General features: G+C 43.9%; 45 protein-coding genes and 1 tRNA gene. 30 read left to right on the top strand and 16 right to left on the bottom strand.

All coding sequences use genetic code 11. The annotated features are described in order from the left end of the window. From R7Z49_RS09820 to R7Z49_RS09790, 7 genes are all read left to right on the top strand, one after another. Positions 1-252: electron transporter RnfC (locus R7Z49_RS09820; protein WP_318111593.1), on the top strand; the 252-nt coding region annotated here is incomplete at its 5' end. After that, a complete protein-coding gene (rsxD, locus tag R7Z49_RS09815; protein WP_005390256.1) occupies positions 252-1,298 on the top strand; it encodes an electron transport complex subunit RsxD in 1,047 nt (348 codons plus the stop codon). The genes R7Z49_RS09820 and rsxD, both read left to right, overlap by 1 nt. Before the next feature lie 7 nt (positions 1,299-1,305). Then, the gene (gene rsxG, locus R7Z49_RS09810) at positions 1,306-1,938 is read left to right on the top strand and encodes an electron transport complex subunit RsxG (RefSeq protein WP_053304221.1); all 633 of its coding nucleotides are present in this window, start codon (positions 1,306-1,308) and stop codon (positions 1,936-1,938) included. Continuing rightward, positions 1,938-2,630 (top strand): electron transport complex subunit E, encoded by a 693-nt coding sequence (locus tag R7Z49_RS09805; protein ID WP_005384881.1) that lies wholly within the window; start codon positions 1,938-1,940, stop codon positions 2,628-2,630. Before rsxG ends, R7Z49_RS09805 begins: the two co-directional genes overlap by 1 nt. Before the next feature lie 64 nt (positions 2,631-2,694). Continuing rightward, on the top strand, positions 2,695-3,336 hold the full coding sequence (gene nth / locus R7Z49_RS09800; protein WP_005380743.1) for an endonuclease III: 642 nt from the start codon (positions 2,695-2,697) through the stop codon (positions 3,334-3,336). Positions 3,337-3,368: 32 nt separating this feature from the next. Continuing rightward, positions 3,369-3,785, top strand: coding sequence for a lactoylglutathione lyase (gene gloA / locus R7Z49_RS09795; protein WP_005380739.1), 417 nt, complete (start codon positions 3,369-3,371; stop codon positions 3,783-3,785). 150 nt (positions 3,786-3,935) lie between these two features. After that, on the top strand, positions 3,936-4,370 hold the full coding sequence (locus R7Z49_RS09790; protein ID WP_005384886.1) for a DUF2753 domain-containing protein: 435 nt from the start codon (positions 3,936-3,938) through the stop codon (positions 4,368-4,370). Between the two features lie 120 nt (positions 4,371-4,490). Here the strand turns inward: R7Z49_RS09790 and motY are convergent, their stop codons facing one another. After that, positions 4,491-5,372 (bottom strand): flagellar protein MotY, encoded by an 882-nt coding sequence (motY, locus tag R7Z49_RS09785; RefSeq protein WP_005384887.1) that lies wholly within the window; start codon positions 5,370-5,372, stop codon positions 4,491-4,493. A gap of 341 nt (positions 5,373-5,713) precedes the next feature. On the opposite strand from motY, the gene rnt reads away from it, so the two are divergent. After that, complete coding sequence (rnt, locus tag R7Z49_RS09780; protein ID WP_005384888.1) at positions 5,714-6,358, top strand: ribonuclease T; 645 nt, start codon at positions 5,714-5,716, stop codon at positions 6,356-6,358. Between the two features lie 28 nt (positions 6,359-6,386). Continuing rightward, positions 6,387-7,712: a Na+/H+ antiporter family protein gene (locus tag R7Z49_RS09775; RefSeq protein ID WP_017821192.1), complete on the top strand. Its 1,326-nt coding sequence runs from the start codon at positions 6,387-6,389 to the stop codon at positions 7,710-7,712. A gap of 78 nt (positions 7,713-7,790) precedes the next feature. On the opposite strand, the gene R7Z49_RS09770 is transcribed toward R7Z49_RS09775, so the two are convergent. The 4 genes from R7Z49_RS09770 to R7Z49_RS09755 all read right to left on the bottom strand — a co-directional run bounded on the left by R7Z49_RS09770 (position 7,791) and on the right by R7Z49_RS09755 (position 10,655). Further along, the gene (locus R7Z49_RS09770; RefSeq protein WP_318111592.1) at positions 7,791-8,420 is read right to left on the bottom strand and encodes a DsbA family protein; all 630 of its coding nucleotides are present in this window, start codon (positions 8,418-8,420) and stop codon (positions 7,791-7,793) included. A gap of 326 nt (positions 8,421-8,746) precedes the next feature. Then, positions 8,747-9,133 carry a hypothetical protein gene (locus R7Z49_RS09765; protein WP_262655158.1) on the bottom strand — a complete coding sequence of 129 codons (387 nt, stop codon included), beginning with the start codon at positions 9,131-9,133 and terminating at the stop codon, positions 8,747-8,749. 193 nt (positions 9,134-9,326) lie between these two features. Continuing rightward, positions 9,327-9,902: a hypothetical protein gene (locus R7Z49_RS09760; protein ID WP_318111591.1), complete on the bottom strand. Its 576-nt coding sequence runs from the start codon at positions 9,900-9,902 to the stop codon at positions 9,327-9,329. A 417-nt stretch (positions 9,903-10,319) separates the two neighbouring features. Further along, on the bottom strand, positions 10,320-10,655 hold the full coding sequence (locus R7Z49_RS09755) for a Grx4 family monothiol glutaredoxin (protein WP_017635833.1): 336 nt from the start codon (positions 10,653-10,655) through the stop codon (positions 10,320-10,322). Between the two features lie 285 nt (positions 10,656-10,940). Between R7Z49_RS09755 and sodB the strand changes: the two genes are divergently transcribed. From sodB to R7Z49_RS09740, 3 genes are all read left to right on the top strand, one after another. After that, the gene (sodB, locus tag R7Z49_RS09750; protein ID WP_005396533.1) at positions 10,941-11,525 is read left to right on the top strand and encodes a superoxide dismutase [Fe]; all 585 of its coding nucleotides are present in this window, start codon (positions 10,941-10,943) and stop codon (positions 11,523-11,525) included. Between the two features lie 154 nt (positions 11,526-11,679). After that, on the top strand, positions 11,680-12,183 hold the full coding sequence (locus tag R7Z49_RS09745) for a VC2046/SO_2500 family protein (protein WP_033907342.1): 504 nt from the start codon (positions 11,680-11,682) through the stop codon (positions 12,181-12,183). Positions 12,184-12,317: 134 nt separating this feature from the next. Then, positions 12,318-13,061, top strand: a complete 744-nt coding sequence (locus R7Z49_RS09740) for an SDR family oxidoreductase (RefSeq protein WP_318111589.1) — start codon at positions 12,318-12,320, stop codon at positions 13,059-13,061. Between the two features lie 143 nt (positions 13,062-13,204). On the opposite strand, the gene adhE is transcribed toward R7Z49_RS09740, so the two are convergent. Beyond that, on the bottom strand, positions 13,205-15,907 hold the full coding sequence (adhE, locus tag R7Z49_RS09735) for a bifunctional acetaldehyde-CoA/alcohol dehydrogenase (RefSeq protein ID WP_258494086.1): 2,703 nt from the start codon (positions 15,905-15,907) through the stop codon (positions 13,205-13,207). A 650-nt stretch (positions 15,908-16,557) separates the two neighbouring features. On the opposite strand from adhE, the gene R7Z49_RS09730 reads away from it, so the two are divergent. Both R7Z49_RS09730 and R7Z49_RS09725 read left to right on the top strand, forming a co-directional pair. Next, positions 16,558-17,196, top strand: coding sequence for a YchE family NAAT transporter (locus tag R7Z49_RS09730; protein WP_005380729.1), 639 nt, complete (start codon positions 16,558-16,560; stop codon positions 17,194-17,196). Positions 17,197-17,231: 35 nt separating this feature from the next. Beyond that, entirely contained in the window at positions 17,232-18,095 is an 864-nt protein-coding gene (locus R7Z49_RS09725; RefSeq protein WP_005380728.1) for an ion transporter, read from the top strand. Positions 18,096-18,152: 57 nt separating this feature from the next. Here the strand turns inward: R7Z49_RS09725 and asd are convergent, their stop codons facing one another. Further along, positions 18,153-19,268, bottom strand: a complete 1,116-nt coding sequence (gene asd, locus R7Z49_RS09720; protein ID WP_005380727.1) for an aspartate-semialdehyde dehydrogenase — start codon at positions 19,266-19,268, stop codon at positions 18,153-18,155. Positions 19,269-19,699: 431 nt separating this feature from the next. On the opposite strand from asd, the gene nhaC reads away from it, so the two are divergent. Then, positions 19,700-21,133 (top strand): Na+/H+ antiporter NhaC, encoded by a 1,434-nt coding sequence (gene nhaC, locus R7Z49_RS09715; protein WP_005380726.1) that lies wholly within the window; start codon positions 19,700-19,702, stop codon positions 21,131-21,133. A gap of 90 nt (positions 21,134-21,223) precedes the next feature. On the opposite strand, the gene R7Z49_RS09710 is transcribed toward nhaC, so the two are convergent. From R7Z49_RS09710 to yejK, 3 genes are all read right to left on the bottom strand, one after another. Further along, positions 21,224-22,387: a hypothetical protein gene (locus tag R7Z49_RS09710; protein ID WP_047103468.1), complete on the bottom strand. Its 1,164-nt coding sequence runs from the start codon at positions 22,385-22,387 to the stop codon at positions 21,224-21,226. 104 nt (positions 22,388-22,491) lie between these two features. After that, positions 22,492-23,820 (bottom strand): Hpt domain-containing protein, encoded by a 1,329-nt coding sequence (locus tag R7Z49_RS09705; protein WP_054577629.1) that lies wholly within the window; start codon positions 23,818-23,820, stop codon positions 22,492-22,494. 82 nt (positions 23,821-23,902) lie between these two features. Beyond that, a complete protein-coding gene (gene yejK / locus R7Z49_RS09700; protein ID WP_005380723.1) occupies positions 23,903-24,901 on the bottom strand; it encodes a nucleoid-associated protein YejK in 999 nt (332 codons plus the stop codon). Between the two features lie 85 nt (positions 24,902-24,986). On the opposite strand from yejK, the gene R7Z49_RS09695 reads away from it, so the two are divergent. The 3 genes from R7Z49_RS09695 to R7Z49_RS09685 all read left to right on the top strand — a co-directional run bounded on the left by R7Z49_RS09695 (position 24,987) and on the right by R7Z49_RS09685 (position 27,290). Further along, on the top strand, positions 24,987-25,214 hold the full coding sequence (locus R7Z49_RS09695) for a YejL family protein (RefSeq protein ID WP_005380722.1): 228 nt from the start codon (positions 24,987-24,989) through the stop codon (positions 25,212-25,214). Between the two features lie 22 nt (positions 25,215-25,236). Continuing rightward, positions 25,237-27,045, top strand: a complete 1,809-nt coding sequence (locus R7Z49_RS09690) for a DUF3413 domain-containing protein (protein WP_054577628.1) — start codon at positions 25,237-25,239, stop codon at positions 27,043-27,045. A gap of 154 nt (positions 27,046-27,199) precedes the next feature. Next, a tRNA-Ser gene (locus tag R7Z49_RS09685) sits at positions 27,200-27,290 on the top strand. Positions 27,291-27,484: 194 nt separating this feature from the next. Here the strand turns inward: R7Z49_RS09685 and R7Z49_RS09680 are convergent. Beyond that, a complete protein-coding gene (locus R7Z49_RS09680; RefSeq protein WP_054577627.1) occupies positions 27,485-28,408 on the bottom strand; it encodes a histone deacetylase in 924 nt (307 codons plus the stop codon). Positions 28,409-28,679: 271 nt separating this feature from the next. On the opposite strand from R7Z49_RS09680, the gene R7Z49_RS09675 reads away from it, so the two are divergent. Both R7Z49_RS09675 and R7Z49_RS09670 read left to right on the top strand, forming a co-directional pair. Beyond that, complete coding sequence (locus tag R7Z49_RS09675) at positions 28,680-29,369, top strand: SDR family oxidoreductase (protein WP_186584765.1); 690 nt, start codon at positions 28,680-28,682, stop codon at positions 29,367-29,369. 183 nt (positions 29,370-29,552) lie between these two features. Then, positions 29,553-29,759, top strand: coding sequence for a hypothetical protein (locus R7Z49_RS09670; RefSeq protein WP_005380717.1), 207 nt, complete (start codon positions 29,553-29,555; stop codon positions 29,757-29,759). A gap of 44 nt (positions 29,760-29,803) precedes the next feature. On the opposite strand, the gene R7Z49_RS09665 is transcribed toward R7Z49_RS09670, so the two are convergent. Further along, positions 29,804-31,771 (bottom strand): DNA topoisomerase III, encoded by a 1,968-nt coding sequence (locus R7Z49_RS09665; protein ID WP_253657324.1) that lies wholly within the window; start codon positions 31,769-31,771, stop codon positions 29,804-29,806. Between the two features lie 103 nt (positions 31,772-31,874). Beyond that, entirely contained in the window at positions 31,875-32,423 is a 549-nt protein-coding gene (locus R7Z49_RS09660; RefSeq protein WP_005380711.1) for an NAD(P)H nitroreductase, read from the bottom strand. Between the two features lie 173 nt (positions 32,424-32,596). Between R7Z49_RS09660 and R7Z49_RS09655 the strand changes: the two genes are divergently transcribed. Further along, entirely contained in the window at positions 32,597-33,913 is a 1,317-nt protein-coding gene (locus tag R7Z49_RS09655) for an MFS transporter (RefSeq protein WP_054701571.1), read from the top strand. A 59-nt stretch (positions 33,914-33,972) separates the two neighbouring features. Here R7Z49_RS09655 and R7Z49_RS09650 read toward each other — a convergent pair whose 3' ends face one another. Then, entirely contained in the window at positions 33,973-35,985 is a 2,013-nt protein-coding gene (locus R7Z49_RS09650; protein WP_256913645.1) for an NADPH-dependent 2,4-dienoyl-CoA reductase, read from the bottom strand. Positions 35,986-36,208: 223 nt separating this feature from the next. Between R7Z49_RS09650 and sppA the strand changes: the two genes are divergently transcribed. After that, positions 36,209-38,059 (top strand): signal peptide peptidase SppA, encoded by a 1,851-nt coding sequence (gene sppA, locus R7Z49_RS09645; protein ID WP_064368684.1) that lies wholly within the window; start codon positions 36,209-36,211, stop codon positions 38,057-38,059. A gap of 164 nt (positions 38,060-38,223) precedes the next feature. Then, complete coding sequence (gene ansA / locus R7Z49_RS09640) at positions 38,224-39,237, top strand: asparaginase (protein WP_017635822.1); 1,014 nt, start codon at positions 38,224-38,226, stop codon at positions 39,235-39,237. Between the two features lie 95 nt (positions 39,238-39,332). Here the strand turns inward: ansA and R7Z49_RS09635 are convergent, their stop codons facing one another. Next, positions 39,333-39,617, bottom strand: a complete 285-nt coding sequence (locus R7Z49_RS09635; RefSeq protein WP_186584761.1) for a YeaC family protein — start codon at positions 39,615-39,617, stop codon at positions 39,333-39,335. A 101-nt stretch (positions 39,618-39,718) separates the two neighbouring features. Here R7Z49_RS09635 and R7Z49_RS09630 point away from each other — a divergent pair, with 101 nt between their 5' ends. Next, a complete protein-coding gene (locus R7Z49_RS09630) occupies positions 39,719-40,540 on the top strand; it encodes a DUF2989 domain-containing protein (protein ID WP_065274728.1) in 822 nt (273 codons plus the stop codon). A 118-nt stretch (positions 40,541-40,658) separates the two neighbouring features. Here R7Z49_RS09630 and msrB read toward each other — a convergent pair whose 3' ends face one another. After that, positions 40,659-41,066 carry a peptide-methionine (R)-S-oxide reductase MsrB gene (gene msrB, locus R7Z49_RS09625; protein ID WP_005380698.1) on the bottom strand — a complete coding sequence of 136 codons (408 nt, stop codon included), beginning with the start codon at positions 41,064-41,066 and terminating at the stop codon, positions 40,659-40,661. Positions 41,067-41,403: 337 nt separating this feature from the next. Here msrB and gap point away from each other — a divergent pair, with 337 nt between their 5' ends. The 6 genes from gap (at position 41,404) to R7Z49_RS09595 (ending at position 48,255) form a co-directional block, all read left to right on the top strand. Then, positions 41,404-42,399 (top strand): type I glyceraldehyde-3-phosphate dehydrogenase, encoded by a 996-nt coding sequence (gap, locus tag R7Z49_RS09620; protein WP_047104409.1) that lies wholly within the window; start codon positions 41,404-41,406, stop codon positions 42,397-42,399. 156 nt (positions 42,400-42,555) lie between these two features. After that, the gene (locus R7Z49_RS09615; protein ID WP_017820788.1) at positions 42,556-43,440 is read left to right on the top strand and encodes a D-hexose-6-phosphate mutarotase; all 885 of its coding nucleotides are present in this window, start codon (positions 42,556-42,558) and stop codon (positions 43,438-43,440) included. A 197-nt stretch (positions 43,441-43,637) separates the two neighbouring features. Beyond that, positions 43,638-45,674, top strand: a complete 2,037-nt coding sequence (locus R7Z49_RS09610; protein ID WP_025767192.1) for a methyl-accepting chemotaxis protein — start codon at positions 43,638-43,640, stop codon at positions 45,672-45,674. A gap of 96 nt (positions 45,675-45,770) precedes the next feature. Beyond that, a complete protein-coding gene (gene rlmA, locus R7Z49_RS09605) occupies positions 45,771-46,598 on the top strand; it encodes a 23S rRNA (guanine(745)-N(1))-methyltransferase (protein WP_186584759.1) in 828 nt (275 codons plus the stop codon). 98 nt (positions 46,599-46,696) lie between these two features. Beyond that, the gene (locus tag R7Z49_RS09600; protein ID WP_186584757.1) at positions 46,697-47,644 is read left to right on the top strand and encodes a ChaN family lipoprotein; all 948 of its coding nucleotides are present in this window, start codon (positions 46,697-46,699) and stop codon (positions 47,642-47,644) included. Between the two features lie 251 nt (positions 47,645-47,895). After that, a complete protein-coding gene (locus tag R7Z49_RS09595) occupies positions 47,896-48,255 on the top strand; it encodes a hypothetical protein (RefSeq protein ID WP_005380688.1) in 360 nt (119 codons plus the stop codon). The last annotated feature ends 112 nt before the right edge of the window (positions 48,256-48,367 follow it).

Genomic DNA, 48,367 nt, shown 5'->3' with positions numbered 1-48,367 from the left:
GAAGCGGAAGAAGCTGACGCACCTGCCGAGCAAACCGACGATCCGAAAAAAGCCGCCGTGGCTGCTGCCATCGCTCGAGCCAAAGCGCGCAAAGCGAAGCAAGAAACGCAAACAGAGCCTGTTGAAGAAGCAGCTTCCGAAGAACCAGAAGAGGATCCGAAGAAAGCCGCGGTTGCCGCAGCAATTGCGCGCGCGAAGGCACGCAAAGCGCAACAAGAAGCTAATAAAAATAATACTGAGGAGAACGAGTAGTGTCGTTTTTTATTGCCAGTTCACCGCATACCCACAGTCGTCGTAGTACACCAGACTTAATGAAATGGGTGGCACTTTGCGCACTTCCAGGTTTAGTAGCTCAAACCTACTTCTTTGGCTGGGGTACGCTTATTCAACTGATTTTTGCCATTGCAGTCGCTGTATCCCTTGAAGCCTTAGTCATGATCTGTCGTAAACGCTCACCAATGAGAGCGCTACGTGATAACAGTGCAATAGTTACCGCTTGGTTGTTAGCCGTTGCTATACCACCATGGTCTCCGTGGTGGATTATGGTGATCGGACTTATTTTTGCGATAGTAATCGCTAAACACCTCTATGGTGGCCTTGGACAAAACTTATTCAACCCTGCAATGGTCGCTTATGTGGTCTTGTTGATCTCTTTCCCAGTACAAATGACGAGTTGGAGTGCACCGACATCACTCATACCTGATCATGTAAATTTTGCAGATACACTCTCTTTAATTTTTACGGGCTATGATTACGACGGCTTATCACTTCAGCAAGTTCGCTCAGGAGTTGACGGCGTGACAATGGCGACACCACTTGATGCATTTAAGACTGGCATTCTTACAGGTGCCACTCCAAGCGAAGTAATGTCGCAGCCAATATTTGATGGCTTAGGTGGTATTGGTTGGCAATGGGTAAACCTTGCTTACCTTCTTGGCGGCATAGTCATGATCAAAAAGCGTATCATCCAATGGTATATTCCAGCAGGTTTCCTTGCGAGTCTGACTCTGTTTAGCCTAGTGTTCACGTTGCTGACGCCAGGGGAAACTGCGTCGCCAGTTTTACACTTGTTATCTGGTGCAACCATGCTTGGCGCATTCTTTATTGCAACCGATCCCGTTTCGGCGTCTACCACCGTCAAAGGACGTTTAATCTTCGGTGCGCTTATTGGTGCTTTGGTCTTTATCATTCGCAGTTGGGGCGGTTTCCCAGATGGTGTTGCATTTGCAGTGTTGCTTGCAAATATGTGTGTGCCACTGATCGATTACTACACCAAACCTAGAACTTACGGTCACTGAGGTAAACATGTTAACCGCTATTAGAAAAAATGGTCTGACACTCGCGATATTTGCATGTGCAACAACCGGATTAGTCGCCCTTACTCAGTACCTAACAAAAGACCAAATCAAGGTACAAGAGCAAAAACAATTACTTTCTGTTTTGAATCAAGTCATTCCAGAAAACATGCATGACAACGCACTCACGCAAGCTTGTACAATGGTCACGTCTCCAGATCTGGGGACATTACGTGCGATGCCAGTCTACCTCGCCACGAAGAATGGTGAACCAACAGCAATCGCAATAGAATCTATCGCGCCAGATGGCTACAATGGTGAGATAAAAGTGATTACTGGGATTGATAATCAGGGCAATATTTTGGGGACACGCGTCCTAAACCACCAAGAAACCCCTGGTCTGGGCGATAAAATCGATCTTCGTGTCACCGACTGGATCCTGAGCTTTACGGGCAAACAAGTCACGGAAAGTAACTGGAACTCATGGAAAGTTCGTAAAGATGGTGGTGATTTCGATCAATTTACTGGTGCAACGATCACGCCTAGAGCCGTCGTAAAAGTGGTGCGAAATACCGTTAACTACGTAAACCAATCTCGTGAAGACATTCTTAGCCAGCCTTTGGGCTGTGAAGGAGAGCAGTAATGAGTGAAAATAAATTGCTGATGAAAAACGGTATGTGGAGCAATAACCCTGCTCTCGTACAGCTGCTGGGTCTGTGTCCACTACTAGCGGTTTCTTCCACGATAACCAATGCCTTAGGTCTTGGTATTGCAACCTTATTAGTGCTGGTCGGCTCCAACGTCACGGTTTCTCTTATTCGTAATTACGTACCAAAAGAGATCCGCATTCCTGTGTTCGTGATGATCATTGCCTCTCTCGTTACCTGTGTTCAGTTATTGATGAATGCCTATGCGTATGGTTTATACCTATCTCTTGGTATCTTTATTCCTCTGATTGTAACGAACTGCATTATTATTGGCCGAGCAGAAGCTTACGCGTCAAAAAATGATGTTGCACCCGCTGCGCTAGATGGTTTGTGGATGGGCCTTGGTATGACGAGCGTCTTGGTTGTTTTAGGTGCCATGCGCGAATTAATTGGTAATGGCACACTATTCGACGGAGCAGACCTTCTCCTAGGAGACTGGGCTTCAGCTCTACGGATCCAAGTTTTCCAATTTGACAATAGCTTCCTGTTAGCGCTTCTCCCACCTGGTGCATTTATCGGTGTTGGGCTGTTGATAGCGCTCAAAAATGTCATAGATAATTCAATTCAGGCACGTCAACCAAAAGAAGAAAAACCAACCATAGAACGTGCTCGCGTCACTAACGCATAACAAGATAAGGCTCTGTCATAGGAGCCTTTTTCATAAACCGCAGAGACGGTATTGGAAGTCAGCAATGAACAAAATAAAAAGAATCGAAATTCTTGAGCGATTACGAGAAAACAATCCGAATCCTCAAACTGAGCTTAACTGGAGCTCCCCTTTTGAGCTGCTAATCGCTGTATTACTATCAGCTCAAGCAACCGATGTAAGCGTCAATAAAGCCACCGACAAGCTTTTCCCTGTAGCGAATACACCTCAAAGCATTCTTGATTTGGGAGTCGATGGCTTAAAAGAATACATAAAGACCATCGGTTTGTTTAACTCAAAGGCAGAAAACACAATCAAGACTTGTAAGATCTTGTTGGAAAAACACAATGGTGAAGTTCCTGAAGATCGTGCAGCGTTAGAAGCGCTGCCAGGCGTAGGTCGCAAGACCGCAAACGTCGTGCTCAACACCGCTTTTGGTTGGCCAACTATTGCCGTCGATACGCACATTTATCGCGTGTCGAATCGCACTAAATTTGCGATGGGAAAAACGGTTGATGATGTCGAGCAGAAGCTATTAAAAGTTGTGCCAAAAGAGTTCAAACTCGATGTGCACCACTGGCTCATTCTTCATGGTCGTTATACGTGCGTAGCAAGAAAGCCTCGCTGCGGTAGCTGCATTATCGAAGATTTGTGCGAATATAAAGAGAAAGTATACCCAGATAGCTAACGCTATTTGTAAATCAAAGCTAGGAGCAAAAAATGTCAAACGGTCGAATTCTCCACACTATGCTTCGCGTAGGTGATCTAGACAAATCCATCAAGTTTTACACTGAAGTTATGGGCATGCAGCTGCTTCGTACTAACGAAAATAAAGAGTACGAATACACGCTAGCGTTTCTTGGTTATGGTGACGAATCCCAAGGTGCAGTGATCGAACTGACTTACAACTGGGGTAAAACTGAGTATGACTTAGGTACCGCTTTTGGTCATATCGCCATTGGTGTTGATGATATCTACACAACTTGCGACGCTATCAAAGCGGCGGGCGGTAATGTGACGCGTGAGCCAGGTCCAGTAAAAGGCGGAAGCACGCACATTGCATTCGTAAAAGACCCAGATGGTTATATGATTGAGCTTATTCAAAACAAGCAAGCTTCAGCAGGTCTTGAAGGCTAAGCGGCACTTCTAATAATCACTTGTACTGCAAGTTGAACTCCGATTACAGGCAGGTCTGCGATCTGCCTGTCCTTTTATAAACAAAACTCTTTACTTGATAATAGTTATCGTTTAGATTTATCCGCAACTTCGATATGCGGGATTACGATAATGATCAGTGAATGGGAAAAACACACACTTCTAGCCGATACGGCACTTCAACTAGATGACCCTGTTCGCAGCATTCTTCATTACCAGCAAGCCCTAAGCCTGAGTGAAGATATCAGCGAATGTGTGGAAATTGAGGCGGACGAGCGATTATTAATTTCTGTGATTTCTTGTCATAACTTAGCTCAGTTCTGGCGTTGGGCCGGAGATACTGACTATGAACTCAAATACCTTCAACTGGCCTCTGAGAAAGTCTTAACACTTATCCCACAATGCCCAAATAAAGAGTGTGCAAGCTTTATCGACTCGATAGGATGCTGTACTAAGGCGTTGATAGACTTTATGAAGCGTCACCCTAATCCAGCTATTGCCAAACAGGTTGAAAAAATAGATACCGCAACCAATTGCGAAGTCATTGCCAAATTCCGCTTAAACTAACATTCAAATTATACAGCAGGAATCACCGAAAGGTGCTTGGCAAAATACCACTAAAATATTATTAACAACGTCAGTAAATCAAAAACGCCGAAGCTTTCAGCATCGGCGTTTTTATAAGCATCACACTTGGGTTCGCCCTAGAGATATCACGACTCGGCGGTTTTTGTCTTTTCCTATTGGCGAACCGTTATCTGCAATAGGACGACGCTTGCCGTACCCTTGCACTTGAATTCGATCTTCCGGTAGCCCTAGAGACTGAAAATAGTCACGAAGTGACTCTGCACGTCGCTCTGATAAACTTTGACTCGCACTTTTACCATCGGTTGAATCTGTGTACGTCGCCACCAGCACGAGATCGATATCTTGATTATGTCGGATATAATCTGCAATTTGTGATAAACGCTTTTTAGAAGCCTTGGTTAACTGATCACCTTGTCTTTCGTAGTGCAAAATCGTAAAAGCAATGTCCTCAAAACTATATTTCAATAAGTTGGAAATACAGTCGCTAAACGCGTTGTACTTGTTTTGAAATAGTACTGATGACAATGCGACTTCAATTCTCTGATCTCGGCTCTGCCAATCTTGGTAACTAAAAGTCGGATAACGGCCTTTTTCCAGCTCAGACAAAATGCCCCATGCTGTTTGCCCTCCGACATAACCATCAAACTGTTTAAAAAACTTTAGGTTTGTAATTCGATCGGCGTGTTCACCTGGTCGCCAAGGTGGCGGCATAGAAATGAGACTGACGTTACGTGTTTCTCCCATCGGGCGACGCATTTTTAACTCAAAGTCTAAATTGATTTTTTTATTCGCACGAGATGAAAATACCGCATCTCCAAAGCTTGGAATGGGGTGTACAAGCTGACATTCTAATGGTGTATTGACCACCATTTCCCATTGAGATTGCTGTGGAGTTGCAGCATAACGTTTGCCCATCAAAGCGAAGCTGCTTGTGCTAAACAACGAAAATACAACACCACTGGTAATCAGCCATTTCTTCATCTAATACTGTCTCTTAAACGGCAGTCTGTTGCCGTCAAATTGCATCAATAAAACCACTTCAACGGGCATGCAAAAATCTCGCCAATATCGGAATATCTGTCACTCTGCCATTAATGTGAGCCATAGTGTTCCAATCACCTTAACCGCCACTTAGCGTTTTACTTCCTCATGTTTTATCGATTTACATGATGCAAAGTATGGCGAATAAACGTCTACATAATATGCAATACAAACTTATTGATTGGATGCAAAATAGAATTCCGGTTTTCTCTTAAATTGCGGTTTTTCTCATCGGTATAATCTGCAATAATGCAGCCTTCGTCACACAAAAATAAGCCAACATGACACTAGAAAATGAAGCTCTAACCTTGAAAAAACGCTTTCGTGGTTATTTCCCTGTGGTAGTAGACGTTGAGACCGCTGGTTTCAATGCTCAAACTGATGCACTTTTAGAAATCTGTGCCGTTACGTTGAAAATGGACGAACATGGCGTGTTGCATCCGGCCTCCACCATTCATTTTCATGTGGAACCATTTGAAGGCGCTAACTTAGAAAAAGAAGCGCTTGAATTCAATGGTATTCGTGACCCTTTCAGCCCTCTTCGAGGTGCTGTTTCTGAGCAAGAGGCGCTAAAGGAAATTTATAAGCTTATTCGCAAAGAACAAAAAGCCGCAGATTGCTCACGTGCAATTATGGTTGCTCATAACGCAGCATTCGACTTGGGTTTTGTAAATGCAGCAAATGAACGCTGTAAACTAAAAAGAGTCCCTTTTCATCCCTTTGCTACTTTTGATACGGCTACATTAAGTGGCCTTGCTTATGGCCAAACAGTTCTCGCTAAAGCATGCAAAACAGCCGGGATGGAATTTGATAACCGTGAAGCACACTCTGCGCTTTACGATACACAAAAAACAGCAGAATTATTCTGCGGTATTGTCAACAAATGGAAGGCCCTCGGCGGTTGGCCGCTTGTCGACGAAGAATAATAAGTAAACACAACATATTAGGAAAAGTATGAATCCTGTCGTTATATCAGTGTGCGTCATGCTCGTGTTAGCATTGATGCGCGTAAACGTGGTGGTTGCCCTCACGTTTAGTGCCATCGTAGGCGGCCTAGTCGCAGGCATGAGCCTTGGGGATACGGTTGCCGCATTTGAAAGTGGTCTAGGTGGCGGTGCAACTATCGCACTAAGCTACGCCATGTTAGGTACTTTCGCTGTTGCCATCTCGAAATCAGGCATCACGGATCTACTGGCCAAAAGTGTTATCAAGCGCTTAAATGGTAAAGAAAACTCGGCGTCAACTACCGGGTTAAAGTACGCCGTGCTGGTGGCATTAGTGCTTGTCACGATGTCATCTCAGAACGTAATTCCGGTCCATATCGCCTTTATTCCAATTTTGATTCCACCTCTTTTGGGCGTATTCGCGAAACTTAAGCTCGACCGACGTTTGGTCGCGTGTGTTCTTACCTTCGGTTTGATCACACCTTACATGATCTTACCTGTTGGTTTCGGCGGTATTTTCTTAAACAACATTCTATTAAAGAACCTACATGACAACGGTTTGGAAAACGTGGTTGCAAGCCAAGTCCCAACCGCCATGTTACTGCCGGGTGCAGGAATGCTGTTTGGTCTATTACTGGCTATCTTTGTTAGCTATCGTAAACCGCGTGTCTACAAAGAAACTGAGTTGACTGTCGTTGACGAAACCGATCATGTCATCAATAAAAAGCACATCTTGGTTGCAGCACTTGGTATTGTCGCTGCATTGGGTGTTCAGCTTTACACGGGTTCAATGATTATCGGTGCTCTAGCTGGCTTTATGGTGTTTACTTTCGGCGGCGTTATTGCATGGAAAGAGACACACGACGTGTTCACTAAAGGTGTACACATGATGGCAATGATTGGCTTCATCATGATTGCAGCGGCAGGTTTTGCAGCAGTAATGAAGCAAACTGGCGGTGTTGAAACACTAGTACAATCGCTATCAACCAGCATCGGTGACAATAAGCCTCTAGCTGCACTACTGATGCTGATCGTTGGTCTATTAGTAACAATGGGCATTGGTTCATCGTTCTCTACGATTCCAATCCTTGCAACTATCTATGTGCCTCTTGCGCTAGCATTCGGTTTCTCGCCGATGGCAACGATTGCACTGGTAGGTACTGCAGCGGCGTTAGGTGATGCAGGCTCTCCAGCTTCTGACTCTACATTAGGCCCTACATCTGGTCTAAATGCCGACGGTCAACATGAGCACATTTGGGAAACAGTCGTTCCAACCTTTATCCATTACAATATCCCTCTAATCATCTTTGGTTGGATTGCAGCAATGGTGCTTTAATACTATTGTTTGGATGGATATACATTTAGTTACGAAAAAGCTGCTCAATGAGCGGCTTTTTGTTATTCATAACTGTGGTTATTGCGCTGGCATATTGTCAATAATACGCTCACGAATCAGCTTCAAGGTTGGTTCTGTCGACAGGTAATCGATGGCAATCGGAAAATAAGCGTCGTTAATTTTAAGAACCAAGCTAGGGTAAGAGTTCACACCTAGGCTCTTTGCAAGGCTCAATTGATCTTCGAACACACCCTCTAAGAAAGAGCCATCCATGTCATTCTTGAATTGCTGAACATTCAAGCAAATTTCTCTCGCTAGTTGCAAGTGAGTGGCTTCTTCATGAGGAGGCATCGCACGTAAGTAATACGCATGCTGAATCGCTTCTAGCATCTGCTCATAAGAGTCTTGAAAGCCCGCTGCAATAACCGCACGACAAGATTGGTAAGTGCTTCTAACTGGCGTACAAAGCTTCCAGAAATCGTAGTTAAACTTAGTGCCTAACTGGCGCTCAATCTGCTTCCAAATACCTTCGAGTTTTTGTTGCATCTCGGGCGGCATCGGTAAATTAGTATCTGGCGCAAGACCACCAACCACATACTCAAATTGAATCACACCTGGCAGTTGCTGTTTTAGTTTATCCAGCGTTGGTTTGTAACCCCAACACCAACTGCACATTGGGTCATGCACGTAGTAAAGCTTTATATCCACTTTAATAATTAAACCTTTAAAATCATCTCAAAATCTCAGAGTAATTATACAGTCTCATAAGTTGAAAAACTGCTTTATCTTAATAATTCGCTCTAAAGCCAGTCTATACGAGGCGTGTTAAGTTTCATTGTAGATCTTAGGTTAAATAAACAAGTCTGTCAGCTGAGAACTCTAGCCCACCTAGCTCATTTTGTTCGCACAAACTCTTAAAATGTTCAGTACAATACAGAAAGCTCGCTCCTAGCATCTTTGACTTGAAAACAACCTTTTCTGCAACGTCGCTTTCATTAAATACTAACACCTCTACACCTGCTAAGCTGCCATATTCAATTTTTTTGGACGCACTTATCTTCATCTTCTTGCCCAAACTCCAACGGTGTATACAGGTACCATTCCTCTTCTTTATAGCGAATCGATAAGAACTCGCCTACTTTGCTCAATGGCTCTTTTAAAGATGCATAAGCTTTAGGGCAAAGCACTAAGAAAACCCGTAACCATAAACTGATATCAGGAAGTAATGAGTCTTTCTTGAGAACATCTTCAAACTCAATATCTACTTCACCCCATATACTTTTGAAAGAAAAGTTTTCTAATGGCTGCACAAAGATTTTTTCTATTAAATCCATGTCACCTAACTGCCTAGCTACAGAGCTAGGCGTAGTGCTCACGATTTTATATTCATTGTGACAGTCGAAAATTTTATAAACCGTCATTAATCTATCAACTCCTCATGTTTTACTACCAAGTGCTACCTATGGGTAAGTTACTTTTCAAATCATTTTTCATGAAGGAAACAGGCCTAAAAAAGCTGCGTTTTAGAGGAGAAAGCTAATTTTCTCGTCGACCATTACAGTGCTTACAAACCTCAAAATCAGAGAAATAGTATTTTCATATTAATAAAAATCACTAATTAAATGGATCTGTCAAATTAGAAGAAAACATGATGCCATTGAGCTGATTTTGTTCACACAAAGCCTTAAACTTATCTGTACAGTACAAGGTGCCCGCTCCTTCTAACCGAGACTTGAAAACCATTTTGTCTTTAACATCATCGTCAATAAAAACAAGGGTATCTAACCCATCTCGGCTCCCATATGCGATTTTTTCTACACACTTTCTCTTGTTTTCCTGTCCAAAAGTCAGTGATGCATATAAATACCATTGCCCACCTTGGTAGTTAGCAGGTAAAAACTCCCCGTGTTCACTTAGATAAACATTCAATATTTCATATGCCCTCGGAGATAAAACAAGGTATGTTCGCGCCCATAAACTAATATCAGGCAATAGAGAATTGTACTTAAATACATCTTGAAACTTTACCTCCACAGGCTTCCAAATATCTTGCAGAGATTGGTTTTTAATAGCCTGTAATAAGATCCTCTCAAAATAGTCGAAGTCACCTAACTGGCTAGCGATTTCATCGGGACCAGAGCAGACCGTTTGAAATTCTCTTAAATTATCTATTATCTTGTAAACTGTCATAATCCTCCCAAAACTTGGTTCTTAGCGTCCAATGCTGATTTATGATGGGGCTTACTCTTCGAGTGCATTTTGTGCCGAAATAAGTTGGCCTAAAAATTCTGGGGAGTTAAATTGCCTTTAGTGTAATTCCTTAACCAAATACCATTTGTAGCAACTCCCTTATCAAAGACGTGTAAGCAATGATGTTTGAAAACGACTTTACGAAATAGATGGCAGCATACATCGTAATTACACGCCAATATACATCAAAATTCATACTGGAATTTTTGTATACACTAGGCGGGATTAACATGGCTTCGCGAGGTTTACGAGATAGGCAGTTAGAACAAAGCTTTATGTTCATTCCACTAACCTAAAAAGAAAAAGGAGCCAGTACGGCTCCTTCGTATTCTATCGCTAAATGTGAGTATTTACGAATTACTCAGCTTGATCTTCAGCGCGCGCTGCTGCTTCTTTGATTAGAGGCTGCAGTTCACCTTTTTGGAACATTTCTAGAATAATGTCACAACCGCCGATAAGCTCACCTTCAACCCATAGTTGAGGGAAAGTTGGCCATTGCGCGTACTTTGGTAACTCAGCACGGATATCTGGGTTTTGCAGAATGTCTACGTAAGCGAACTTCTCACCACATGCCATTAGTGCCTGTGACGCTTGAGAAGAGAAACCACAGCTAGGTAGTTTCGGTGATCCTTTCATGTACAGCAGGATTGAGTTTTCAGAGATCTGCTGTTTGATTTTGTCGATAGTTTCCATCGCTTCCTCATTCATGGGTTTGAACTTTATTTATTTGCCACATTCTACTCAATAACGACAGAATAAAAACCATATAATTAATAAGGCTTAATTTTAGGTTGCTCATTGGCGAGCAATGCAGCACTTCACCACTGCTAACCTCTTAAAATATTTTCATATCGGGGTTTTAATAAAGTAAAAACTTGCTAAAATACTTAGCAAGTCAGCCTTAAAGGCGACATAGCTATAAAAAAACACTGGAAGCAATCGAAAGGTCATCCTTTCAAATCAATGGAGAATCGAGTAATGGCATTTGAACTACCAGCTCTTCCTTACGCGAAAGACGCACTAGAACCACACATCTCAGCAGAGACTCTAGACTACCACCACGGTAAGCACCACAACACTTACGTTGTTAAGCTTAACGGTCTTATCCCTGGTACTGAGTTCGAAGGCAAAACTCTAGAAGAGATCATCAAGACTTCTACTGGTGGCGTATTCAACAACGCAGCGCAAATCTGGAACCACACGTTCTACTGGCACTGTCTTGCTCCAAATGCGGGCGGCGAGCCAACTGGCGCAGTTGCAGACGCAATCAACGCAGCATTCGGTTCTTTTGAAGAATTCAAAGCGAAGTTTACTGATTCAGCAATCAACAACTTCGGTTCTTCATGGACTTGGCTGGTTAAGAAAGCTGACGGCTCTCTAGAGATCGTTAACACTTCTAACGCTGCTACTCCTCTAACAGAAGAAGGTACAACACCACTTCTAACTGTTGACCTATGGGAACACGCGTACTACATCGATTACCGCAACGTACGTCCTGATTACATGAACGGCTTCTGGGCTCTAGTAAACTGGGACTTCGTAGCTGAGAACCTAGCGAAGTAATATACTTCCCCCTAAGTTCAATTTAGTCTTATTCAAAAGCCCGCTATTTAGCGGGCTTTTTTGTTTCGCCTTCCCTAGCACCTTTAAATAATTCCCTCTTTTACTAAAGTTTTTCTTATCCACGCCGTTAAAAGAGCATCGAGCGAGGAACATCATGCAAATTCATACGTTAGACAAAGCTGCAATTATCAACGAACTTCAGTTCGGTAATGGTATTAACCATGCCGTACACGAAGGTCGTCGTGCGGATTTCTCGCTGATTCTGTCTATGTTCTCTAATGATGTTCGCGATGTGGTCCCAGTTGAAGAGGTCCAGGAAGTCATCACCAGTGACAGTATTCTTCGCCAACAATTGGGTTTATCGCAACCTCAAGCTCTTCGTTCTGATAGCAGCAGCTATGAACTCGCAGCTGAACAAGCGAAACAGTTTCACGATGCAGGATTGCCTTCCGCAAAGCTGAGCCATTACCTAAAACCAGATGCGCTGACTTACCTGCCTGAAGACACATTCAACCTACCAGAGGAGGTTTATCACAACCTATCTGGTCATGAGCGACGCAGATTGGGCGAACGCAACAAACAACTGATCCCAGATGCTGGGCTATATAATCAGCTAGTGACGGCTCAACGTCAGCATCAAATTCAAGCTAAAGCATAGAGATCCGCTTTTTATCCAATAGCTTGCAATACCTACACGTCAGAAATGTGACATCTTACAAATTACCGCACAATAGTCCTCACTCGAAAGCGTTAGTTTGAAGCCTTTCACACTGAACCCAACGAATTTCAACCATGCTATTAGCACAAACCACTGGTGTATTGTTTTTCACATATGGATACAGTGAAGGTGCTATGGATATCAAAGAATCAATTATTCTCGTCACGTCTGCAGGTTCGGTTATAGGAAGAACCTGTGCAAATCACTTTGCTCACCTTGGAGCAACGTTGATTCTTTGTGACCAAAATTCTAGCGCTTTGAGAGCGAGCTATGAGCAAATCAGCGCTTTCACTGACAAAGTGTATGCGATGAATGTGTATAGTGATAACACAACGTCCATTAACTTATTGTTTGACCAGATAGAATCACAGCTACGTGCGACACCAGATGTGATTGTTAATTGCTGGACCAGCTCCCCTATGCCTGGCTTAATGGCGCCAGAACCAATGAGTACTTACATTGATCACTTGTCGTCTGCGGCACGCTTCCTTTATACCTACGGCCAAGTAGGAGCAGAGCGCTTTCGAGCCAGAAACAAGAAAGGCGTCATTGTTAATGTCATTTCTCATGACAACCATGAAGACTTTACGGGAGTTGAAAGCATGGCGGCGTTGGTGTCCGGTTTTACTCACAGCTGGGCAAAAGAACTCACACCATTCAACATTCGAGTGGGCGGCGTTATTCCCTCGGTAAATCATACAAAAGAAGAGCTCAACGAGAGGCACTGGGCTGAGATCCAAGACGAACTAGTCCGCAACACAGCATACATCGTCGCGAATGAATACTTCAGTGGCCGAGTAGTTGCGACCGAAGTGTAAGCATACACAGCAACTCTGTTTTCCCGAGCCAGATGTAACTCCTGCACCAAAATAAAAAAAGCCCCAGTCATTTGACTGGGGCTTTAACCTTTTCCCGATTAAGGTTCCGTGCTAGCGAAAACCTTGCTCACTCGATTTTTTAATTACGCGTCAGCTTTTTCTTTCTTTGCTTTAGGTGCTGCTTTTGCTGCTTCTTGGTCTGCTTTCTTCTTGATAACAGTTGTACCTTCGAAAGTTTCGCCTTCAACAAATGCTTTACCGTAGTAAGAAGCCATCAACACATCTTTAAGTTCGCTGATTAGAGGGTAACGTGGGTTCGCACCAGTACATTGGTCATCGAACGCTTCTACTGCTAGCTCATCCAGTTTCGCAATGAAATCAGACTCAGCAACACCAGCCGCTTGGATAGACATTGGGATGTCTAGGTTAACTTTTAGCTCATCCAACCATGCTAGTAGACGTTCAATCTTCTGAGCAGTGCGGTCACCTTCTTGGCTTAGGCCTAGGTGGTCAGCAACTTCAGCGTAACGACGACGTGCTTGTGGACGGTCGTATTGAGAGAACGCAGTTTGTTTAGTTGGATTGTCGTTCGCGTTGTAACGTACCACGTTAGAGATAAGTAGTGCGTTAGCTAGGCCGTGTGGCAAGTGGAACTCAGCACCCAGTTTGTGAGCCATTGAGTGACAAACACCTAGGAATGCGTTCGCAAATGCAACACCAGCGATAGTAGCTGCGTTGTGTACTTTCTCACGAGCGATTGGGTCATTTGCACCGTTCGCATAGCTTGATGGTAGGTACTCTTTTAGCATCTTAAGTGCTTGAAGAGCTTGGCCATCTGAGTATTCGTTAGCAAGAACAGAAACGTAAGCTTCTAGAGCGTGAGTTACTGCATCGTAACCACCAAATGCTGTTAGAGACTTAGGCATGTTCATTACTAGGTTCGCATCAACGATTGCCATGTTTGGCGTGATTTCGTAGTCAGCTAGTGGGTATTTAGCACCAGTCTTGTCGTCAGTAACAACCGCGAATGGAGTAACTTCTGAACCAGTACCTGAAGTTGTAGTGATACATACAAGCTCAGCTTTTTTACCCATTTTAGGGAACTTGTAGATACGTTTACGGATGTCCATAAAGCGCATTGCGAGTTCTTCAAAGTGAGTTTCTGGGTGCTCGTACATTACCCACATGATTTTCGCAGCATCCATTGGTGAACCACCGCCTAGCGCTAGGATAACGTCAGGTTGGTAGCTAGCCATTTGAGCTGCACCTTTTTCTACTACAGATAGTGTTGGGTCAGCTTCAACATCGAAGAATGTTTGAACTTCCATGCCTTGAGCTTTAAGTAGGCTTACTACATCATCTGCATAACCGTTGTTGAATAGGAAACGGTCAGTTACTAGGAATGCACGTTTCTTACCTTCTAGGTCGCCCAGCGCGATTGGAAGGCTACCACGACGGAAGTAGATTGACTTAGGTAGTTTATGCCACAACATGTTTTCAGCTCGCTTCGCTACAGTTTTCTTGTTGATTAGGTGTTTAGGACCTACGTTCTCAGAGATAGAGTTACCACCCCAAGAACCACAACCTAGCGTTAGAGATGGCGCAACGTTGAAGTTGTACAAGTCACCGATACCACCGTGAGTAGTCGGGATGTTGATTAGGATACGAGCTGTCTTCATCTTGTCACCGAAGTAACGGATACGGTCAGCGTTAGTATCTTGGTTAGTGTAAAGACCAGATGTGTGGCCGATACCACCGATCTCAACCATAGTTACCGCTTGAGCAACCGCGTCTTCGAAGTTGTCAGCACGGAATAGACCTAGTGTTGGAGATAGTTTCTCGTGAGCAAATGCGTCATCGTAAGAAACTTTACCCAGACCTTCACCAACAAGTACTTTAGTATCTGCAGGAACCTTAACACCCGCCATTTCAGCGATTGCATGTGCTGGCTGACCTACGATTTTCGCGTTTAGCGCGCCATCGATAAGAAGAACTTTACGAACTTTTTCTGCTTCTGCTTTGCTTAGTACGTAAGCTTTGTGAGAAGCAAAACGCTCTTTCACTTCGTCGTAGACTTCGTCAACTACGATTGCAGCCTGCTCAGAAGCACATACTACACCGTTGTCGAAAGTCTTAGACATAAGGATAGAAGCAACAGCACGTTTGATGTCTGCTGTTTCATCGATAACAACAGGAACGTTACCTGCACCTACACCGATTGCTGGCTTACCAGAAGAGTAAGCGGCTTTAACCATGCCTGGACCACCAGTTGCAAGGATAAGAGCGATGTCATCGTGTTTCATTAGAGCGTTTGAAAGCTCAACAGAAGGCTGGTCGATCCAACCGATGATGTCTTTTGGTGCGCCTGCTGCTACTGCTGCATCTAGAACGAGTTTAGCTGCATCGTTAGTTGAGTTTTTCGCACGTGGGTGTGGTGAGAAGATGATACCGTTACGAGTCTTCAAAGAGATTAGAGATTTGAAGATCGCTGTAGAAGTTGGGTTAGTCGTTGGTACGATACCGCAGATGATGCCTACAGGCTCAGCGATAGTCATAGTACCTAGGTTGTCATCCTCTTCTAAGATGCCACACGTTTGTTCGTCTTTGTATTTGTTGTAGATAAACTCAGAAGCGAAGTGGTTCTTGATTACTTTATCTTCAACAATACCCATACCAGATTCTTCTACCGCTTGTTGAGCTAGCGGGATACGGGCCTGGTTAGCTGCAAGCGATGCTGCACGAAAGATTTTATCTACTTGCTCTTGAGAGTAAGTAGCGAACTCTTCTTGCGCTTTCTTAACGCGAGCAACCATTGCATCTAGTTCAGCCATATTAGTTACAGGCATAGGGAATCTCCTAAAATTAACAAATATTAAAAACTTTTTACTAAGGCTATTACTTATCGTTTTTACTGTTTATCAGTCACTTAGAAAACAAACGTCTTAGTAAATTGCTTTCAGGACTGAGTATAATATTTCAGAGTGTGAAAAAAATTGACTTGGATCAGTTCTCACCACCTAAATACTACCAAAGTGGTGCCTCATCACACCAAAATGACATAAATCACTGATAAACAAATAAATTAACTTTCATTTTTTATTGAGTAAAAAAGAAGCAAATGGACAAATAAATAAAAGAAACTACAACAACCTGTAAAAAAGTTTCATTTTTGACCAACAAAATTACATGTAGGCCCAATTCTTTGTGCTACTGAGAGTATATCGAACCGAATACATCTCTCTACAAACCACCTTGGTTTTTATCAAAAGTGTGCGAATGTTAACGTTTATGTAAAACAGCGCAATTTATCAGCAACTTTATACGTAACATTTCCTTTCCAGATTAGATACAGTTTATTAAAGAATTAGTTTTTCTCACTTAAATGGCAGGGAATGCGTTAGTTTTTTTCATTTCTTACAACCTAACTTTTGCCTTACATTACGCCCAAATTACCCCTTCTCCTTTTCACTAATGTGAACTTTGATGAGTACGCAACATGCAAACTTTTGAACTTGCTATCTTCTTGCAGTTTTTTCTCGGTTTGGTCGCCGCAGTAAACCCTGTTGGTATCATGCCTGTGTTTGTGTCACTAACCGGGCATATGACACCAGACGAAAAGCGCAATACGGCAACAACAGCAAATGTGGCTGTTGCGATCATCCTGATCATTTCGCTTTTTGCTGGTCAGTTACTGTTAGACATGTTCAGTATTTCTCTGGATTCGTTTCGTGTCGCTGGCGGGTTGCTATTACTTAGCATCGCATTCTCGATGATGAGCGGTAAACTGGGGGAAGATAAGCAGAACAAACAAGAGAAAACGGAATACGTCAGTCGTGAACAGATTGGTGTGGTCCCTCTTGCAATGCCTTTAATGGCAGGGCCTGGTGCAATCAGTTCGACTATTGTTTATGGTGCACGCTACCCAAGCATGTTCGATACCGTGGGCATTAGTATTACGATTGGTTTGTTCTGCCTTTGTTCATGGCTATTGTTCCGCTCTGCCCCATTGATCGTACGATTTTTAGGTCAAACTGGAATCAACGTCATTACTCGTATCATGGGTTTGATATTGGGCGCGCTTGGCATAGAGTTTATTGCGAATGGCTTACGCAACTTATTTCCAGGATTAGCCTGAGTTTCTATAAAATTGTATGATAGAGCGATTCAACAATGGATCGCTTTGTCATGACGACTGACTCTCTTAAACATACTCTATATGTCACCATTTTTGGTACTCATACCAAAGCTGGTAAAACGTTCGATATTGCTCTCATTATCGCGATCATCAGCTCGTTAATCGTACTGGTGTTAGATTCGATACCCTCCGTTCGGGCCGAGTGGGAAAAAGAGCTGAAGTTTATTGAATACACATTTACTGGCCTATTCACGATTGAATACCTTCTAAGGCTTTATTGCTCTCCTAAACCTGCCGCCTACGCAAAGAGTTTTTATGGTGTCGTCGATTTACTTGCGATTTTGCCCACTTATTTAGCACTCTTCTTCCCATCCGCTTCGTTTATGGGTGTGATCAGGGCGCTGCGAGTGATGCGAATATTCCGCATACTCAAGTTAGTCCGATACCTCCAAGAGTCCAATATCCTCTTACGTTCACTGCTTATGGCGCGCAGAAAGATTTTTATCTTCTTTAGTTCCGTCGCCATTATGGTAACGATTTTCGGCTCGTTGATTTTTATCATTGAAGGACCTGAAAACGGATTTACTAGCATTCCTAAGAGTATTTATTGGGCGATCGTGACCATCACAACGGTTGGGTATGGTGACTTGGTCCCTCAAACAGACCTAGGTAAAGGGCTTGCATCACTCACCATGTTACTGGGTTATTCCATTTTGGCGGTACCTACAGGTATTTTCACTGCCGAACTGCACCAAGAGATGCAATCGCACAAAGTATTGGTGAAATGCCCAAACTGCTCCCACGCAGGGCACGACTCTGACGCAATTTACTGTAAACATTGTGGTAGTGAACTGGCCGATCCAGACAAAAGAGTCGTCCGAACGGAAGACGACGCATGAAAAAAGAGCTCCCTACGGAGCTCTTTTATTTTGTCATCAAATAAAGGATTGATGTGATTATGCTTTCTCAGACAGAATAATTCTCAGAGTACGACGCAATGGCTCCGCAGCACCCCAAAGCAGTTGGTCACCAACAGTGAAAGCATTTAGGAAATCATCACCCATTGCCATCTTACGTAGACGACCCACTGGTACAGACATTGTGCCCGTAACTTTTGCCGGTGTTAGCTCTTGAGCAGTGATGTCACGGTCGTTAGGAATCACTTTCACCCAATCGTTATGAGTGGCGATGATTTCTTCGATTTCGTCCATTGGTACATTTTGTTTAAGCTTGATAGTAAGTGCTTGAGAGTGACAACGCATCGCGCCAATACGCACACAAGTACCGTCAATTGGGACAGGTGAACTTTGAGAACCCAAAATTTTATTCGCCTCGGCGCCCGCTTTCCACTCTTCTTTACTCTGACCATTATCGCGCTTCACATCGATCCATGGGATCAACGAACCAGCTAGTGGCACACCGAATTTATCGGTAGGGAAAGAGCCGCTGCGCATTGTATCCGCGACTTTCTTATCGATATCTAGGATAGAGCTTGATGGGTTTGCAAGTTCAGAGCTAACAGAGTCATTGATAACGCCCATTTGCGAGATCAATTCACGCATATTTTGCGCACCAGCACCAGATGCGGCTTGGTAAGTCATTGCGCTTGTCCACTCAACAAGGCCTTTCTCAAATAGACCACCTAGCCCCATTAGCATTAAACTAACCGTACAGTTACCACCGACAAATGTGTTCGTGCCACCGTGGATGCCTTGTTGGATTTGCTTTAAGTTCACTGGATCAAGTGTGATGATCGAATCTTCAGCCATACGTAGCGTAGAGGCCGCATCAATCCAGTAGCCTTTCCAACCAGCCTGACGAAGTGCAGGGAAAACTTTTTCTGTGTAGCTACCACCTTGACAGGTGATTACCGCATCAAGCTGTTTTAAGCTTTCAATATCATACGCGTCTTGCAGTAAGCCTGCGTCTTTTCCTAAGTTAGGAGCAGGAATACCAACTTGAGAAGTACTGTAGAATACTGGTTCGATTAGGTCGAAGTCTTTCTCTTCAACCATACGCTGCATAAGGACTGAACCAACCATACCGCGCCAACCAACTAAACCAACTCTCATCGTATTAACTCTCCATGTATTAAAAAACCTACCCCATAGTTAATTTTTCACAGCAAAATCTCAACCCCTATTTTGTAAATAAGCGCGTTTTTTAACCTTTTCCTCTGAAAAACCGGGTTACACGAGATTTTTTAGTGTTTGGTTTGCGGTTTTAACCATTTTTCAAGTAGGGAAAGCACTTTAGCCCCCTAATTGGTCTTACCACTCAATGAGAAAATAACACATGAAGCACAATAATTTCACATTACACAACATTTAAAACCAAAAAAGTTAAAACAAACTAACAGTTAATTTCACAAGCAAACGTTTTTACCGACGAACATCAAGATAAAACACCAAATGTTCGAAATATAATTTTTGTTAATGTATGTTATGCGCGATTACAACAAGGAGCGCCTTCCTCTATTGCTCCAAGATTGACAGAGGCACATATGAAGCAAGTTACACCACGCCTACCAAGCTTGATACAGGTATTTATCTCGCTCGGTTTATTTCTCCTGCTGGCATTTTCGTTCACAGCCAAGCTAGACCTACCGATTCAGCTAGCGCTATACATCGGTTGGTTCATTGTCATGATATTGGGCATAAAGCTTGGCCATCAGTATAAAGATCTGGAAAAAGCAGCACTAAATGGCATTTCCAATGGACTTGGAGCCGTTTTAATCCTTTTGGCCGTTGGCGCGCTTGTAGGTACTTGGATCTCTGGTGGTATTGTTCCAACCATTATTTACTACGGCCTTAAAGCAATCCACCCTTCCATCTTTTTGCTGGCGACCATGATCATCTGTTCATTGACTGCGCTAGCGACTGGCACATCTTGGGGTGCGGCTGGCACGGCAGGTATTGCAATGATGGGTATCGGTCAAGGTCTTGGTGTTCCTGCGCCAATCACTGCAGGTGCCGTACTTTCAGGCTGTTACTTTGGTGACAAAATGTCGCCTCTATCGGATTCAGTAATCCTTGCTTCATCTATGTCTAACGTTGAAGTGATGGAACATATTAAAGGTATGTTGCCGATAGCACTCATTAGCTACATTATTACAGGCATTATGTTTACTGCATTTGGCTTCCACTACGCAGGTCAAGTTGACATGAGCCAGGTAGACTCTGTCATTAAAGCGATGGAACAGCAGTTCTACATCACCCCTTACTCATTTGTTCCTGTGATCATCGTATTGTCACTTCTAGCGATGCGTATGCCTTCATTCCCAGTGATCAGTTTTGGTTCTCTGCTAGGTATTATTTGGGCAGTGATGATCCAAGATGTCGATTTCCTAACCGCGTTCAACACGGCTTGGGCTCCGTTTGCAATCTCATCTGGCGTAGATTTCATTGACTCAATCCTTAACCGTGGCGGCATGTCTTCAATGCTTGGATCGGTAGCGGTTATCGTATTCGGCCTTGGTTTTGGCGGTCTACTAGATAAAGTAGGCGTGCTAGAGACTATCGCGAAGCTGTTTGAAAAACGCGTTCAAAGTGCAGGTTCATTGGCAACAAGCACAATTGGTACGGCCTTTATGGGCAACGTATTTGGTTCAGCGATGTACGTTTCACTTATTCTGACCCCAAAAATCTGTGCGAAGAACTATGACCGTCTAGGCTACAAACGTAAGAATTTGTCTCGTAACGCAGAATTTGGCGGCACGCTAACCTCAGGTATGGTCCCTTGGAGTGACAACGGTATCTACATGGCCAGTATTTTGGGTGTTGCTACACTGTCTTATGCCCCGTTCATGTGGCTGAGTTTTGTATGTATCATCGTAACGATCTTCACTTCTTACATGGGTTGGTTTGTTGATAAGTGCGAACCAACAGCAGAAGCAGTTGAAGAAGCTGAAGGCGAATTAAAGCAGCAAACCGCTTAACTTCGTAGAGATAGGAAGAACCTCCCTTCCGAATTCAATACTAAAAAAGAGCACTTTAAAGCGCTCTTTTTTTATTTCCAAAACAAATCGTTAGCTTTGTTTGACTGGCGTTTTCACGGCTGCACGCTTCCCAAACCAATAGCCCAAGCCAAGCGGTGCAAAGAATATAACGGCAATGAACAGAATAAAGTAGATGATGGTACTTTTGACAAGTTCAATCAGCTTAGTCATTGCGAGATTCACAACCTCTTGCGACACTCGATCCATATCTTGAGCAAACTTCTCGCGCTCATGGGTAATGATCTGTGCGATTTCTTGACGTTCTCTGGCAACCATCAGCTCTATAGCTTGGCGTTCTTCACCCAACTGAGATAAACGCGCCTCCGTCCTTTGATCGATATCGTCAACCAAAGGTTGTAACTCCAGCGCCATTTGTTCTGCCAAATAACGCATGTACTCTGGGTTGTTATCGATAAAATCCCTCATCGAATCAGCGGTAACTTGCAAACTATTGAGCGCCGCATTGACTTTTTCGATACTGGCAGAGCTATTCAAGGCCAACAACTGCGCTTTCCACGTCATAATTTTTGGTGTCTGTTCTGATACCAGACTTAGACGTTCAGAGACATCCCCAAGTGCTTCTGGCATCGTGCCTAGCGTTGTAACGGCTTCCTCTTCGCTAATTTGGTTTGCATCTAACCACCCACGGTAAGCCGGAGTCCTAATCATGCTTAAATCAGCGAATGGATGCTGCTTGGCGAACTCTGCAACAAACGTTTGTGTCTTGATGTATGCTTCTTTCTTCAATAAAGATTGAGCCAGTTTATCTACCTCTTTCGCTAAATAAACGGAAACTAACTTGGCCTCATCAGACGCAAAGAGCTCATTACCAGAAGCGGTAGTAAAGAACTGTTCCATTTGTAGCGTGAAAGTCCATGTATCAATCAGTGCAGCCATTGGGGACACTTGATACGCAGAAGCTTGGATGCCTTCTTCAGCATTTATCTTCCAAAGTAAAATATAAGATTGATGAACTTTATCATGAGGATCATATTGTTCGTGTAGTGCATCTGCTGCTTGCTCAACCTGAGCAAAAAACTGCTGCGCATACTCACGAGTCAAAAGACGCATATTGAGCTCTTGTTTGGTAAGAGGGACGGTTTGACTCTCGATCTTGACTTCGAGCAGGGAGCACCCTGAAAGCATCATAACCAGCCCTATCAACATCATTGAAGACATTCGGCGAACGGACATGAAAACACCTTTAACAAATTGTATAGAACAGGAATAAAGCGAACTAAGTCATATAGTTCGAGCCTTTATTACCTCAACTCTTATGACATTAAGTCAGAGCAATATCAATCTGTTAGCGCTTCTGTTATCTTTTCACTATTGAGAACATTATTAGCAAAAAGTATGGTTTGTTTTAGGACATCATCTAAACATGCCAACTTCTCTTCCGGCACTTTTTGCCCTTGTTTAATCAACAGTTCAATATCACCCGAAATACAGTGCAATGGCATTGCACCTAAACTCCCTGAGACCCCTTTAAGACTGTGTGCGGCTCTTTGCGCTTGCTCTTTATCCTCTTCTAACAGCTGATACATTTTAGTGCCATCGCCAGAGTGGTCCTGAATAAAGACCTCCAGTAACATCCGCACAGCGCCCTCGTCACCAGACAGAGAATCTAACATTTTATTGATATCTATGTACGGCTCACGTTCCACTACTCCCACTTGTGATGAATTCACCTCATTACAACTTTTTTCGTTCATTTGGACGTTTTGAAAATTTTCTGACTGAGCTGAGGGAACAGTGTTAGCTCCATTTTCATCATCGCCAACTTGCTCTGACTTTTTATCATCGGTTCTGGGTAGTGGTATCGGTTGAATCGTTTTTGGGGAGAAGGCTCCCCATGAAATGAGGAAAAGGAGCAAACCACTGATTACAGACAGCCAAACAATAAAAGTCATTAGCTTCTGTTCCAACTGATCATTTATCGAAGTTAACTGGTTCGGGAAATCTGGATTAAGCAGTTGATTAGATAAATAACTGCCCTGTGCCTGAGCAGATAGTGCGCTTGAGGTTTGAGCAAGCTGGCGCTGAAGAGCACTTCGCTCTTCGGGAGAGAGTGCCTCTGATTCAATAAAAAGTCGGTCTAAGTCACGGTAAGTATCGCTATTCGTTGCAGAGTCACTAAAGACAGACTCAAAAACAAGCGCACCTAAGCGATAGTACATTGCCTGAATTTGCTCAGAGTTTTCTGTTCGAGCACGGCTGCTTCGTAACTGTTCAGCTAACGAAACCAATTCACTGTCACTTCTTACAAAAGCTCGAGCACTTTCTAAAAATCGGTCGGTCGTATAAAGCAATTGAGTGATGTCTGGTGTGATTTTCCCTTCAGAAAACTCACTTTCAAGCTGTAAGCGAACTGCATAAGCCAACTGAAGTTTCAGTGAAATTTGGTCGACGTGTTTAACACGGTAAGGCAGATCGAAGTTAAAAAAGTGCCTGACTTCTTCAACTTTACTTCCTAACTCATTTACAGTCGAAATCGTTTGAATCGTTTGTTTGGCTTGCAGCCAAATGCCAAGTGCTAAAACACTCCACAAAACGAACCAGAACCAAACAAACCGCCGTATTCCTTCTTTTAGCTTCAGCAACACTTGACCCTCGCATATCTCCATTAATTACAAGCATATACTATGGATGTTTCTTATTCACATAAAAAAAGAGAGCCGTTTGCTCTCTTTATTTAACGATATGATTTTAATTGCGACTTAACTGATCTTTTAGATTTGGAGGCGTCCCTTTAATCGTTAAGGTATCCGTCTCTGGATCATAAAAAATACGCTCGCCAAGTAAGAGACTATCGAAGCTAATATTCAAACCACCACCAGCTCCAACAAATTTAGTCAGTTTGCGAACCGTCGCACGATCACCTGGGAAAGACTCTTCAAGTTCGTACCCTTGCTCTTTGGTGAAATCCATAAAGCTCGTGCCATCTTGGCTTTGAGGAAGCTCTCCGGAAAGTTCTGAGATTTGAACTTCATCACCGGATTTAATTTGCTCATTGCAGTAGTCGTAAACTTGTTTCTTGTACTCGTTCACTTCTTGCTTTTCTAGCTTCGAGTCAGCACAAAAATCATCCACCGCCTGCATCAACACTAAGTTTTGTTGTTTAGTATCTAAGCCAATATCCGCTTGCAGAAAATCTAGGAAGAAGTCCGCCACTTTACGGCCAACGCGTCCTTTAATGTATTGCAGATAACGATTGGATTCCTTGTCGGTCTCGTAGCTCGACAGGTCGATGCGTGCGGCAATATCCATTTTGGTGATATCTAAGTAATCTGTCGCACTGATGTCCAAACCTTCGGTCACTTTTAAACTTTGATTCATTGGTAAGATACCGATGAACAAGTAGTCCGTTGCTAAACTCTGATACTCAGCGAAAACCAAGATACCTTCATCCGCAAATGGGTACTTAATCAACTCTTCTTTCAAGCGATTTGCACTAATTTGTGAGAAGTCGTAAAAATCTCGCTCTCCTTTGCGCATTTCTTGAAGCCAAAATTGAAATTCGCTGTCTGACTGGAAAGCGCCAAAACCTTTACCAGCTTTAGAATGGAATACTCGGTGAAGCTCAGCGACTAAGTTTTCTGTAGATGCATCGTTCTCTAATGATGCTGGACGAAAGTTTACAACCAGCTCGTCCTGATCGTTTTTGCACAGTTGATGCAGAATAACGTTTGAAAGATGAAGACTCATAGTGATTTTATCTTGCTACAAGGTTTTAGTTGATGGGCATTGTAGGTTATCATAAGCCGCTTTTACTATCATTATTAGAGTCTTTATGCCGATTACATCTAAATATACTGACGAGCAAGTAGAAAAAATTCTTGCTGAAGTAGCAACAGTTCTTGAAAAACACGCTGCTTCTCCTGAGTTGACGCTAATGATTGCCGGAAATATCGCAACCAATGTCTTAAATCAACGTGTTGCTGCTTCACAACGCAAAGCGATTGCTGAAAAATTTGCTCAGGCGCTGATGTCTTCTTTAGAAACACCAAAAACACACTAATCACGGACAATAGAACACATACATGGTAGACAGCGGAAACTCATACGGCGAACGTGTATCTCGACTAGTTGGTTGGGGTCACTGGTTTGCATTCTTCAATATCGTTGCATCGATGTTGATAGGCACACGCTACATTGTTCAGTCTCCTTGGCCCGAGACGTTACTTGGTCAGTTTTATCTGGCGGTTTCTTGGGTTGGTCACTTTGGCTTTCTAGTTTTCGCACTTTACTTGCTTGTTCTATTCCCGTTGACGTTTATCCTGCCATCGCGGAAATTGTTCCGTTTGGTGGCAGTGATTTTCGCAACCGTTGGGCAAACCATATTATTAATTGATACCCAAGCGTATCAGTCGATCAATTTGCACTTAACTCCCGTTGTCTGGGAGTTACTATTCAGCGAAGACAAAAGTGCGCTCAGCACTGACCTACAACATTTATTTGTTGTGATGCCGCTGATCTTCCTTATTCAACTCGCACTATCCGAATGGGTATGGCGAAAACAGCGCAAACTATCTCATAAGCACGTAGGACGCCCTCTCGCGGCCGTCTTTTTCCTCAGCTTTATGACCAGCCATTTGGTTTACATTTGGGCAGATGCGTATTTTTACAACCCAATTACTAGCCAGCGTTCAAACTTCCCTTTGTCTTACCCGATGACGGCGAAGAGTTTTATGGAAAAACATGGTCTACTTGACCGTGAGGAATACCTAAAACGTTTAGCAGAAAACGAAGGCAACGTAGAGTTAGTCAACTACCCTCTTGAAAAGCTTGAGTTTAACCGCCGAGTTAATAAGCTCAATGTGTTGATGATCAGCATAAACAATTTACGAGCGGATGCGCTGAACCAAGAAGAGATGCCTAACCTCTATGAGTTTGCTGAAAACAATCAGAACTTCCGTAATCATTACAGCTCAAGTAATGATACATACGGGGCCTTTGGTTTGTTCTATGGCTTACCGACCAGTTATGCATCAAGCATCAAGGCGCAAGGTGCTTCCCCAGTATTGCTCGATGTACTGAAAGATCAGGGCTACAACTTTGGTTTATTCAGTGGCAGTGGGTTTGAAGATGATCTCTACTCAGAAATTATTTTCCGCGACTTGAACTTAGCGGAAGACCTAAATGGCACGCAAGCTCATACCGATAAACAATCTATCGCAAACTGGAATACATGGTTAGCAGAGAAAGCAAGTCAGCCATGGTTTAGTTACATCGAAGTCACCACCGTTGATAATTTTGAATCGATTCCTTCAAATAATGACGAAGAAATGCCCGCAAGTGAGCGATTCAAAAAAGCTTATGAATATGCAGTGAAGTCGGCGGATAGAACTATCGCAGGTATTATTGATGAACTAGAAACGACGGGACAACTGACAAACACCATCGTAATCATCACTTCTAATCACGGTAGTGAATTTAACGAAACCAACACGAACAGCTGGGGAGCAAACAGCAACTACAGCCGTTATCAATTACAAGTTCCGATGGTGATCCATTGGCCTGGAATGCTAGCTGGCGAATTTAATCACAGCACAAGTCACTTGGACCTCTCAGTTACACTGTTGCAAGATATGCTCGGCGTATCTTCCAACCCATATGATTACAGTAGTGGTCGCAACCTATTCGATGAAAGTCGTCGTCGCTGGATCTTGGCGGGCGATACTCGCGAGCTTGCCTTAATTACTAGCTCGCAAACCACAGTGATCGATAAGTTTGGCAACTACAAGCTGTATGACAAAAACTACAAACGACTTAGAGATGATGCACCGAAGTTGCCAGTTTTGATGCAAGGTTTAACTGAGTTACAGCGTTTTTATTCTAAAAACGATTAATACCTAGCAATCCATATACTATTCAAACTCCCCTTTTTGGGGAGTTTTTGTTTATTTAAACAACACAAACCACAAATTTGCGCAGTAAACATCCAATCAGTTCAACTAGGGGTTTACAACATTTTCAAAGCCTTATATTATGCGCCTCAACAACGGAGAGATGGCTGAGTGGTTGAAAGCACCGGTCTTGAAAACCGGCATACGTTAATAGCGTATCTAGGGTTCAAATCCCTATCTCTCCGCCACTTTTAGAAAAAGCCCGCTAAGAAATTAGCGGGCTTTTTCGCATCTCCAGACTTAAAAAGATTTGTACAAATCACTTATCACTTCTTGAACGCAACTAAGCACTCCGCCACACTCAGAAAGAACCCACAAAAAATTAATGCCCTTTTCGTTCGTTCCTGTGTTGAATCAATTTGATATTTACGTCTCGTTGTATCTACTCATCAATAAAGGCTTCTTTAGCGGCATTGATAAGCTGCAAGTGGATTGGGACGAGGTCAGCATGATTCGTTCGATATCCACCTCCAACGACAGCTGCGACAGGGATACCTCGAGATTTCACTGTGTGCATTAAAAATCTATCACGTTCTAAAATCCCTTGAGTCGACACATCAAAATATCCAAGCTCATCGTCCTGATGTATATCGACACCAGCATCGTAGATAACTAAATCAGGGCGATGAAGATTAAGTGCCATATCGACCACTTCTTTAAACGCCATTAAAAAATCCTCATCACCTGTTCCTCGCACCAAAGGCACATCGAGGTCAGACTGAGGCTTCCTCGCTGGGAAGTTTTTATCACAGTGGAAAGAAAGCGTGATGATATCTGGCTCATCGTCACATAAAGTTGCTGTTCCATCCCCATGGTGAACATCACTATCAATGATCAATACTTTATCGACATGCTCGACTTCGAGCGCTTGCCTGGCCGCGATCACTAAGTCATTAAATAAACAAAAACCACTGCCAAACTCTTTGTGTGCGTGGTGATACCCACCACTCAAATGAATGGCCACACCGTACTCAAGTGCCTTTTTTGCGGTCAGAGCCGTGCCCGCTGCTGAAGTTAGCGTTCTGGTAATGAGAGACTCACTCCAAGGAAAACCTATTCGGCGCATCTTCGCAGCTGGCATGTTTCCACTAACAAGTAACTCGACGTATTCCTCGTCATGAACACGTTTTACTTCCCCAACAGTTAATGCTTCGGGCTGGAAAAACTGCGTGTGCTCTTTCCAGTTATCTTTCTCCATATGCACCAATACCGATTCATAGAGGTACTGGTATTTCATAATTGGGTAACGATGCCCCTCTGGCAACTCAAGTTGAGAATAAATCGGGTGGTAGATAAATGGCAGCATGAGAAATTCTTAATAACAATGGTAACGAAATAGTATCAACTTAAAGGGTTGAATAAAACGCAATTTAATTGATAATGATTTTCAATATCAATTAAATTTAATATACATATGAATTCTACTTTCTTTGCTATTCTCGGCGCACTATTTGGCTCTCTTTGTGCCCTGTCCCTATTTTCATCTCTTGTTGTTGGTGCGTGGTGGTTGGTTGATTTTATTGTGCTTAACTAACACAATGACTTTCAACTGAAATCAAAAAAACATAGGTGTTTGTATGAGTCAAACCGTCTTTATTACCGGAGCAAATCGCGGCATTGGCCTTAGCTTAACTGAGCTGTACCTGAAGCAAGGCCACCAAGTGCATGCTACTAGCCGTTCCTTAGAGAACAGTTCAGAACTACAAACTCTAGCCTCACAATTCAGCAATCTAGTTTTGCACGAACTGGATGTCACGCACTACGAACAAGTCGCTAAGCTTGCCGATAAACTCCCTGCCATCGACTTACTCATCAATAATGCAGGATATTACGGCCCCAAGGGATATGGCTTTGGAAATACTGACGTAGAAGCATGGCGTAAAGTCTTCGAAGTAAACACCATTGCTCCGTTAAAACTGGTTGAGTACTGTTACCCTCGCTTACAACAAGGCAAGATGAAAAAGATTGCTTGTATCTCATCAAAAGTCGGCAGTATGACCGAAAATACGTCCGGCGCCGGCTATATTTATCGCTCATCGAAAGCGGCGCTTAACTCGGTTGTGAAAAGCTTAAGTAATGATTTAACACCTGAAGGATTTACCGTTTTAGCGCTTCACCCTGGTTGGGTAAAAACGGCGATGGGCGGGCCAAATGCTTTGATAGATACGCAAACCTCCGCGCTAGGCCTAGCGAACGTGATAGAACTGAGCACACCGCAGCTTTCAGGTCGATTTATTAACTACGATGGTACTGAGTTACCTTGGTAGCAGCATTAAGACACAGCCATCACTAAACCAAATACCATCAAAGCTAGGCTTCATAATCGTGACTTGGTTGGCAAACATAATGTTCATCAGTGATCCACCAGCATAATTCGCGCAATCTAACTTGAATTTATCTACATCCAATCCAGACTTAGGAAAAAGTAGAACAAATAAGGAGAAAGCACGATGGCAGCAGATAGGGATTTGGTTAATTTTAGCGAAGAGCACGAACTAAATTACTGCTTGAGAAGTGCTGGTAAACGCCAAACTCAAGCGAATCGAGATACATTAGTTGACTTGGGCAACCAGGTGAAAGAGGTACTGGACAAACGCGTGTTAACTCAAGGTGAAGTAAGAGGCGCGATCCAAAACCACGGTGACCTGTTCGAGTAATCTATTTTCAAGCATGCGCGGTGTTTAATTACACCGCGCTTGTCCTATGCCTGCTTACCTTTGGTTGCACGAGATTTAGTCGCGCCACCATTCTTTGAATAACTGCGCTTTTTACGTTTAAACGCAGGACGTTCCACCTTGGGTAAATGACGTAATGAATCAGGGATAGGGCCTGCTTTTACTTGTGCCATCAAGCTATCAATGCGTTGTTCCAGTGCTTGCATGAACGGCTGATATGCTTGATTTCTCTCTGCCATACCTTGTAACTGGTGCTCCCAATGAGCCGTCATATCAGGGTATGTTGAATCTTCTGGCAAGGCATGAATGAGACCTCTTCCCGCAGGAGAACTGAGAATTGACTTACCTTGACGCGTAAGCAGTTGGCGTTTGAACAGCGTGTCCAAAATACCAGCGCGAGTCGCTTCCGTGCCTAGCCCATCAGTGTCACGAAGGATTTTTTTCAGTTCTTTATCCGCAACGTAACGGGCGATCCCGGTCATCGCTTGCAACAGCGATGCTTCGGTAAAATGCTTTGGTGGCTCGGTTTTTCGGTCTTTTATTTCCCCTTCACGACAAGTTAACACGGTGCCTTCGGGTAGCGGTGGCACGGCATCAATACCTTCATCTTCCTTGTCAGTTTTGCCCATTAGCGCTTTCCAACCCGGCGAAACTAACTGACGACCTTTCGCGACAAACGTACCACCAGCGATATCGAAAACCAATTTCGCTTCTGCGTAAACCGCCGCCGGATAGAACTGCATGAGGTACTGGCGCGCAATCAATTGATACACTTTCATCTCATTGCCGGAAAGCGCATTCACATTAGCTTGCTTCGGTGTAGGGATAATCGCATGGTGCGCATCCACTTTTTTATCGTTCCAGGCTTTGGACTTTAATGTTAAGTCTGCTCCCTGAACGGCAACTTGCAACTCTTTTGCGTTATTCGCAATAGCAGTTGTCACCGTCCCTGCTTGTGAGTAGTGTTCCATCGGTAAATAGCGACAATCTGAACGCGGGTAAGTGATCAGCTTGTGCTTTTCATACAATGCCTGACAAGTATCTAGTACTTGTTGCGCACTCATACCATAGCGCTTCGCGGCATCGATCTGTAAAGCAGATAACGAATAGGGTAATGGTGCTGATTGCTTGGTTTGCTTTTGTTCCGACTCTGTCACTTTTGCGGGTTGATTTGCAATACGGTTTGCAACATTTTCCACCAACTTACGGTTTAATACTCGACCTTCTTCGTCCTGCCAAGGCTTGCATGCCTCACTTGGCTTCCAACGAGCACGAATATCAAAAGTACCATTGGCATCTTGATATGGGATCAGAGCATGTAGGGTAAAATAGTCCTTCGGGACAAAATTTTCGATTTCTTCATCACGACGCACCACTAAGCCAAGAACTGGCGTTTGCACTCGCCCTACCGAGAGAACACCTTGATACCCTGCTTTTTGACCAAGCAAGGTATAAGCACGAGACATGTTCATACCATACAGCCAATCAGCCCGAGAGCGGGCCAATGCTGAAACTGAAAGTGGGATAAACTCGCGATTACTGCGCATAGAACTGAGAGCACGTTTAACCGCAGGTAAGTTCAAGTCGGAAATCAACAAACGCTGTGTAGATTCCTTCTTGGTTTTAGATAACTTGCAATAGTCCAGAACTTCATCAACTAACAGCTGACCCTCTCGATCTGGGTCTCCTGCATGAATGACTTCTTTAGCTTCTTTGAGCAATTTACGAATCACTGTTAATTGCTTACTTGCACTTTTCCTCGGTCTGAGCTGCCATTGCTGCGGAACAATTGGTAAATCTGCCATATTCCACTTTTTGTAACGCTCATCGTAAGCGTCGGGTTCGACCTGTTCGAGTAAGTGGCCGATACACCAAGTAACGATATCCCCGTTCCCACAGCGGATGAATCCTTGATCTTTCTTTTGAGGGTTTGGCAGTGCAGCGGCAATCGCACGGCCTAAACTTGGTTTTTCAGCAATAAACAGACGAGACATAACGTTTTGGAAATAAATATAATTAGGGCCACATTATCGAATGTAGCCCTAATAAATCAAGAAAAACTGTATAAATAAACAGTCAGTTTATTTAAGTTTTTAGTTATAGGAATTCAACAAACTGAGAAAGGTCACGCTCAGGAACTTTCATCGGTGTACAACCAGGCGTGCCTAAGTACAAGAAACCAACAATCTCATCGTCACCCTCTAAACCAAATGCTTGATGAACTTCTGGATGGAACATCCACTTACCTGAGCGCCAAAACCCTTGAAAGCCTTGCGCTACGGCTGCCATTTGCATCGCTTGTACAGCGCATCCCGCAGATAAGTGTTGCTCTAGTGCTGGTACTTTCTCATGTTCTGTTACTTTAGCAATCACCGTGATCACCATTGGTGCGCGAAATGGGGCATTCTTTACCTTTTCGACCACCGCTTCATCACTATTTTCAGCTTCTGCCGCTTTTACCAATATATCTGACAGTTTTTTCAAACCATCGCCCTGTGCGATAACGAAACGCCAAGGGGTTAATCCCGCATGGTCAGGCGCACGAAGGCCAGCACGAATGATGTTCTCAAGTGCTTTACCTTCTGGAGCAGGCGCGGATAACTTCGCGATAGATCGGCGATTGAGCAAAAGATCGAGAGCGTCCATGAAAGAATCCTTATTGAATATCGTTGTTATTTTGTTTACGCCACTTTAGCACAATCTGCTCCTGCGAATAACAACCGGTTTTCTGTGGGCTTGATAACGTGCTTCACTTAACATCAATCTGGGTTTAATGTTAATTTATTCGCGAAATGAATAAGTTGAACATAGGCAGGTTGATGAACAAGGACAAACAAAACAGCATTTACGAAAAGATCGTTAATGACGAAGATGCCCGTGCCTGTAAGGCGATTCCTGAATCAGCTTGTCATCAAGTTCCCGGCAACTTTCTTAAAATCATTCTCGCTCAGTTTTTAACGAAGGTCGGCGATGCGTTAATCAACCCTAAAGTGACGTTGCCGTGGATACTACAAAGTCTCGGGGCACCGGTTTATTTAATTGGTTGGCTGGTTCCTATTCGTGAGTCAGGATCCCTTATCCCACAACTTAGCATCGCGCACTACATCCGACGCATTCCAGTAAGAAAATGGGTCTGGGTAATTGGCAGCATCTTGCAGGCTCTTTCCATATTTGCAATCGGATTGGTCGCATTAACTCTAACAGGAGCAGCTGCGGGTTATGGTGTGATTGCATGTCTTGTGATCTTCAGCCTCTCACGCGGTTTAAATTCCGTCGCATCAAAAGATGTATTGGGCAAAACCATCCCTAAAAACCAACGAGGTCAAGTCAACGGCTGGTCTTCAAGCGCTGCTGGCCTGGTTACGCTGCTTTTCGCTAGCCTTCTGGCACTAGCCTGGTTATGGGACGTAGAGCCGACAGAGCGCTTTTACGGTCTGAGTTTAGGCTTAGCGGGCGTCATATGGCTCATCGCGGCATTAGTCTATGCGCGAATTAATGAGTATGCCGGTGAGGTAGACGGTGGTCGAAATGGCGTCCTCGAAGCATTTAAACAACTCGCGTTACTTAAGACAGACGTGACCTTTCGTCGATTCGTTATCACGCGGACACTATTTTTATGTTCTGCGCTGAGTGCACCGTACTACGTTGTGCTGGCACAGCAATCTCTGGGTGGACAGCTCTGGGTGCTAGCTCTCTTTATGTTTGCGAGTGGCTTAGCCTCCTTTGTGTCAGGTCCTTTCTGGGGAAGAATGTCCGATCGCTCTAGCCGCAGTGTGATGGTCATAGGCGCAATGATGAGCGCGCTACTTGGTGTTGTGTTATTTGTTTACGATACATGGGTCACCGCTAGCCAAAGCTTCCTATTCGTGATTCCTCTGCTTTACTTTTGTGTTTGTATTGCCCACGACGGAATACGAGTCGGACGAAAAACCTATTTAGTTGATATCGCAGAAGGTGACAAACGGACGAGCTATGTAGCCGTGAGTAACACAGTGGTTGGGATAATGCTGCTTCTAATGAGCTCTCTTGGTGTTATGTCGAACTTCTTGAGCCTTTCAGCTGTGGTGTTAGTGTTCTCTTTTATTACTTTTGCTGGCGTGGTAATGGCCAAACAACTGCCAGATATCAGTGACTAGTTCTATACAAAAAAGCTGCGCTCAAAGCGCAGCTTTTATGGTAAACACACATTAAAAGGCTAGAGTTTTACCGCCAATTTAACACCTTGACGAATCGCACGCACAGCATCAAGTTCACCCGCATGGTCAGCTCCGCCAATGATATGAATCTTCTCTCCAAGTTCAGACCATTTATCTTCAAACGGACGTACAGACTCTTGCCCAGCACAAATGATAACTTTGTCTGCATTAAGTACCTGCGCGCTTCCGTCTACATGAATGTGCAAACCTTGATCATCAATTTTATCGTAAGACACGCCGCCGACTAAATGTACGCCCCGTTTTTCAAGGGTACGTTTATGGATCCAACCTGTCGTTTTACCCGGACCTTTACCCACACGACCTTTACGACGCTGAAGTACCCAGACTTCTTTATCGCTAACCGCATCAGGGTAAGGGTATAAACCACCCGGCTGAGACATCTCCTTGTCGATTCCCCATTCATGCAACCAGTCATCCAACGTTTGTCCAACTGGCTCTGTGAGCATGGTCGCGACATCTACGCCAATGCCACCAGCACCAACGATAGCCACTTTCTCACCGACTGGCGTTTTGTCTCGAATGAGAGTTTGATAGTCGACGACTTTCTCTGGGTTATCAATTCCATCAATATTGACTTTACGTGGCTCAACACCCGATGCCATCACTATCTCATCGTATTCTGTGAGTAAGTCATAGTTCGCTTCCGTCGATAAGTGCAGATTCACGCCTGTTTCATCAATACGGTTAGCGAAATATCGTATCGTCTCTCGAAACTCTTCCTTACCAGGGATCTGCATCGCAAGACGGAACTGACCACCGATGCGGTCGTTCTTTTCGAACAAATCAACCTTATGACCACGTTCAGCCAGTGTGGTAGCACAAGCCAAGCCCGCAGGGCCTGCACCAACAACTGCAATGTTTTTCTTCTTAAAGGCTGGTTCAACAACAATTTCGGTTTCATAGCACGCTAAAGGGTTCACTAAGCAACTGGCGCGCTTACCTTTAAACACGTTATCTAGACACGCCTGATTACAACCAATACACGTATTAATAAGCTGCGCTTTTTCCTGTTCGGCTTTAGCAACAAAGTAAGGATCGGCCAAGAATGGGCGCGCCATCGAAACCATGTCGGCATGACCTGAAGATAAAATGCGTTCTGCTTCATCTGGCGTATTTATACGGTTGCAAGTGATAATAGGAACCGAAACGTGAGGTTTAACTTTTTCCGTAACCCATGTAAACGCACCGCGTGGTACTTGAGTCGCAATTGTCGGAATTCGAGCCTCATGCCAACCGATACCCGTATTAATAATCGTGACGCCAGCCTCTTCAAGTGCTTTCGCCAATTCGATAACGTCTTCAAAAGTGCTGCCCTGCTCGACAAGATCCAGCATAGAAAGACGGAAGATGATGATGAACTTGTCACCCACCGCCTTGCGTACCGCTTTAACAATTTCTAGCGGAAAACGCATACGTTTTTTATAGCTGCCACCCCATTCGTCGTAACGCATATTAGTACGTTTACATAAGAATTGGTTTATCAAGTAACCTTCCGAGCCCATTAACTCGACGCCATCATAACCAGCAAGGTGTGCTAACTCCGCACTATTAGCAAACGCGTCGATGGTTTTCTTTATCTGGCGGTCGCTCATTTCACTCGGAGCAAACTTTGCAATCGGCGCTTTAATGCCAGATGCACTTTGCGAGAATGGATGCATTGCATAACGCCCAGCATGGAGAATTTGCAACGCAATTTTACCACCGTGCTTGTGCACCGCTTCTGTCACAACTTTATGGGCTTTAGCATGTTTTGGCTTGCTGAATTCAGCACTCAACGGGTGTAAACGACCGCGTAAGTTAGGAGAAAAACCTCCGGTTACAATCAGTCCGACACCGCCTTTCGCGCGTTCTTCATAAAAAGCAGCGAGCTTCTGTAATCCTTCTTTGTGCTCTTCTAAGCCCGTGTGCATTGATCCCATCAGAACTCGGTTTCGTAATTGTGTGAAACCGAGATCCAGTGGCTTTAATAGGTTTGGGTACATGGCAGACATCACTTAACATCCATTGTTATTATCATGGTCTGACCAGATTAAGCCTGCTCAACCAAAAAATCAAACAAGCGTTTACATTTTTGTAACACCGATCAATCTCGTGTGAAAATATGCCAATTGTTGAGTGGTCGTGATAAGCTAAAAAATGTTATCTTTTGAGATCTTAGAGATAAGAACCCATACTTTGTTAGACTCGGCGTAACTATCTCGTTATGGAGACAAGATGAAAAAACTCTTCAAATTTATTGGTTTGATATTTAAAGGGATATGGAAAAGTATCACTTTCATCAGACTCGCACTGGCAAACCTAATTTTCTTGCTGATGATTGCCGTTTTCTACTTTGCCTTTACTTATACCGGAGACGGTCAACCTGTCGTCGAAAAAGAATCTGCATTGGTGATGAACCTTTCAGGCCCAATTGTCGAACAAAGACGTTATGTAAACCCAATGGACTCTTTTGCTGGTTCCCTTTTGGGTAATGAGTTACCGAAAGAAAACGTCCTTTTCGATATCGTTGATACTATTCGCTACGCGAAAGACGATCCTAAAGTGTCTGGATTAGTGCTAGCACTACGAGACATGCCAGAAACAAATCTCACGAAACTACGTTACATCGCGAAAGCGTTGAACGAATTTAAAGCGTCAGGCAAACCCGTTTACGCCGTAGGTGATTTCTACAACCAAAGCCAATATTACTTGGCAAGTTACTCTGACAAAGTTTATCTGGCACCTGATGGTGGTGTATTGATTAAAGGTTACAGCGCTTACTCAATGTACTACAAAACGTTACTTGAAAAGCTTGACGTTTCCACTCATGTTTTTCGCGTAGGTACTTATAAATCCGCTATCGAACCTTTTATTCGTGATGACATGTCCGATGCGGCGAAAGAGTCAGCAACACGTTGGGTTACTCAATTGTGGAGTGCTTTTGTTGATGACGTAACAACAAACCGAAACATTGATGCGAAAGTGCTTAATCCAACCATGGATGAGCTGATTAACGAGATGAAGTCTGTAAATGGCGATATTGCTCAGCTCGCAGTCAAATTGGGGCTAGTGGATGAACTTGCTACACGCCAAGACATTCGCACTCTATTTGCAAAACAGTTTGGCAGTGACGGCAAAGACAGCTACAACGCGATTGGTTACTACGACTACCTTGCAACGATTCGTCCCGATTACACACTACCTCAGCACGACATCGCCGTTGTTCTAGCAAGTGGCGCGATTATGGACGGTCAACAACCTCGCGGAACTGTTGGTGGTGACACAGTCGCAAGCTTGCTGCGTCAAGCACGCAATGATGAAAAAGTGAAAGCGGTCGTATTACGAGTAGATAGTCCAGGAGGCAGTGCCTTTGCTTCTGAAGTGATTCGTAACGAAGTAGAAGCTCTGAAGCAAGCAGGTAAGCCGGTTGTTGTATCCATGTCGAGTTTGGCTGCTTCTGGTGGTTATTGGATTTCAATGAGCGCAGACAAAATCGTTGCTCAGCCAACAACCCTGACGGGCTCCATTGGTATATTTAGTGTCATCACCACGTTTGAAAAAGGCTTTAGCAAGTTAGGTATTAACACTGATGGCGTTGGCACATCGCCGTTCTCAGGTGACGGTATTACCACTGGCCTTTCTGAGGGCGCGTCTCAAGTGTTCCAATTAGGTATCGAACACGGTTACAAGCGCTTTATTTCTCTAGTTGGCGAGAATCGCGATATGTCTCTAGAGGAAGTTGACAAAGTTGCTCAAGGTCGAGTTTGGACTGGCCAAGATGCACTATCCTTTGGTCTTGTCGATCAAATGGGTGACTTTGATGATGCTGTAGAGCTAGCGGCGAAACTAGCGAACGTGACCGATTATGGCATTTACTGGGTAGAAGAGCCTCTTTCACCTACTGAACTATTTCTACAAGAGTTTATGAAACAGGTGAAAGTCTCTCTAGGTATTGATGCTACAAGCTTGCTACCAAAAAGTCTTCAACCCGTAGCTCAACAATTCGAACAAGACGCAAGCTTGCTCCAAAGCTTCAACGATCCTAAAGGTCAATACGCATTTTGTTTGAACTGCCAAGTGCAGTAGTTTTTCCATCAATATTACAAAGGGCACTTCTACTTGAAGTGCCCTTTTTATTAGGCTTTGCATCTCCTCAGATGACTTTCTGATGCTGTGCGTATAGCCTCGCATCTCAAGGTTATTTAGGTATATAATCCCCGCCTCTGTTCCCCTACACGAAAGAAAAAACGATGACTAGAAAACACATCTACATCGCTTACACCGGTGGTACCATCGGAATGCAAAAATCCGACCACGGCTATGTGCCTGTTGCTGGCTTTATGGAAAAGCAATTAGCAAGCATGCCCGAATTCCATCGTCCTGAAATGCCGGATTACACCATCCACGAATACGACCCTCTGATTGACTCATCAGATATGACACCTGCTGACTGGCAGCAGATTGCGAATGATATTCGTGACAACTATGACAAATACGATGGTTTCGTTATCCTACATGGTACTGACACCATGGCGTACACAGCGTCCGCATTGTCTTTCATGCTTGAAAACCTTGGTAAGCCAGTGATTGTAACGGGTTCACAAATCCCTCTCGCAGAGCTGCGTTCTGACGGCCAAGCAAACCTATTAAACGCGCTACATATTGCGGCAAACTACCCGATCAACGAAGTAACTTTGTTCTTCAATAATCAATTGATGCGTGGTAACCGCAGCACAAAATCTCATGCAGACGGTTTTAATGCCTTTACTTCACCAAACCTTCCTCCACTATTGGAAGCTGGGATCAATATTCAAGTTAGCAACAGCGTAACCGTTGGTGCACAACCAGAAGGTGAGTTTAAGGTTCACAACATCACGCCACAACCAATCGGTGTGATCACCATGTACCCTGGTATTTCACACGAAGTTATCCGCAACACGCTTCGTCAGCCCGTGAATGCGATGATTCTTCTGACTTTTGGTGTCGGTAATGCTCCTCAGAACCCTGAGCTGCTTGGTCACCTGAAAGAAGCCTCTGAGCGCGGCGTTATTGTCGTAAACCTAACTCAGTGTTTGGCAGGTAAAGTGAATATGGGCGGATATGCCACAGGTTGTGCGCTCGCAGACTCTGGTGTTATCAGTGGCTTTGACATGACGCCCGAAGCGGCGCTGGCAAAACTACACTACCTTCTAAGCCAAAACCTTTCTTACGAAGAAGTAAAAGAGAGAATGCAACAAGTACTGCGTGGTGAAATGAGCCTGTAAGTTCAAGCTTTCTACGATCTAAAAAGCCCAATACAGTTTGGGCTTTTTTCTTTCAAAATCAAAATAATAAAATTTTGAGAAATAAGGCGTAAGGATTAATCAATGTTCGGATTCACACGAACAATATCTCTCTCTTCTCCGCTGAATTGTTTTTTAAGCTCTTGTTTTGATTTAAAACTGATTTCACCACCGGCTGCAACCGTCATATGCTGCGCATCAGTATTATGTTTTGATTGATACAACATCACAGCTTGCATACACGAATCTCGCTGCTCTTTAGAAAGTGTTGTACCCTCAGGCCATCTTCCCGTTTCTACTGCATAGACTAAGCGATCATAAACTTCTGGAGTCATCGCTTGTAATAGTTGTTCTGCGTCCATAGTGTACCTTCTTATTACATTCTATTTACAGAACATAACGGGTTAAGAAACTGAGTCAAGAATACGAAAATGAATTGGTGTAACGGATCACAAGCAAAGCCATGAAAAGAACAAACTGGTTACTTCTCAGCCTCGCATGTTTTGCGCTATCGGGCTGTTTTGAAGGTAACGTGACAACCGAAGAGTTGTGCCAAAAAACACCAGAACTGCGTTGCGAGCAGCTCAATATGGATGACGGCCAATGTCGAATTCCAAGAACAAATTTGGTTTGGCATCGGTTTGAGCAATTGAAAAACCCATCGGAAGCAAACCAAATCATCGAATACGGTCTGGTCGCTGAATATAGGAAATGCTTAGAACTCGCCTCCCAGATCACCCCTATTGATCAAAGTGCTCTCAAAAGACAACGCTTTAATGCATTGGTACACAGTATTGATGAGCTAGAGCGCATTGTAAACGAGTTAAAAGGCTCAGAAGACCCGGCTACTTTGTATTTTTTATGGTCTCAAACGGGAGATACTCAAGCTCGGCGCGCATTTTTACAAATGGAAGGGTCTCCCCAATTAAATAATGCTGAGATGCAATATGCATTAGCCACTTTTTATACCAACCGAGATACCAAGAAAACCCTGGAGCTTCTTAATAACGCGTTGTCTTTATCTGATGAAGACAACATCAATCCGGTCATTCTCAAGTCAATGGCAAGTATTCATCAGGGGCTTGGAGACAAAGAGCAAGCGTATCTATGGGCAATGGTCGCGAAGAGATTCGACGTACCGCTTGCTGATGAAAAGCAGCTCCAACGTATGTTCAATTTCAGTCATCCAGAGCGATATAAGCAGTTGGATGAATTAGCCGAATCGGTGGCGAAAGCCATAGAGAAAGGTATCTATTCCCCAGCAATGATACCCACTGAGATATAAACGAAAAACTCCCGCAATGAGCGGGAGTTTTTCGTTTAAGTCGAGCGACACTCAGATCACCGTTGAGCATGAATCATCCTGAAAGGATAAAACAATCTCGAGCACAATTTTGTCGTTATTATTCTGATTTGTTGAAAATTAACGACACAGAATTAACACAAAAACGCTCTCCTGTGGTCTGTGGGCCATCTTCAAAAACGTGCCCTAGATGGCTATCACACGTTGCACAACGAATCTCTGTACGTACCATTCCGTGACTTAGATCTTCTAAATAGCGCACCGCTTGATCGTTGATAGGCGCATCAAAACTTGGCCATCCGCAGCCAGAGTCATACTTGTTATCAGAGACAAAGAGAGGGGCATTACAACAAGTACAAGCATAAACACCAGTTTCCTTATTATGCAGTAGCTTACCGCTGAAAGGAGGCTCTGTACCTTGCTCTCGGCAAACACGGAACTCTTCATCAGACAGTTGCTCACGCCACTGTTCATCTGACTTCGTCACTTTTTTCCCGCTTTGTTCCACGACTTTCGGCTCCTTATTTACTGTTCTTGGTATTGACTTTTTTAGCAAAAAACTTGCTTCTCTTAACAGTTGTAGCACATACTTTCTCACCAGGACACCATGCGTAATTAATTTGATAAGAGCACTTATCTCACCAGTTATATTACGCCAACTGGGCTACAGAAGAATCAGTCAAAAGTTTAAAAAACGTACATTTGCAAAGAATTGTTAAAAAAAGCGTCGCTTTTTTTTGACTTTAAACAAGTTAAGTCCGATTATCACTTGCAGATGTTTACTGGATTCTGTAATTTTACTACCAGTTATCTTTAATCAGAAATTAAGTTGTGGAGCAACTATAATGACTATCAAAGTAGGTATTAACGGTTTTGGCCGTATCGGTCGTTTCGTATTCCGTGCAGCGCAAGAGCGTGCTGACATCGAAGTTGTAGGTATCAACGACCTTATCGACGTAGATTACATGGCATACATGCTTAAGTATGACTCAACTCACGGCCGTTTCAACGGTACTGTTGAAGTTGAAGGCGGTAACCTAATCGTTAACGGTAAAACTGTACGTGTTACTGCAGAGCGCAACCCTGAAGACCTAAAATGGGACGAAATCGGTGTTGACGTTGTAGCTGAAGCAACTGGTCTTTTCCTAACTGACGAGACTGCACGTAAGCACATCACTGCTGGCGCGAAAAAAGTTGTACTAACTGGTCCTTCTAAAGACGCTACTCCAATGTTCGTTAACGGCGTAAACTTCGACACTTACGCTGGTCAAGACATCGTTTCTAACGCTTCTTGTACTACTAACTGTCTAGCGCCTATCGCTAAAGTTCTTAACGACAAGTTCGGTATCGAATCTGGTCTTATGACTACAGTTCACGCAACTACAGCAACTCAAAAAACTGTAGATGGTCCTTCTGCTAAAGACTGGCGCGGTGGTCGTGGTGCTTCTCAAAACATCATCCCATCTTCAACTGGTGCTGCTAAAGCTGTAGGCGTTGTACTTCCAGAAGTAAACGGCAAACTAACTGGTATGGCTTTCCGCGTACCAACTGCTAACGTTTCTGTAGTTGACCTAACTGTTAACCTAGTTAACGGTGCTTCTTACGAAGACATCTGTAAAGCGATGAAAGAAGCTTCTGAAGGCGAACTAAAAGGCGTTCTAGGCTACACTGAAGATGCAGTTGTATCTCAAGACTTCATCGGCGAAGTTTGCACTTCAGTATTCGATGCTAAAGCTGGTATCGCGCTAACTGACAAATTCGTTAAGGTTGTATCTTGGTACGACAACGAAATCGGTTACTCAAACAAAGTTCTAGACCTAATCGCTCACATCTCTAAGTAATTAGAAAGTTAGCAATTAGCGAATAACTTCGTTAAAGAAAAGGCGGCTCTAGAGTCGCCTTTTTTGTATCTGGAATTTGAGAGAATGCAGGCTCGATGTTGCATTTAATGTGCGAAGCGCGTCTAAAAGCTCTCCCCCAGCGATAGGAAACTACACATGGATTTAAAAACTCTCCCAGCCCTAACGGTGCTATCTGATAACGTCACTATCGTTGAAGTTGATCAGATAAAAATCGTCCGCGTGATTCATGACAAAGCAACGGCAGGCATCTCGCTACACGGTGGTCATGTCGTGTCGTTCACGCCTAAAGGTCAAGAAGATCTGATCTGGATGAGCGAAAAAGCTGTCTTCGATGGTAAAGCTGCTCTTCGCGGTGGCATTCCGGTTTGTTGGCCTTGGTTTGGGCGTATTGCTGCTCCAGCTCACGGCTTTGCCCGCACCGCAGAATGGGAGTTGGTTGAACATCGTGAGAACCATAACGGTGTGATTGTTGAACTTGCTCTGTTCCCGACAGAAGAAATCCACGATATTTGGCCCCATATGTTTGACGCTCGTTTGGTGATTGAAGTGGGCGATGAGCTAAAAGTGACGCTCAAAGTCATGAACATTGATGACGAGGCTTGGACCTTCTCTGGCGCATTACATACTTACCTAAACGTTGGAGACATTAAGCAAGCACAAACGACAGGCATGGGTGCCGAGTACATTGATAGCTTGAAAGCTGATGCGGTATGCCAAGGTGGTAATGTTCTACAACTAACTGACACCATTGATCGCGTTTACACGCAACCAGAAGCGAAAATTTTGGTAAAAGACCCGGTATTGGATCGTACGCTAAGCGTACACAACCAAGGCCACAACTCAGCAGTATTATGGAACCCTTGGGCAGAAGGTGCGCAAAGCATGGGTGACATGGCTGACGATGGTTATCAAACCATGTTGTGTGTGGAGTCTGCTGTTCATGCACCAAGTATTGAGCAAGGTCAAACGCTCCAACCAGGTGAGACACATGAACTTGTCACTGTCATTTCAGCGCAGTAAGAATCACCATATAAAGGCCGGGATACCCGGCTTTTTTTGTAATAAAAGCTCTGCTTAGATGGTCCTATCTTTACTAACTTATTGGTTACTGGTCACTTTTGACGGTTTCATTAATAAATATCAAAAAAATTGATCATATAAACCGATAGCATACCGATACAAAACTCATAAATAATAAAAATATCAGGAATTAGTCTATGTTAGAGAGATACCGAAATCAAAGTGTCGGATTCCAGTTGAAACTGGTGATCACTTTGTGTCTATTCATTGCTTTCAGCAGTATTGCAGCGCTTGTTTACCGCAACGCTTCCGATGTTCTATTGGAAAGCACACTGAAAGAACACCAATCTAAAGTAGAATCAATGGCAAAAACCATTGCTGGCCAATTCGATGCTTACCTGCACACCGCTAAAGTCCTCGAATCTACTTTTCGCAATGGCTACCTTGCCGGTGTCTATGTCGAAAATTACACGGTTGACTTCATGGGACATGAAGTACCAAACATCACTCAATACAGTGAAAGCTTAATTAATGACACCAAGTTGGTCGACAGTTTCACACGTGATACCGGCGCTATAGCAACGCTATTCGCACCATTGGGTGACGACTTTATTCGGGTGTCCACCTCCCTAAAAGATCCACAAGGTCAGCGAGCGGTCGGAACCACGCTAGGCATCAACCATCCTGGTTATCAGCAACTTAAAGCAGGACAACCGTATTACGCTCAAATTAAATTGTATGGCGAGCGCTACATTACCTACTATGCCCCAATCAAAGATGCGACAGGAAAGGTAGCAGGCCTATCGTTTATTGGCTTACCAGTAGACCAAGCGACACAAACCTTGTTCGATGCACTCGAAGAGATAAAATGGGGCGACACTGGTTACACCATTATCGTTGATAACGACGAAAACAATCTTGGTAAATACCTACTTCATCCAGCAAAAAGCGGCTCAGATTCGTCAATACTAGAAGTCGCCGACTACAATGGTCACAAGCCTTTTGGCCAGATTTTCGAACAATCTAGTGGATTAATTCGCTACCCTTTCGAGTACCAAGGTAACGTAGGCGAAAAGTATCTTGTCTACACAGAGGTTCCAGGTTGGAACTGGAAACTGCTAGGTGGTACGTTTATCAAAGAAGTAACAAAAGGTAGCGACACGCTTCTCACACTCATTGCCATCATTTCTTCGGTAGCGGCAATCATTACTTTTGTTGTACTGACACTTTTCTTGAATCGCAGCTTACAACCTCTCACGACTCTAAACTCATACATGACTCGCTTAGCGGGCGGCGAAGTCAGCTTGAACATTCCAGCGTCTCGTAAAGCATCAAAGAATGAAATTACGAACCTGAGCTCGGGTGTCGCCAGTATGGCAAGTCAGCTCAATGAACTCGTTGGTAAGATCCGTTCAACAAGCGACTTAGTGGAGAGCAACTCCACCAGCGTTGCCAACGATGCACATAGCAATTTGACCCAAGCCGACCGACAACAACAAGAAGTCGAGCAAGTTGTGACAGCGATTGAAGAAATGGCCTCTTCCGCTCAATCTGTCGCACAACAAGTCGAAAGCATTGCGGAAAACGTACGCTCAGCAAATACTGATAGTCAATCTGGTCTCGCGATTGTTGAAGGCGTATGTATCGACGTTGCTCAACTTAACGATCAATTGGATCAATCAGCAACGGCTATCGAGCAAGTAAATCGCGATAGCGAGAGTATTCAAACCGTCACTAAAATGATTGATGAAATTGCTGAGCAAACCAATTTACTTGCCTTGAATGCCGCCATTGAAGCAGCACGAGCAGGTGAGCAAGGCCGTGGCTTCGCAGTTGTAGCAGATGAAGTGCGCACACTTGCGCACCGAACCCAAAGCTCAGTTCAAGATGTCGTGGAAATTATCGAGAAACTAAAAGGGTCGACTCATAATGCAGTTAATATGATGACAGACAGCCAACGCAGTGCAAACCAGGTCTTGGACAAAGCACAAGACGCGGGCACAGCATTAGAAGCCATCGCAGTACAAGTGCAGTCGATAGCCTCTCAAGCCGACGCCATTGCAGCGACTTCAGAAGAACAAGCTCAAGTTTCACAAGAAATTGCAGCAAATGCCCATTCTATCAGTGAACTTAACCGAGAAAGCCGCAACACGAGCGCAAAAACCTCGCAAAGTGCCATTGAACTTCAACAACAAGCACGAAACTTGAAAGAGCAAGTCGACTTCTTCCACTAATACTTAATAAGAGCCGACCCAGTCGGCTCTTTTTGTTTCACTTGAGACCATGCTTTTTGATAGAATTTGCCGCCCTACTTTCTGTTCGAGATCGTCATGAACTATCAATGCCCTCTATGCCACCAAGCTCTAGCGTTAAATGAAAAAACGTTTAAGTGCGAAAACAATCATCAGTTTGACTTAGCAAAAGAAGGCTACGTTAACTTGATGCCAGCGCACCACAAACGTTCTAAAGATCCTGGTGACAACAAAGAGATGATGCAAGCTCGTCGTCGATTCCTTGAAGGAGATTACTACAACCCAATGCGCCAAGAAGTGGCGCAGCTGTGTGCAACATACACTGAGGGGAGCACCCATCAATTATTAGATATTGGTTGTGGTGAAGGTTACTACACAGATCAAGTACAAAAGACGATAGAAACACAAGCGAACCATGCCACGATTTATGGCTTAGACATTTCCAAAGTTGCCATTCGTTACGCGGCGAAGCGTTACACGCACTGCAACTTTAGTGTGGCTTCTAGTCACCGACTTCCCTTCGCAAATAAATCCTTAGATGCCATTTTGCGCATTTATGCCCCGTGTAAAGCTGAGGAGCTGCAGCGCGTTGTAAAAAACGACGGCGTTGTTGTCACGGTTACTCCTGCTAGCCGCCACTTATACCAACTGCGTGAGCGCATTTATCAAGAAGTTCGTCTTCACAATGAAGAACCAGAACATATTGAAGGGTTTGAATTAGAGCACCAGCAGCATCTTAACTATGTTATGGACTTGAAAAACGGAGCCGCAATCGATTTATTGCAAATGACGCCATTCGCATGGAAAGCAACCGATGCTCTTCGTGAAGAGTTGAAATCCGCTACACTTTTCCAATGTGAGGCTGATTTTATGTTGCGTGTATATCGCAAAAAAACACTCAATTAATAAGTCAAAAAAAACAACAAACGCAAATAGTTATCATTTATATTGATTCATTGCTCAGCCTCCATTAATATCATCCGGACATTTTTGGAGGCTTTTCAATGCGCTTTTCTACTTTGAGCTTGCTCTTTGCAGGCTTACTTACTGGTTGCTCTTCATATACGCACACCAACTCTCACGCAACCTCAGCGGAAGTCACTAGTTTTTACGACTATCAACTATACACCCCTTCTGGCGAGCACATCGCTCTAAGCAAACTGCCAATTGAGCTGCAACAAGCAGATGTCATTCTTATTGGTGAATGGCACACACACGCCGGCGTTCATCGCTTTCAAACCGATATGCTCAAACAACTTACGTCCTACGACCGCTCACTCGCGTTATCTATGGAACAATTTACCCGCGACAAACAACCTGTTGTTGACGCTTACCTACGTGGGGAGATCGGCGAACAGTACTTAATGAAACAAGCCAACGCTTGGCCCAATTATGAAAGCGACTATCGCCCTCTCGTGGAGTTTGCTAAGCAGAAAAATCTCCCGGTCATTGCAGCAAATGCACCAAAGAGCATTGTCCGATGCATTGGTCGACAAGGGTTAGATTACATTAACAAGCTCGATGATGATCAGCGGATGTTCATTGCACAAGCCATCAACACTGGTAGTAGTCCGTACAAAGAAAAGTTCATGGCATCCATGCATCACGGTAAGCCAGAGCAGACGGAAAAACAGTTTGCAGCTCAAGTTACCTGGGATGAAACTATGGCGGAATCTATCGTTAGCTACCTAGACGACAACCCAGGCGCTCAGGTTGTCCATGTTGCAGGCAAGTTTCACACCGAGCAAGGGTTGGGTACGGCAGCATCAATCTTAAGCCGCAGCCCGAGCTTAAAAGTGGTTGTAATTAGCCCAACAGATAACGTGCTTTCTGATAATACAGACTATCAGTTAGAGGTTCTCGCACCACCAGTACGGTATGTACAAGATGCTCACCGCATGGCGGCATATCAACATCTAACTAAACGCAATAACGATCTTCAATGTAAGTAGCTGGTCTTCAATTTAAGTTACTACCTTGCCGTTGCGTTGCATCATCACACCGCTCCGAGTTCATCGAGTGACAAGGGTCTGCTTCCTGCTGGTCTATTTTTTGCTAATGATCACCAATAGAAACTAGAAGCGGCAAAAGCAGACCTGTTTTTATCCAAATAGCTTCAGAAATAAACTTTGCCGCCGATAAAAATATAACTGCTTTTTACCCGCACTCAGTGACCGAGTGTCGATGTTCCAAGGAGTATTCGATGAATCCAGTAGGAAGCACTTCTGTTAATAGCTATGCCAAACAATCTGTCGCCTCTAAACAAGCAAGTATTGCACAAGAAGAAACTAGTGCTTCGCCGCTGAAAGTCGAACACAATAAGGTGACGCTTTCGACCGAAGGCAAAGCGCTACTTGCCGCTCTGCAACAAATCGAGCACGACAGCAAGAAAATAGAAGCAGAAGATAAATCTGTTGGTGAAAAGGTCGAATCTTTCACGCATGGTGCGCTTGGCATGGATCACCCCGATAAAATCGAGAAAGAAGAGGATGGCTCATATTCTGCGGGTCAATACCTTTCTGCGGCACTTACCGTTGGTGGCATCATACTGGCATTAGTCTGATAACCAGTCTGATAATCATCACGACAACAAATCCTATTTGAACCAAACACTTACTGCAGCCCATAATTTAATAAGCCAAAGAACGATATGATGCAAACGTAAGTGAATTCGA

The organism is Vibrio sp. 1562, assembly GCF_033340155.1.
In the GTDB taxonomy this organism is placed as follows: Bacteria; Pseudomonadota; Gammaproteobacteria; order Enterobacterales; family Vibrionaceae; genus Vibrio; species Vibrio alginolyticus.
This window is presented reverse-complemented; position numbering and strand designations above follow the sequence as displayed.

Excerpts from the sequence above, each read along its gene's own strand:
- nhaC (WP_005380726.1), top strand. The coding sequence starts at position 19,700 with ATGAAGCAAGTTACACCACGCCTACCAAGCTTGATACAGGTATTTATC.
- R7Z49_RS09665 (WP_253657324.1), bottom strand. The coding sequence starts at position 31,771 with ATGTCTCGTCTGTTTATTGCTGAAAAACCAAGTTTAGGCCGTGCGATT.
- R7Z49_RS09705 (WP_054577629.1), bottom strand. The coding sequence starts at position 23,820 with ATGGAGATATGCGAGGGTCAAGTGTTGCTGAAGCTAAAAGAAGGAATA.
- motY (WP_005384887.1), bottom strand. The coding sequence starts at position 5,372 with ATGAAGAAATGGCTGATTACCAGTGGTGTTGTATTTTCGTTGTTTAGC.
- nth (WP_005380743.1), top strand. The coding sequence starts at position 2,695 with ATGAACAAAATAAAAAGAATCGAAATTCTTGAGCGATTACGAGAAAAC.
- R7Z49_RS09600 (WP_186584757.1), top strand. The coding sequence starts at position 46,697 with ATGCGCTTTTCTACTTTGAGCTTGCTCTTTGCAGGCTTACTTACTGGT.
- rlmA (WP_186584759.1), top strand. The coding sequence starts at position 45,771 with ATGAACTATCAATGCCCTCTATGCCACCAAGCTCTAGCGTTAAATGAA.
- R7Z49_RS09670 (WP_005380717.1), top strand. The coding sequence starts at position 29,553 with ATGGCAGCAGATAGGGATTTGGTTAATTTTAGCGAAGAGCACGAACTA.
- R7Z49_RS09615 (WP_017820788.1), top strand. The coding sequence starts at position 42,556 with ATGGATTTAAAAACTCTCCCAGCCCTAACGGTGCTATCTGATAACGTC.
- R7Z49_RS09765 (WP_262655158.1), bottom strand. The coding sequence starts at position 9,133 with ATGACGGTTTATAAAATTTTCGACTGTCACAATGAATATAAAATCGTG.
- R7Z49_RS09635 (WP_186584761.1), bottom strand. The coding sequence starts at position 39,617 with ATGGACGCAGAACAACTATTACAAGCGATGACTCCAGAAGTTTATGAT.
- ansA (WP_017635822.1), top strand. The coding sequence starts at position 38,224 with ATGACTAGAAAACACATCTACATCGCTTACACCGGTGGTACCATCGGA.
- R7Z49_RS09710 (WP_047103468.1), bottom strand. The coding sequence starts at position 22,387 with ATGTCCGTTCGCCGAATGTCTTCAATGATGTTGATAGGGCTGGTTATG.
- R7Z49_RS09650 (WP_256913645.1), bottom strand. The coding sequence starts at position 35,985 with ATGTCTGCCATGTACCCAAACCTATTAAAGCCACTGGATCTCGGTTTC.
- R7Z49_RS09725 (WP_005380728.1), top strand. The coding sequence starts at position 17,232 with ATGGATCGCTTTGTCATGACGACTGACTCTCTTAAACATACTCTATAT.
- R7Z49_RS09740 (WP_318111589.1), top strand. The coding sequence starts at position 12,318 with ATGCTATTAGCACAAACCACTGGTGTATTGTTTTTCACATATGGATAC.
- gloA (WP_005380739.1), top strand. The coding sequence starts at position 3,369 with ATGTCAAACGGTCGAATTCTCCACACTATGCTTCGCGTAGGTGATCTA.
- sodB (WP_005396533.1), top strand. The coding sequence starts at position 10,941 with ATGGCATTTGAACTACCAGCTCTTCCTTACGCGAAAGACGCACTAGAA.
- rsxG (WP_053304221.1), top strand. The coding sequence starts at position 1,306 with ATGTTAACCGCTATTAGAAAAAATGGTCTGACACTCGCGATATTTGCA.
- R7Z49_RS09790 (WP_005384886.1), top strand. The coding sequence starts at position 3,936 with ATGATCAGTGAATGGGAAAAACACACACTTCTAGCCGATACGGCACTT.
- R7Z49_RS09775 (WP_017821192.1), top strand. The coding sequence starts at position 6,387 with ATGAATCCTGTCGTTATATCAGTGTGCGTCATGCTCGTGTTAGCATTG.
- R7Z49_RS09690 (WP_054577628.1), top strand. The coding sequence starts at position 25,237 with ATGGTAGACAGCGGAAACTCATACGGCGAACGTGTATCTCGACTAGTT.
- R7Z49_RS09660 (WP_005380711.1), bottom strand. The coding sequence starts at position 32,423 with ATGGACGCTCTCGATCTTTTGCTCAATCGCCGATCTATCGCGAAGTTA.
- R7Z49_RS09745 (WP_033907342.1), top strand. The coding sequence starts at position 11,680 with ATGCAAATTCATACGTTAGACAAAGCTGCAATTATCAACGAACTTCAG.
- rnt (WP_005384888.1), top strand. The coding sequence starts at position 5,714 with ATGACACTAGAAAATGAAGCTCTAACCTTGAAAAAACGCTTTCGTGGT.
- R7Z49_RS09805 (WP_005384881.1), top strand. The coding sequence starts at position 1,938 with ATGAGTGAAAATAAATTGCTGATGAAAAACGGTATGTGGAGCAATAAC.
- R7Z49_RS09730 (WP_005380729.1), top strand. The coding sequence starts at position 16,558 with ATGCAAACTTTTGAACTTGCTATCTTCTTGCAGTTTTTTCTCGGTTTG.
- R7Z49_RS09760 (WP_318111591.1), bottom strand. The coding sequence starts at position 9,902 with ATGACAGTTTACAAGATAATAGATAATTTAAGAGAATTTCAAACGGTC.
- R7Z49_RS09680 (WP_054577627.1), bottom strand. The coding sequence starts at position 28,408 with ATGCTGCCATTTATCTACCACCCGATTTATTCTCAACTTGAGTTGCCA.
- R7Z49_RS09630 (WP_065274728.1), top strand. The coding sequence starts at position 39,719 with ATGAAAAGAACAAACTGGTTACTTCTCAGCCTCGCATGTTTTGCGCTA.
- R7Z49_RS09675 (WP_186584765.1), top strand. The coding sequence starts at position 28,680 with ATGAGTCAAACCGTCTTTATTACCGGAGCAAATCGCGGCATTGGCCTT.
- R7Z49_RS09595 (WP_005380688.1), top strand. The coding sequence starts at position 47,896 with ATGAATCCAGTAGGAAGCACTTCTGTTAATAGCTATGCCAAACAATCT.
- asd (WP_005380727.1), bottom strand. The coding sequence starts at position 19,268 with ATGAGAGTTGGTTTAGTTGGTTGGCGCGGTATGGTTGGTTCAGTCCTT.
- R7Z49_RS09610 (WP_025767192.1), top strand. The coding sequence starts at position 43,638 with ATGTTAGAGAGATACCGAAATCAAAGTGTCGGATTCCAGTTGAAACTG.
- R7Z49_RS09655 (WP_054701571.1), top strand. The coding sequence starts at position 32,597 with ATGAACAAGGACAAACAAAACAGCATTTACGAAAAGATCGTTAATGAC.
- yejK (WP_005380723.1), bottom strand. The coding sequence starts at position 24,901 with ATGAGTCTTCATCTTTCAAACGTTATTCTGCATCAACTGTGCAAAAAC.
- sppA (WP_064368684.1), top strand. The coding sequence starts at position 36,209 with ATGAAAAAACTCTTCAAATTTATTGGTTTGATATTTAAAGGGATATGG.
- R7Z49_RS09695 (WP_005380722.1), top strand. The coding sequence starts at position 24,987 with ATGCCGATTACATCTAAATATACTGACGAGCAAGTAGAAAAAATTCTT.
- R7Z49_RS09755 (WP_017635833.1), bottom strand. The coding sequence starts at position 10,655 with ATGGAAACTATCGACAAAATCAAACAGCAGATCTCTGAAAACTCAATC.
- gap (WP_047104409.1), top strand. The coding sequence starts at position 41,404 with ATGACTATCAAAGTAGGTATTAACGGTTTTGGCCGTATCGGTCGTTTC.
- adhE (WP_258494086.1), bottom strand. The coding sequence starts at position 15,907 with ATGCCTGTAACTAATATGGCTGAACTAGATGCAATGGTTGCTCGCGTT.